General features: G+C 41.2%; 58 protein-coding genes and 1 pseudogene (2 of these 59 running past the window's edge). 5 read left to right on the forward strand and 54 right to left on the reverse strand.

The annotated features are described in order from the left end of the window. The 21 genes from nuoN to MHI18_RS10480 all read right to left on the reverse strand — a co-directional run. Window positions 1-60: the start of an NADH-quinone oxidoreductase subunit NuoN gene (nuoN, locus tag MHI18_RS10380; RefSeq protein ID WP_340847280.1), read on the reverse strand. 1,458 nt of this gene lie to the left of the window's left edge; 60 of the gene's 1,518 nt are visible here — the first part of the coding sequence; the start codon lies at window positions 58-60; its stop codon lies off the left edge, out of view. Between the two features lie 7 nt (window positions 61-67). Continuing rightward, window positions 68-1,582, reverse strand: a complete 1,515-nt coding sequence (locus tag MHI18_RS10385) for a complex I subunit 4 family protein (RefSeq protein ID WP_340847281.1) — start codon at window positions 1,580-1,582, stop codon at window positions 68-70. Then, a complete protein-coding gene (nuoL, locus tag MHI18_RS10390) occupies window positions 1,579-3,447 on the reverse strand; it encodes an NADH-quinone oxidoreductase subunit L (RefSeq protein ID WP_340847282.1) in 1,869 nt (622 codons plus the stop codon). The genes MHI18_RS10385 and nuoL overlap by 4 nt, the downstream gene beginning before the upstream one ends. A gap of 39 nt (window positions 3,448-3,486) precedes the next feature. After that, window positions 3,487-3,801 carry an NADH-quinone oxidoreductase subunit NuoK gene (gene nuoK, locus MHI18_RS10395; protein ID WP_040375219.1) on the reverse strand — a complete coding sequence of 105 codons (315 nt, stop codon included), beginning with the start codon at window positions 3,799-3,801 and terminating at the stop codon, window positions 3,487-3,489. After that, window positions 3,798-4,325 carry an NADH-quinone oxidoreductase subunit J gene (locus MHI18_RS10400; RefSeq protein WP_340847283.1) on the reverse strand — a complete coding sequence of 176 codons (528 nt, stop codon included), beginning with the start codon at window positions 4,323-4,325 and terminating at the stop codon, window positions 3,798-3,800. The genes nuoK and MHI18_RS10400 overlap by 4 nt, the downstream gene beginning before the upstream one ends. Next, the gene (gene nuoI, locus MHI18_RS10405) at window positions 4,322-4,744 is read right to left on the reverse strand and encodes an NADH-quinone oxidoreductase subunit NuoI (RefSeq protein ID WP_340847284.1); all 423 of its coding nucleotides are present in this window, start codon (window positions 4,742-4,744) and stop codon (window positions 4,322-4,324) included. The genes MHI18_RS10400 and nuoI overlap by 4 nt, the downstream gene beginning before the upstream one ends. A 55-nt stretch (window positions 4,745-4,799) precedes the next feature. Next, window positions 4,800-5,810: an NADH-quinone oxidoreductase subunit NuoH gene (nuoH, locus tag MHI18_RS10410; protein WP_340847285.1), complete on the reverse strand. Its 1,011-nt coding sequence runs from the start codon at window positions 5,808-5,810 to the stop codon at window positions 4,800-4,802. Next, window positions 5,810-6,910 (reverse strand): NADH-quinone oxidoreductase subunit D, encoded by a 1,101-nt coding sequence (locus MHI18_RS10415; protein ID WP_340847286.1) that lies wholly within the window; start codon window positions 6,908-6,910, stop codon window positions 5,810-5,812. The genes nuoH and MHI18_RS10415 overlap by 1 nt, the downstream gene beginning before the upstream one ends. A 3-nt stretch (window positions 6,911-6,913) precedes the next feature. Then, window positions 6,914-8,179, reverse strand: a complete 1,266-nt coding sequence (locus MHI18_RS10420) for an NADH-quinone oxidoreductase subunit C (RefSeq protein WP_340847287.1) — start codon at window positions 8,177-8,179, stop codon at window positions 6,914-6,916. Between the two features lies 1 nt (window position 8,180). Beyond that, the gene (locus MHI18_RS10425; RefSeq protein ID WP_340847288.1) at window positions 8,181-8,693 is read right to left on the reverse strand and encodes a NuoB/complex I 20 kDa subunit family protein; all 513 of its coding nucleotides are present in this window, start codon (window positions 8,691-8,693) and stop codon (window positions 8,181-8,183) included. Continuing rightward, window positions 8,684-9,058: an NADH-quinone oxidoreductase subunit A gene (locus tag MHI18_RS10430; RefSeq protein ID WP_340847289.1), complete on the reverse strand. Its 375-nt coding sequence runs from the start codon at window positions 9,056-9,058 to the stop codon at window positions 8,684-8,686. Before MHI18_RS10430 ends, MHI18_RS10425 begins: the two co-directional genes overlap by 10 nt. A 233-nt stretch (window positions 9,059-9,291) precedes the next feature. Then, window positions 9,292-9,693: a F0F1 ATP synthase subunit epsilon gene (locus tag MHI18_RS10435; protein ID WP_040372842.1), complete on the reverse strand. Its 402-nt coding sequence runs from the start codon at window positions 9,691-9,693 to the stop codon at window positions 9,292-9,294. 24 nt (window positions 9,694-9,717) lie between these two features. Beyond that, on the reverse strand, window positions 9,718-11,115 hold the full coding sequence (gene atpD / locus MHI18_RS10440) for a F0F1 ATP synthase subunit beta (protein WP_340847290.1): 1,398 nt from the start codon (window positions 11,113-11,115) through the stop codon (window positions 9,718-9,720). Between the two features lie 88 nt (window positions 11,116-11,203). Then, on the reverse strand, window positions 11,204-12,064 hold the full coding sequence (gene atpG, locus MHI18_RS10445; protein WP_340847291.1) for an ATP synthase F1 subunit gamma: 861 nt from the start codon (window positions 12,062-12,064) through the stop codon (window positions 11,204-11,206). A gap of 35 nt (window positions 12,065-12,099) precedes the next feature. Next, on the reverse strand, window positions 12,100-13,608 hold the full coding sequence (atpA, locus tag MHI18_RS10450) for a F0F1 ATP synthase subunit alpha (RefSeq protein WP_340847292.1): 1,509 nt from the start codon (window positions 13,606-13,608) through the stop codon (window positions 12,100-12,102). Window positions 13,609-13,633: 25 nt separating this feature from the next. Then, the gene (locus MHI18_RS10455) at window positions 13,634-14,170 is read right to left on the reverse strand and encodes a F0F1 ATP synthase subunit delta (RefSeq protein WP_340847293.1); all 537 of its coding nucleotides are present in this window, start codon (window positions 14,168-14,170) and stop codon (window positions 13,634-13,636) included. Continuing rightward, window positions 14,167-14,682 carry a F0F1 ATP synthase subunit B gene (atpF, locus tag MHI18_RS10460; protein WP_340847294.1) on the reverse strand — a complete coding sequence of 172 codons (516 nt, stop codon included), beginning with the start codon at window positions 14,680-14,682 and terminating at the stop codon, window positions 14,167-14,169. The genes MHI18_RS10455 and atpF overlap by 4 nt, the downstream gene beginning before the upstream one ends. Before the next feature lie 138 nt (window positions 14,683-14,820). Next, window positions 14,821-15,045, reverse strand: a complete 225-nt coding sequence (gene atpE, locus MHI18_RS10465; protein ID WP_040372834.1) for a F0F1 ATP synthase subunit C — start codon at window positions 15,043-15,045, stop codon at window positions 14,821-14,823. Between the two features lie 65 nt (window positions 15,046-15,110). Beyond that, window positions 15,111-15,806, reverse strand: coding sequence for a F0F1 ATP synthase subunit A (gene atpB / locus MHI18_RS10470; protein ID WP_340847295.1), 696 nt, complete (start codon window positions 15,804-15,806; stop codon window positions 15,111-15,113). Between the two features lie 26 nt (window positions 15,807-15,832). Continuing rightward, window positions 15,833-16,198 carry an ATP synthase subunit I gene (locus tag MHI18_RS10475; RefSeq protein WP_340847296.1) on the reverse strand — a complete coding sequence of 122 codons (366 nt, stop codon included), beginning with the start codon at window positions 16,196-16,198 and terminating at the stop codon, window positions 15,833-15,835. Between the two features lie 418 nt (window positions 16,199-16,616). Then, a complete protein-coding gene (locus MHI18_RS10480) occupies window positions 16,617-18,821 on the reverse strand; it encodes a S8 family serine peptidase (protein ID WP_340847297.1) in 2,205 nt (734 codons plus the stop codon). Window positions 18,822-19,006: 185 nt separating this feature from the next. Between MHI18_RS10480 and MHI18_RS10485 the strand changes: the two genes are divergently transcribed. Then, a complete protein-coding gene (locus MHI18_RS10485; protein WP_340847298.1) occupies window positions 19,007-19,231 on the forward strand; it encodes a hypothetical protein in 225 nt (74 codons plus the stop codon). Window positions 19,232-19,255: 24 nt separating this feature from the next. Next, window positions 19,256-19,501 (forward strand): hypothetical protein, encoded by a 246-nt coding sequence (locus MHI18_RS10490; RefSeq protein ID WP_340847299.1) that lies wholly within the window; start codon window positions 19,256-19,258, stop codon window positions 19,499-19,501. Between the two features lie 448 nt (window positions 19,502-19,949). On the opposite strand, the gene wecB is transcribed toward MHI18_RS10490, so the two are convergent. From wecB to MHI18_RS10600, 22 genes and pseudogenes are all read right to left on the reverse strand, one after another. Further along, entirely contained in the window at window positions 19,950-21,116 is a 1,167-nt protein-coding gene (gene wecB, locus MHI18_RS10495; protein ID WP_340847300.1) for a non-hydrolyzing UDP-N-acetylglucosamine 2-epimerase, read from the reverse strand. Window positions 21,117-21,132: 16 nt separating this feature from the next. Further along, a complete protein-coding gene (gene upp / locus MHI18_RS10500; protein ID WP_340847301.1) occupies window positions 21,133-21,762 on the reverse strand; it encodes a uracil phosphoribosyltransferase in 630 nt (209 codons plus the stop codon). Window positions 21,763-21,946: 184 nt separating this feature from the next. After that, complete coding sequence (gene glyA / locus MHI18_RS10505; RefSeq protein WP_340847302.1) at window positions 21,947-23,188, reverse strand: serine hydroxymethyltransferase; 1,242 nt, start codon at window positions 23,186-23,188, stop codon at window positions 21,947-21,949. 308 nt (window positions 23,189-23,496) lie between these two features. Further along, complete coding sequence (locus tag MHI18_RS10510) at window positions 23,497-24,090, reverse strand: TIGR01440 family protein (RefSeq protein ID WP_340847303.1); 594 nt, start codon at window positions 24,088-24,090, stop codon at window positions 23,497-23,499. A 30-nt stretch (window positions 24,091-24,120) separates the two neighbouring features. Beyond that, a complete protein-coding gene (gene rpiB / locus MHI18_RS10515) occupies window positions 24,121-24,567 on the reverse strand; it encodes a ribose 5-phosphate isomerase B (protein ID WP_340847304.1) in 447 nt (148 codons plus the stop codon). 134 nt (window positions 24,568-24,701) lie between these two features. Further along, window positions 24,702-25,994, reverse strand: a complete 1,293-nt coding sequence (locus tag MHI18_RS10520; protein ID WP_340847305.1) for a methyl-accepting chemotaxis protein — start codon at window positions 25,992-25,994, stop codon at window positions 24,702-24,704. Between the two features lie 23 nt (window positions 25,995-26,017). Beyond that, window positions 26,018-26,461, reverse strand: a complete 444-nt coding sequence (locus MHI18_RS10525) for a low molecular weight protein arginine phosphatase (protein ID WP_340847306.1) — start codon at window positions 26,459-26,461, stop codon at window positions 26,018-26,020. Between the two features lie 230 nt (window positions 26,462-26,691). Next, the gene (locus MHI18_RS10530; RefSeq protein ID WP_340847643.1) at window positions 26,692-27,207 is read right to left on the reverse strand and encodes a manganese efflux pump MntP; all 516 of its coding nucleotides are present in this window, start codon (window positions 27,205-27,207) and stop codon (window positions 26,692-26,694) included. Between the two features lie 108 nt (window positions 27,208-27,315). Further along, window positions 27,316-28,359 carry an L-threonylcarbamoyladenylate synthase gene (locus MHI18_RS10535; protein ID WP_340847645.1) on the reverse strand — a complete coding sequence of 348 codons (1,044 nt, stop codon included), beginning with the start codon at window positions 28,357-28,359 and terminating at the stop codon, window positions 27,316-27,318. Between the two features lie 179 nt (window positions 28,360-28,538). Then, window positions 28,539-28,982: a GNAT family N-acetyltransferase gene (locus MHI18_RS10540; RefSeq protein WP_340847307.1), complete on the reverse strand. Its 444-nt coding sequence runs from the start codon at window positions 28,980-28,982 to the stop codon at window positions 28,539-28,541. Window positions 28,983-29,039: 57 nt separating this feature from the next. Continuing rightward, window positions 29,040-29,798: a stage II sporulation protein R gene (gene spoIIR / locus MHI18_RS10545; RefSeq protein WP_340847308.1), complete on the reverse strand. Its 759-nt coding sequence runs from the start codon at window positions 29,796-29,798 to the stop codon at window positions 29,040-29,042. Between the two features lie 138 nt (window positions 29,799-29,936). Then, the gene (gene prmC, locus MHI18_RS10550; protein WP_340847309.1) at window positions 29,937-30,812 is read right to left on the reverse strand and encodes a peptide chain release factor N(5)-glutamine methyltransferase; all 876 of its coding nucleotides are present in this window, start codon (window positions 30,810-30,812) and stop codon (window positions 29,937-29,939) included. Then, the gene (gene prfA / locus MHI18_RS10555; protein ID WP_340847646.1) at window positions 30,799-31,869 is read right to left on the reverse strand and encodes a peptide chain release factor 1; all 1,071 of its coding nucleotides are present in this window, start codon (window positions 31,867-31,869) and stop codon (window positions 30,799-30,801) included. The genes prmC and prfA overlap by 14 nt, the downstream gene beginning before the upstream one ends. 166 nt (window positions 31,870-32,035) lie before the next feature. Beyond that, window positions 32,036-32,476, reverse strand: coding sequence for a hypothetical protein (locus MHI18_RS10560; protein ID WP_340847310.1), 441 nt, complete (start codon window positions 32,474-32,476; stop codon window positions 32,036-32,038). A gap of 120 nt (window positions 32,477-32,596) precedes the next feature. Then, a complete protein-coding gene (locus MHI18_RS10565; protein WP_340847311.1) occupies window positions 32,597-33,214 on the reverse strand; it encodes a thymidine kinase in 618 nt (205 codons plus the stop codon). Window positions 33,215-33,425: 211 nt separating this feature from the next. Beyond that, the gene (rpmE, locus tag MHI18_RS10570) at window positions 33,426-33,641 is read right to left on the reverse strand and encodes a 50S ribosomal protein L31 (protein WP_340847312.1); all 216 of its coding nucleotides are present in this window, start codon (window positions 33,639-33,641) and stop codon (window positions 33,426-33,428) included. Between the two features lie 149 nt (window positions 33,642-33,790). Further along, entirely contained in the window at window positions 33,791-35,068 is a 1,278-nt protein-coding gene (rho, locus tag MHI18_RS10575; RefSeq protein WP_040372805.1) for a transcription termination factor Rho, read from the reverse strand. A gap of 486 nt (window positions 35,069-35,554) precedes the next feature. Beyond that, window positions 35,555-35,891: pseudogene (locus MHI18_RS10580) on the reverse strand (fructose-bisphosphatase class II); the annotation flags it as partial. A gap of 192 nt (window positions 35,892-36,083) precedes the next feature. Next, the gene (locus MHI18_RS10585) at window positions 36,084-37,367 is read right to left on the reverse strand and encodes a UDP-N-acetylglucosamine 1-carboxyvinyltransferase (protein WP_340847313.1); all 1,284 of its coding nucleotides are present in this window, start codon (window positions 37,365-37,367) and stop codon (window positions 36,084-36,086) included. Window positions 37,368-37,560: 193 nt separating this feature from the next. Then, complete coding sequence (gene fsa, locus MHI18_RS10590; RefSeq protein WP_340847314.1) at window positions 37,561-38,211, reverse strand: fructose-6-phosphate aldolase; 651 nt, start codon at window positions 38,209-38,211, stop codon at window positions 37,561-37,563. Window positions 38,212-38,427: 216 nt separating this feature from the next. After that, window positions 38,428-39,285: a class II fructose-bisphosphate aldolase gene (locus MHI18_RS10595; RefSeq protein WP_340847315.1), complete on the reverse strand. Its 858-nt coding sequence runs from the start codon at window positions 39,283-39,285 to the stop codon at window positions 38,428-38,430. A gap of 345 nt (window positions 39,286-39,630) precedes the next feature. Beyond that, window positions 39,631-40,002 carry a response regulator gene (locus MHI18_RS10600; protein ID WP_340847316.1) on the reverse strand — a complete coding sequence of 124 codons (372 nt, stop codon included), beginning with the start codon at window positions 40,000-40,002 and terminating at the stop codon, window positions 39,631-39,633. Window positions 40,003-40,225: 223 nt separating this feature from the next. Between MHI18_RS10600 and MHI18_RS10605 the strand changes: the two genes are divergently transcribed. Next, complete coding sequence (locus MHI18_RS10605) at window positions 40,226-40,744, forward strand: DUF2529 domain-containing protein (protein ID WP_340847317.1); 519 nt, start codon at window positions 40,226-40,228, stop codon at window positions 40,742-40,744. A 52-nt stretch (window positions 40,745-40,796) separates the two neighbouring features. On the opposite strand, the gene MHI18_RS10610 is transcribed toward MHI18_RS10605, so the two are convergent. The 10 genes from MHI18_RS10610 to MHI18_RS10655 form a co-directional block, all read right to left on the reverse strand. Continuing rightward, window positions 40,797-42,398 (reverse strand): CTP synthase, encoded by a 1,602-nt coding sequence (locus MHI18_RS10610; RefSeq protein ID WP_340847318.1) that lies wholly within the window; start codon window positions 42,396-42,398, stop codon window positions 40,797-40,799. Between the two features lie 286 nt (window positions 42,399-42,684). Continuing rightward, entirely contained in the window at window positions 42,685-43,269 is a 585-nt protein-coding gene (gene rpoE / locus MHI18_RS10615; RefSeq protein WP_340847319.1) for a DNA-directed RNA polymerase subunit delta, read from the reverse strand. A 181-nt stretch (window positions 43,270-43,450) separates the two neighbouring features. Next, window positions 43,451-43,600, reverse strand: coding sequence for a hypothetical protein (locus MHI18_RS10620; protein ID WP_340847320.1), 150 nt, complete (start codon window positions 43,598-43,600; stop codon window positions 43,451-43,453). A gap of 117 nt (window positions 43,601-43,717) precedes the next feature. Next, on the reverse strand, window positions 43,718-46,984 hold the full coding sequence (gene icmF, locus MHI18_RS10625; RefSeq protein WP_340847321.1) for a fused isobutyryl-CoA mutase/GTPase IcmF: 3,267 nt from the start codon (window positions 46,982-46,984) through the stop codon (window positions 43,718-43,720). 55 nt (window positions 46,985-47,039) lie between these two features. Beyond that, on the reverse strand, window positions 47,040-47,666 hold the full coding sequence (locus MHI18_RS10630) for a TetR/AcrR family transcriptional regulator (protein WP_340847322.1): 627 nt from the start codon (window positions 47,664-47,666) through the stop codon (window positions 47,040-47,042). 68 nt (window positions 47,667-47,734) lie between these two features. Beyond that, a complete protein-coding gene (locus tag MHI18_RS10635) occupies window positions 47,735-48,874 on the reverse strand; it encodes an acyl-CoA dehydrogenase (protein WP_340847323.1) in 1,140 nt (379 codons plus the stop codon). 5 nt (window positions 48,875-48,879) lie between these two features. After that, window positions 48,880-50,025 carry an acyl-CoA dehydrogenase gene (locus tag MHI18_RS10640; RefSeq protein WP_340847324.1) on the reverse strand — a complete coding sequence of 382 codons (1,146 nt, stop codon included), beginning with the start codon at window positions 50,023-50,025 and terminating at the stop codon, window positions 48,880-48,882. 26 nt (window positions 50,026-50,051) lie between these two features. Then, complete coding sequence (locus MHI18_RS10645; protein ID WP_340847325.1) at window positions 50,052-50,903, reverse strand: 3-hydroxybutyryl-CoA dehydrogenase; 852 nt, start codon at window positions 50,901-50,903, stop codon at window positions 50,052-50,054. A 20-nt stretch (window positions 50,904-50,923) separates the two neighbouring features. Beyond that, complete coding sequence (locus MHI18_RS10650; RefSeq protein ID WP_340847326.1) at window positions 50,924-52,111, reverse strand: acetyl-CoA C-acetyltransferase; 1,188 nt, start codon at window positions 52,109-52,111, stop codon at window positions 50,924-50,926. A 195-nt stretch (window positions 52,112-52,306) separates the two neighbouring features. Continuing rightward, window positions 52,307-54,436, reverse strand: coding sequence for a (Fe-S)-binding protein (locus tag MHI18_RS10655; protein WP_340847327.1), 2,130 nt, complete (start codon window positions 54,434-54,436; stop codon window positions 52,307-52,309). 211 nt (window positions 54,437-54,647) lie between these two features. Between MHI18_RS10655 and cls the strand changes: the two genes are divergently transcribed. Then, window positions 54,648-55,859 carry a cardiolipin synthase gene (gene cls, locus MHI18_RS10660; protein WP_340847648.1) on the forward strand — a complete coding sequence of 404 codons (1,212 nt, stop codon included), beginning with the start codon at window positions 54,648-54,650 and terminating at the stop codon, window positions 55,857-55,859. Window positions 55,860-55,874: 15 nt separating this feature from the next. Then, window positions 55,875-56,831 (forward strand): UV DNA damage repair endonuclease UvsE, encoded by a 957-nt coding sequence (gene uvsE / locus MHI18_RS10665; RefSeq protein WP_340847328.1) that lies wholly within the window; start codon window positions 55,875-55,877, stop codon window positions 56,829-56,831. Window positions 56,832-56,879: 48 nt separating this feature from the next. Here the strand turns inward: uvsE and argS are convergent, their stop codons facing one another. Then, on the reverse strand, window positions 56,880-57,671 hold the 3' end of the coding sequence (gene argS / locus MHI18_RS10670) for an arginine--tRNA ligase (protein ID WP_340847329.1). 888 nt of this gene lie beyond the right edge of the window; only the last 792 of its 1,680 coding nucleotides appear in the window; its start codon lies beyond the right edge, outside the window; its stop codon occupies window positions 56,880-56,882.

Here is a 57,671-nt window from a genome sequence, read left to right on the forward strand (position 1 = left end):
AATGATAAACTCGGGTATCATTGCTTCCCAGTGATAATTCAGCATAGTTTGAAGATCCATTTTCCCATCACCTCCCTATCCCGATCATGATTGCATCGAGTGTACGCTGCAGCGGCTCTCCGAGAAGAGATGGATATACCCCAATACTAATAATCAGAAGCAGGAGGATACCTGCTGGGATTTGCTGCAGCGCATTAAGATCTGTAAGATGTTCATGTTTTTCATTTTCTTTGCCAAAGGTTATGCCCATCACGGCTCGGAGCATGTAAACAGCTGTCATAACGATACCAACTGCCCCAATTGCTGCAAGCCATGGTTCGGATTTAAATAATCCTAAGAAAGCCAAAAACTCACTGACAAACCCGGACATTCCCGGCAAACCAAGGGAAGCAAATGAGCCTGCAAGAAGCCAGCCCGATAATCGAGGCATGTTTTTAGCTAAGCCTCCGAGATCTGGAATGAATGATGTGTCAGTCTTTTCCTGGATTATTCCCACCAAGTAAAATAATAGGGCAGCAATTAATCCGTGAGATACTACCTGAAAGACAGCTCCCTGGATCCCAGCTGCTTGTAATGAGCCAAGCCCAATTAACACGACTCCCATATGCGAAATGGAAGAGTACGCTAATACCCGTTTGAAGTCTGTCTGAATGAACGCCATAAACGCTCCATATAGAAAGTTGATTACACCAAGCACCGCTAAGTAAAAAGCAACAGATTTGAATTGCTCTGGGAAGATTCCCATTCCGAAGCGGATCATTCCGTAAGCCCCTATTTTTAACAGCACACCAGCATGAAGCATCACGATTGGGGTTGGGGCTTCAACATGTACCATAACCATCCAGCGGTGCATTGGAAAGATTGGCAGTTTAATAGCAAAAGCTGCCACTAATCCGACTAAGAGGGCATATTTCATGGATGCGGAGATAGGAGCAATAGTCGGCACCCCGCCAATGGTAATAATATGTGTCAGCGCTTGAATATTCGTGGTTCCCGCACGTGCGAATAGAATCATAATCACTAGTAGGAGAATAGCTGAACCAATGCCGTTATAGATTAAAAAGCTATACGCCGCTTTTTCTTTTTCTGCAAACCCCCATTTACCGACTAAAAAGAAGGCCGAGACCAAGGTGAGTTCAAAAAAGAGGAAAAAGAGCACCAAGTTTTGAGCCGTAAATACTCCAAGCATTCCTATTTCTAGAAACAGAAGAAGGATAAAATACCCCTTCCATTCTTTCTTAATGCTGCGTGAGGCGAACGCAGCAAGTGATGAAAGCAAAGCTGTCATCAACACTAACACAAGCGAAAAGCCGTCAATGGACAGTTCATAATCAACTGTAAATAATTTCGCATCATACTGTGAAAGATTTGCAAATCGTATCCAATTATTCTTTATCGTAAAATCAGCTAGAGAAGCTCCGCTTGCATAGTATTGATAAAGAATCAAGGATACCAACAGAGGTGGCACTGTGCCAATAAAGCCAAACATCTTCAGGTTACTTTCATGTTGTTTGGATGTGAGTAGAAGCAGCAGGATGCCTAAAATAGGTGAAAAAACAAGAACTGAGAGCAGGAATGTCATCTAATAAACCCTCCTGTCAGTGCATAAATAATGACTAAGACAGCTAAACCTGCAAAAGCCGCCACACTATATACTTGTACTTGACCTGATTGAAGTCTAGCCCCAGTTGAACCGAGACTACGGATGGTTCCCGTTACTGCCCACTCGAATCCGCTTATAACAAAGCGTTCGATGTATGAACAGAAAAGGGCCAGTCCCTTCACGGTTTTTCCAACTGTAAAGTAATACGTCTCGTCGATAAAGTACTTATTGATAAGAGTGGTATTGATAAACGATCCTTCTTTAATAAGAAAGTTTCGAGAGATGGTCTGCTTCACATAGATTAAATAGGCTAGCAGGATGCCCGAAAGAGAAAAGACTGCTGCAGCCGCCATAATCCATGCAGGTCCTTCTGAATGAGCAGGGACAAGGAGAAATTCGTTACCCTTAACCAGAAAATCCCCTAAATAACTTCCAAACCAAGGAGTCTGGATATATCCTGAGCAGACAGCCAAAATGCCTAGAATGCCCATCGGCAGCACCATGGAAAACGGTGATTCCTTAACTACAACTTCCGTCTTAGGCTTGCCCGTAAAGATAAGGAAAAAGAGCCTGAAGACATAAAATGAAGTTAAAAAGGCTGTAATCATCGCAATCCAGAATAAAAGATAATTTCCATTGACCCAAGCCGATACGAGAATTTCATCTTTACTAAAAAACCCTGATAAAAGCGGCACACCTGAAATCGACAGAGCACCAATTAGAAATAAGGGACTTGTCAGCCGCATTTTTTTCCATAACCCGCCCATTTTATAAATATCCTGTGTATGTATAGCATGAATAATACTGCCCGCTGCCAAGAACAGCAAAGCTTTAAAGAAAGCGTGTGTGAGTAAATGAAAGATTCCAGCCGTATACCCTGCAGTCCCTAAAGCAAGCATCATATATCCAAGTTGACTGATTGTTGAATACGCGAGAATCCGTTTAATATCTTTTTGAACGATGGCAATAGATGCAGCAAAAATGGCTGTGAATCCGCCTATCACCGCTACTGTCTCCATAGCCGCCGAACTCGCTGAAAAGATTGGAAACGTTACTGCAACTAAATATACACCTGCCGCAACCATTGTCGCCGCGTGAATTAACGCAGAGACTGGCGTTGGACCTTCCATTGCATCAGGGAGCCATGAATGAAGGGGAAATTGACCTGATTTCCCGACAGCTCCTGCAAAAAGTAACAGCGCAATAAGTGTCAACATTCCTCCTGATATTTCTCCAGCTCCAATGCTGCTAAAGATTTTTTGAAAATCAAAACTGCCCGTTTTCCAAAATAAAAGGATAATCGCAATGAATAAACCGAGATCTCCGATTCTAGTCATAATAAAGGCCTTTTTAGCTGCTTCTTTGGCTTCCTTTTTATAAAAATAAAAGCCTATCAATAAAAACGACCCTAGACCCACAAGCTCCCAGAAGAAATAGAGCTGCAATAAATTTGGTGAAAGGACAAGTCCAAGCATGGCAAAGGTAAAGAACCCAAGGTACGTATAAAAAACGGAAAAACGCTTTTCCCCTTCCATATACCCCTTTGAATAGATTTGTACGAGACAGCTGACCAGCGAAACCATAACCAGCATCAACGTATTCAGTGCTGTCACTTCAAAGCCTGCCGTTATGTTCACATCACCCGTAACAAGCCAGACTACTTCCTGTTTATAAGTGGGTGCATCTAATCGCTCAACTAAAACAATCACTGAACAGATAAAGGATACGAGTACCGCCACAATCCCGATATAGGCCGCTGACTCTCTCAGCTGTTTGCCGAATAAAAGCAGAATTACACTAGAAAACAGTGGAATTAACGGTATAAGCCATGCATTCTCCATCATCGGTATGTATGCCCCCTTTCATAGACCTGTTAACCATAACTAATGCTTCAACGTATCCATTTCGTCAATATTCACGGTTTTCTTTCTGCGATATAAAGCCATCAAAATGGCCAATCCTACTGCCGCTTCTGCAGCTGCTATGGTAATCGAAAATAAAGAAAAAACCTGTCCAGTTATCGACGGTGTAACGCCCAGCCGACTAAAGGCAACAAAATTGATATTTGCTGCATTAAGCATGAGTTCAATTGAAATTAATACAATGACCGTATTACGTTTTGTTAACGCACCATATAGACCGATACAAAATAGAACAAGTGCAAGAACTAGGTAGGCAGATAGAGGTACCTCCGTCATTGGCTTCCCCCCTCTTCTTCATCATCCGGTTTCTTTGCCAATGTTATTGCTCCAACAAGTGCCACGAGCAACACCACTGAGGCAAGTTCAAATGGAATGACTTGTTTTGAAAAAAGTTCCACTCCAATTTGCTCAGTATTATTTTCATGTAAGGTACTTTCCTGACTCGCTATATCGAGGTTGTAGATTCCTATATACACAGCATAAGCAAAGCCTGCTATGGCAAGCAGCAGCACCCCATGTTTCAAACGGGTCTTTTTCGTACTTGTTTCTGATTCATTATGCTTAGTTAACATGATCCCGAACAGCATGATAATCGTAATTGCTCCTGAATAAATTAAAACCTGCACAACAGCGACAAATTCAGCTGAAAGCAGAATAAAGATTCCGGCAATGCTAAGAAATGATAAGACTAATGCAACCACCATATGAACGACTTTAGTCAGGTTTAACAATAAAACACCACCAAGTATGGCAGCTAGCGCAAGAATGATAAATGCGAGAATCTCGCCAGAAAAAGTCATACCTTATTCACCTTCCGAATATTTTCATCATTTTCATCGAGCCACTCCAAGTTTTTAAATAATTCATCCCGACTATACTCTGCCAGTTCAAAATTATTGGTCATAACAATGGCTTCGGTCGGACACACTTCCGTACAAAGATCACACAAGATACAGATTTCAAAATTAATATCGTACGTATCAATAACTTTTTTACCCTTCTTAGAAGGGTCGGGATGCTTAATTCCTGTCAATTGAATGCAATCTGTTGGACATATGGTCACGCATTGATTGCAAACAATACATTTTTCTGGATAGAACTTCTGGATGCCTCGAAAACGATCAGGAAGCGGCAGCGGTTCATTCGGGTAAGCATAGGTCACTTTTTTTCGCGTTAAATTTTTCAGCGTATAAGCCAATCCTTTTGCTAAACCAATCATATGCTAATCCCTCGCTTTTCTTTTTGGCGATTTTTTATATATCCAGTTTCTCTTCTCAGAATATATTGGGAAACAACTCTTTTAATATAGCAGTTACCATAATATTCGCAAGTGCTATAGGCAGAAGCACCTTCCAACCAAACTCCATCAGCTGATCTGATCGTAACCGCGGCAGGGTAATTCTTATCCAGATTAATAGAAAAACAACCACGCTGAACTTAAGGGCGAACCAAACAGCTGCTGGAATAAAGCCCAGGAACGGAAGAGAATTCCAGCCTCCTAAAAATAATACAGTGGTCAGGGAGGCCATAGCAAACATATAGACATATTCACTTAACATAAACATCGCCCAGCGGAAACCTGAGTACTCAACAAAATAGCCTGCTACCAGTTCAGACTCCGCTTCTGGCAAATCAAACGGTACACGATTCAATTCAGCTACCGACGCAATGATGAAAATTAAAAAGGCGACTGGCTGCAGAACAATGAACCAAACATTTTCTTGAGCCGCAACAATCTCATTGAGGTTGAGGCTTCCCGTTAGTAACACCACACCAACGAGGGACATCACAAGTGGAATTTCATATGAAATCATCTGGGCCGCGGCACGCATTCCGCCGATTAGGGCATATTTATTATTAGAAGCCCAGCCAGCAGTTACGATCCCTACAGTCGTAATCCCCGAAATCGCAACATAATACAACAGACCCACACCAATATCTGCAAACTGCAGCTTATCCGTTAACGGTAAGACCGCTAACACCATAAATGACGGAGCAAAAGCCAGAATAGGCGCAATAACAAAAAGCGGACGGTCAGCAAGCTTTGGAATCGTATCTTCCTTCAGCAAGAGCTTTAACACATCTGCTACTGTCTGAAGCAACCCCCATCTCCCGCCAAGCTGATTGGGTCCAATACGCATCTGCATCAGCCCCATCACTTTTCTTTCTGAAAGAATGGCATACGTGACAAAGCCCAGAACAACAAATAAAAACAAGACCGCAAGTAAAAGAAAAATCGTTGCATTGAGGAGGCTCGGTTCTGATTGCAGCAAGTCTTGAATCACTATCCATCCACCTCTCCCAAGACGATATCAATCGCCCCTAATATAGTCACAAGATTGGCCATATTCTCTCCTTGTAAAAGTTTCGGGAGGATTTGCAGATTATAAAAGGATGGCCTTCTAAATTTTAAACGGTAGGGTTCTTTTTTTCCTTCACTCGCGATATAACAGCCAATTTCCCCACGAGGAGACTCAATTCTCACAAAGCCTTCCCCTTTTGGCACCTTAACAATTTTCGGCACTTTGGCCATAATCGGACCATCGCTTGGAAATTGTTCCACACATTGTTCGATTATTTTTAAGGATTCTTCTATTTCTTCAATCCGGCAATGATACCTTGCCCAAGCATCACCGCTTTCACGGACAGGGACATCAAAATCAAACCGGTCATAAATTGAATAGGGTTCGTCTTTACGTAAATCCCATTTCACACCTGTACACCTTAAGTTAGCTCCGCTTAATGAATAATTAAGGGCGTCTTCCTTTGTATAGGCGCCGATTCCTTTTACCCGATTCATAAATATTTCATTTCCGGTGACGAGCTGATGATATCCCTTGAGTTGTTCCCGCATATATGGAACAAAATCACGGACTTTTTCAATCCACCCCTCAGGCGCATCCCACTTTACACCGCCTACTCTCATATAATTAAAAGTCAGCCGTGCGCCGGATAGTTCATTCAACAGATTAATAATCATTTCCCGCTCACGGAAAGCATACAAAAATGGACTGGTTGCACCCAGGTCCAGCAAGAAGGTTCCCCACCAGACTAAGTGACTGGATACACGCCCGAGTTCCATAGAAAGGACACGTAAATATTCAGCACGATCAGGTATCTTAAGATCCATCATCGTTTCCACCGCATGACAAAGAACATAATTATTCGTCATGGCGGCCAGATAATCCATCCTATCGGTATAAGGAATAATTTGAGTATACTGTAAATTTTCCGCGAGTTTCTCCGTTCCTCTATGAAGATACCCTATCACCGGTGTTGCTTCCTTAATAATTTCTCCATCTATTTTAATAACAAGCCGAAATACCCCATGTGTACTTGGGTGCTGAGGACCGACATTTAATAGCATTTCTTCTATCCGTATCATAGGTTATACCTCCACGTCATACGGTTCATAATCTTTACGGAGCGGGTGGCCTATCCAATGTTCACCAAGCATGATACGCTTCAAATCCGGATGACCCTCGAATATAATTCCCAGCAAGTCATAGGTTTCACACTCCGGCCAATTTGCCCCCTGCCAGAGATGCACGATTGACGGAATCATGGGTTCCGTACGGCTCAACTTCACCTTTAAAGCAACCGGATGGTGATGCTTATGAGAGTACAAATGAACATACACCTCCATATGCGTTTCAAAATCGGTCCCATGCAGCTCCGACAAATAATCAAACCGTAAATTTTCATTGAATTTCAGATATTGAGCAATTTTTAGGTATGTACTAGGCTTTGCAACTAAGGTAGGAACGTCCTTTGATAATTTGTTAATATAGGAATCTTCTAGAGCATCCCTGCCGATATTTTGTGAGATGATTGCAATATATTTATCTAATAGAGGCTGATTAATCGATGGTGAAGCTTCTGGGGTGGGCTCGATACCCGTACTGACTTCTTTTGCTTTGACTCGGGCTGCGGCTGCCGCCTTAGCTTTTGCAGCAGCAACGGCTTTTTTCTTTGCTGCATCCTCGGTATCTTCCATGTCAGAAGAACTTTCTTTCGCTTTCTTTCGGGCTAACGCTGCGGCCTTGGCCTTTTCTACGGCTTCTGCTTTTCTTTCTTCTAAACTCAGCTCTTCACTCGCTTCAGCACCCGCCTTCTCTTCTTCTTTTGTCTTCTTTCGGGCCAGTGCTGCGGCCTTGGCTTTTGCTGCGGCTGCCGCTTTTCGTTCTTCTAAACTCAGCTCTTCACTCGCTTCAGCACCCGCTTTCTCCTCTTCTTTTGCCTTCTTTCGGGCTAACGCTGCGGCCTTCGCTTTTGCTGCGGCTGCCGCTTTTCGTTCTTCTAAACTCAGCTCTTCACTCGCTTCAGCACCCGCCTTCTCCTCTTCTTTTGCCTTCTTTCGGGCCAGTGCTGCGGCCTTAGCTTTTGCTGCGGCTGCCGCTTTTTGTTCTTCTAAACTCAGCTCTTCACTCGCTTCAGCACCCGCCGTCTCTTCTTCTTTTGCCTTCATTCGGGCCAGTGCTGCCGCCTTGGCTTTTGCTGCGGCTGCCGCTTTTTGTTCTTCTAAACTCAGCTCTTCACTCGCTTCAGCACCCGCCTTCTCTTCTTCTTTTGGCTTCATTCGGGCCAGTGCTGCCGCCTTGGCTTTTGCTGCGGCCTCTTTTTTTGCTTGTGCAAGATCTTTGTCATTCGTCATATTAAATCACCCTCTTTCCTGTCTTTGCCTCATAGCGGATTTTTTCTTTGAGCTTATGTATCCCGTAAATAAGCGCAGCGGGATTTGGCGGACACCCCGGTATATAGACATCCACAGGGACAATCTGATCGACACCTTTGACGACTGAATAGGAGTGGATGTATGGGCCGCCTGCTGTCGCACAAGAACCCATCGCAATAACCCATTTAGGTTCAGGCATTTGATCATATAAGCGCTTTAATATTGGAGCCATTTTTTTCGTCACAGTTCCGGAAACGATCATAACATCTGATTGCCTTGGTGAGGCTCGAAAGATGGAACCAAACCGGTCCAAATCGTAATGAGAGGCACCTACCCCCATCATTTCAATTGCACAACAGGCCAAGCCAAAGGTCATTGGCCATAAAGAATTGCTCCTTGCCCAGCCCTTTACCTGTTCGAGTGTTGCTAAGAATACACTTCTTTGCAGCTCTGCCATTTCTTCTGGTGGTATTTTCTCAAGATTCATGTCCATTTCAACACCTTCTTTTTCCAAGCATAAGCTAGACCAATGCCCAGCATGATAACAAAAATCATCATCTCGATTAACGAAAATATTCCAAGTTTTTCATAGGCCACTGCCCAAGGATACAAAAATACAGTCTCAACATCAAAGATGACGAAAAGTAAACCAAATAAGTAATACCTCACATTAAATTGTACTCTTGAATCATGTATTGGCTCAATTCCGCTTTCATAGGTTGAGGCCTTTATGACATTTGGCTTATCTGGGCGTAATAGCTTTCCCATAAATAGTGCGACGACCGGAAGCATGAGACCGATTACAAGAAATACAAATACAAATAGATAACTATTCTGGTAACTGTATAGTCCTTCCATAACAGTCCTCCTCAGCAAACATATATCTTTACATATTCTGGATTAAACGTTGATTTCCTGCTTTAAAAAACAGACTGATTCTTTTGTATGAATCAAAGACGGTCGTCCATATCATATGTATGCTGTTATACATAGAATCAGACTACTTGATAAGGTGTAAGCGATTACATTATAACTTACAATAACTTTTATTAAAGATAAAAAAACACTCCTCTGTTAAGAGGAGTGTTTTCTTATTTATGTTCTGCAGTATTGATACGATTGATCGCACGTCTTAAAGCAAGTTGTGCTCTTTTCGTGTCAGTACTATTTTGTTGGTCCTCTAGCCATTTTTCCGCACGAGCTTTGGCGGTTTGAGCGCGGCCAAGGTCGATACTTTCAGCTTTTTCTGCAGATAACGCAAGAATAGTTACCACATCAGGACGGACTTCAAGGAAGCCTCCACTTACAGCAATATAATCTGTATGGCCTGAATGTTTCAGGCGGACAGCTGCGATATCAAGAGGAGCGACCATGGGAACATGGCCAGCCATAATTCCCAGTTCACCGCTTTTTGCCTTTGTGCTTACCATTTCAACATCTGCATCATATACTGGGCCATCGGGAGTAACAACACTGACTTTTATCGTCTTCATTTCATACCCTCCTTGGTCCCATTATTACGCCATTTGTTTGGCTTTTTCGATAACATCTTCAATTCTTCCTACTAAACGGAAAGCATCTTCTGGAAGTTCATCGTATTTACCGTCAAGAATTTCACGGAAACCTTTAACAGTTTCTTTAACAGGTACATACGATCCCTTTTGACCAGTGAATTGCTCAGCCACGTGGAAGTTTTGAGATAGGAAGTTCTGGATTTTACGAGCACGAGAAACGATAAGCTTCTCATCTTCGTTTAATTCATCCATACCAAGGATAGCTATAATATCTTGAAGTTCTTTATACTTTTGAAGTGTGGATTGAACTTGACGTGCAACTTCATAATGCTCAGGGCCAACAATTTCAGGGCTTAGTGCACGTGAAGAAGATGCCAATGGATCAACCGCTGGGTAGATACCCATTTCAGAAAGTTTACGTTCAAGGTTAGTTGTTGCATCCAAGTGGGCAAATGTTGTAGCTGGAGCCGGATCTGTGTAATCATCCGCAGGTACATAAATTGCTTGAATAGATGTAACTGAACCTTGAGTTGTTGATGTGATACGCTCTTGCAGCTGACCCATTTCTGTAGCAAGTGTTGGTTGGTAACCAACAGCTGAAGGCATACGGCCTAGAAGGGCAGAAACCTCAGAACCTGCTTGTGTGAAACGGAAAATGTTATCGATGAAGAAAAGAACGTCTTGTCCTTGTTCATCACGGAAATACTCAGCCATTGTCAAACCACTAAGAGCTACACGCATACGTGCACCAGGCGGCTCGTTCATTTGACCGAATACCATTGCTGTTTTCTTAATAACACCTGAATCAGTCATTTCATAGAAAAGGTCATTTCCTTCACGCGTACGTTCTCCAACGCCTGCGAATACAGAAATACCACCATGTCCTTGAGCGATGTTATTAATAAGTTCCTGGATTAAAACAGTTTTACCAACACCCGCACCACCGAAAAGACCGATTTTACCGCCTTTGATGTATGGTGCAAGCAGGTCAACTACTTTAATACCTGTTTCAAGAATTTGCACTTCTGTCGTTAATTGATCGAAAGTAGGTGCTTGTCTGTGAATCGGGTCTCTACGAACTGTTGCAGGAAGCGGCTCAGCAAGGTCAATGTTTTCGCCTAATACGTTGAAAACACGTCCTAGTGTTACTTCACCTACTGGTACAGAAATTGGTGCTCCTGTATCAAGTGTCTCTGCACCACGAGTTAAACCGTCTGTTGAAGACATAGCTACTGTACGAACAGTATTATCACCTAGCTGAAGGGCAACTTCTAATGTTAATGGAGTGCCAGACGCTGTTTTTTCAATTTTTAGCGCATTATAGATCTTAGGAAGCTGTCCGTCTTCAAATTTCACGTCAACTACTGGACCCATAACTTGGGTAACGCGTCCTATATTCATCGTTTTCCCTCCTTGCATACTTATGATGACTTTTTTAAAGATCGGAACGGAAAGCAAGTCATCAACACTTTTCCGTTCTCATTATTTACTATTCTAGTGCCGCAGCTCCGCCGACAATCTCAGTAATTTCCTGAGTGATGGCTGCTTGCCTTGCACGGTTATATTGAAGAGATAGTGAATCAATTAATTCAGCAGCGTTATCTGTGGCATTCTTCATGGCAGTCATACGAGCGGAGTGCTCACTGGCTTTACCATCTAATAATGCACCAAAGATTAAGCTTTCTGCATATTGAGGAAGTAATACTTCCAAGATTTCTTCCGCATTCGGTTCAAACTCATACGAAGTCAATTTACCAGATGCAGCTTTGACGTCTGCCAAAGGAAGAATTTTCTTTTCAGTTACTTCTTGCAATATCGCACTGACATAATGGTTATAGTACATATACAGTTCATCACAAAGTCCATTTTGGAACATGTCCACTGCAGACTTAGTAAGATTACTGATATCAGCGAAATTAGGTTGATCCGGTACGCCAACTACATCAAGCTCAACATTCATTTTACGGTTGATGAAGAAGTCGCGGCCGACTCTTCCGATTGCGATAATGATATACTCGTCAGCAGATTTGTGACGTGCTTGGATCGTTTTTAAAACGTGACGTAACACGCTGCTGTTATACGCACCAGCCAAACCGCGATCCGATGTAATAACAAGGTAACCGGTTTTCTTTACTGGGCGTGATACTAGCATTGGATGAGCTGCATCCGCACTGCCGCCGGCAATACTTGCAACAACTTCTTGAATCTTATTCATATAAGGACCATACGCTTTTGCATTTGCTTCAGCGCGGTTCATTTTAGAAGCAGATACCATTTGCATAGCTTTGGTAATCTGGCTAGTTTTTTTCGTTGATGTAATACGAGATTTTATATCGCGTAAAGAGGCCATTGATTCTCACCACCCTTAAAATTATTTAGACCAAATTATTCAGAGATAACGAAGTTCTTTTTGAATTCGTTAATCGCAGCAACGATCGCATCATCTTCAGGAAGATTGCTAGTCGTACGAATATGATCTAATAATCCCGGATGTGAACGATCTAAGAATACAAAGTACTCTTCTTCAAAGCGAAGAATATCTTGTACCGGAATATCATCTAAGAATCCTTTTGTTAATGCATAAAGAATCATAACTTGTTTTTCAACTTTAATCGGTTTGTTTAGGTCTTGTTTAAGAACCTCAACAGTCCGTGCTCCACGGTTAAGTTTTGCTTGAGTTGCTTTATCAAGATCTGAACCGAATTGTGAGAATGCTTCAAGCTCACGGTATGCAGCAAGGTCAAGACGTAGTGTACCGGCAACTTTTTTCATTGCTTTAATCTGTGCTGATCCACCTACACGTGATACGGAAAGACCGGCGTTAATCGCTGGACGTACACCTGAGAAGAATAAGTCAGATTGAAGGAAAATCTGGCCGTCAGTAATAGAAATTACGTTTGTTGGAATATAAGCAGAGATATCTCCAGCTTGTGTTTCAACGAACGGAAGTGCTGTAATTGAGCCTGCACCCAATGTATCATTCAATTTAGCTGCACGTTCCAGTAAACGGGAGTGAAGATAGAATACATCCCCTGGGAACGCTTCACGACCTGGTGGACGGCGAAGCAGCAAGGACAATTCACGGTATGCCGATGCTTGTTTTGAAAGATCATCATACACGATCAACACATGTTTGCCTTCGAACATGAAGTGTTCAGCCATACTTACACCAGCATAAGGAGCTAGGTATAATAATGGTGCTGGTTGTGATGCAGATGCAGAAACAACGATTGTGTAATCTAGTGCACCATTTTTACGAAGAGTTTCAACAGTTCCACGAACAGTTGATTCTTTTTGTCCAATAGCTACATAGATACAGATCATGTTTTGGTCTGCTTGGTTAAGGATTGTATCGATCGCAACAGATGTTTTACCTGTTTGACGGTCACCGATAATTAACTCACGCTGCCCACGGCCGATTGGCACAAGAGCATCGATCGCTTTAATACCCGTTTGCAATGGTTCATGAACTGATTTACGGTCCATTACGCCTGTTGCTGGGCTTTCAATTGGACGTGTTTGAGTCGTTGCGATTGGGCCTAAGCCATCCAACGGTTGTCCAAGCGGGTTAACAACGCGGCCGATTAGCTCGTCCCCTACTGGTACTCTCATAATTTGTCCTGTACGGCGTACTTCACTGCCTTCTTGAATATCACGGAATGGTCCAAGGATAACAACACCTACGTTGTTCTCTTCAAGGTTTTGGGAAAGACCCATCGATCCATTTGCGAATTCAACAAGCTCACCAGACATAACATTATCTAAACCATGTACGCGTGCGATACCATCACCTACAGTGATAACTGTACCTACATCACTTACATTAATTTCCGACTGATAGTTTTCAATCTGCTTTTTAATCAGCGCACTGATTTCTTCAGCTTTGATGCTCATGAACTTCACCCCTGTCTTGTGAATATTAACTTAATAATTGTTTGCTAAGACGATCAAGTTTACCACTGACACTGCCATCAAAGATGCGGTTGCCAATTTGTAACTTGATGCCGCCGATAATGCTGCTATCAGCAATATTGTTTATTTTTAGCGTTCTTTTTCCAACCTTCGCTGCAAATGCTGCAGAAACAGCTTCGCGCTCCGTGTCAGTAAGTGGACGTACTGTGTAAACAGTAGCCTCTGCAATCGAGTTTTCCTCATTAGCCAGTTGAATAAACTCTTCTGCCATCAACTTAATCTCTCCAGTACGATGACCTTCAAGCATGATGAATAGTGTGTTTATAATTGGTTCGGAAAGCTTAGAAAAAGAGTTCGCAATGACTTCTTTTTTTGCACTTTTCGACAGTTTTGGATGTTCTAGAAATGCTAGGAGATCCTTCTGTTCTGAAAAGATTTGTTTAACTGCTTGGAGCTCTTCTTCCATTTGAGTAAGAAGGTTTTGCTCTTTGGCAATCTTAAAAAGAGCTACGGCATATCGCTTGGCTACAGCTAAATCGCTCATCGCTCTTCTCCTGCCTCATGAATGTAATCATTAATCAGTTTTTCTTGATCTGTTGCTGAAAGTTCTTTTTCAATTACTTTAGAAGCAATTAATACAGAAAGTGAAGCCACTTGTTCGCGTAATGCTGTAACAGCTTTTTCTTTTTCCTGAATAATTTCGCGTTTTGCCGCTTCTTTAATACGATCAGCTTCCGTGCGTGCATTGATGACAATGTCTTCACGTTGAGCTTCACCTTGTTTTTTAGCATTTTCAATTAATTGAGCTGCTTCAACACGTGATTGCTTTAAAAGCTCACGTTGTTCTTCAAGGTGTTTTTTTGCATCTGTTCTTGCTTCTTCAGCTGCACTGATTTCATTCGCAACGTGTTCTTCACGTTGTACCATGATTCCCATTAATGGGCCCCATGCAAATTTCTTAAGCAACGCTAACAGTACAATAAACATAACTAATTGGAATAAAACATCGCCGCCAGTAAATAAGGCTTCTCCGAGTACAAAACCGCTTGTTAACACGCTTGGTTCACTCCCTTCACAAGTTTCACTTGATAAAACATCGAACTAACCTGCATGAAAACAGGATTGTGGGCATAAAGGAAAGGCGAAGGTTCACATGGAACGATCTTCGCCATTTTTGAACATCTAAACTTTCTATTATGAACCTAAAACGATAAACGCAATAACTACACCGATGATAGGCATAGCCTCAACAAGACCTACACCGATAAACATAGTAGTTTGAAGAATACCACGTGCTTCTGGTTGACGTGCGATACCCTCTACTGTTCTTGAAACGATAAGACCGTTACCAATACCTGCACCTAGTGCTGATAAACCAATTGCAATTGCTGCTGCAAGAAGACCTACTGAACCTGTCATTATAAAATATCCTCCTTAAAAATGTATAAGTTTTTTTTATTATTTAGTTCATAATGAACTTATAATTAATGGTCTGAACTGACTTTGTGAGACAGATAAACCATTGTTAACGTAACGAAAATAAATGATTGGATAGCACCAACGAAGATACTATAACCCATCCAAACTACAGTTGGGACTATGGCGCCAATTAATCCAAATGCGCCAGTCATTGCAAGCGATCCCGCTAACAGACCAAGCAATACTTCACCAGCATAAATGTTACCATACAGACGCAGACCCAGTGTCAGAGTATTGGAAAACTCCTCTATCAATGTCATTGGATTTTTGTATGATTTCATATACCCCTTGAAGCCTTTCATTTGAATCCCGTAATAATGTGTTAAACCTAGGATCATTACTGCAAGCGTCATCGCTACTACTGGATCAGCTGTAGGTGATTTCCACCATAGTTCATGATCAATTGTAATTGCGAATGGGATACCTAACATATTCGAGATAAATATGTACATGATCAGCGTCATACCAAGTAATTGGAAGCGGCCGCCTGTTTTCCAGTCCATTGAGCTGTTAATCATGTTCTTAACGAAATCCATGACCCATTCCATAAAGTTTTGCATCCCGCTTGGTTTCATTGCTAAATTACGCGAACCAAGGACAGCAATAATGAATACGATCAGACTTGCTATGGTTATCATCAGAACATTACTCAAGTTAAAATATAAACCCATAAACTCTCTTATAGGCGCTTCATGATTCAACTATATTCACCTCTCTTCCCCTGCGATCAACGTTTTAAGTGGATGAAAAAATCTATAATAATGACAAAATAAGCTGTCATTAATCCCAATACGACACTAATCATATGGAAATGCTCTGAAAACTCCAGCGCAATAATAACGGCTAAACCTGCTGACGCAAACCTAGTCATCGTTCCAAGTGATTTAATTTTGGTACCTTCATCAAGTGCTTGACTGAACTTCTTCATTTTTTGATTTATCAGCCATAAGTTATACAAACTTAAGCTAGTCCCAAGTAAAAGCCCTGCAAATACAGCTTGGTAACTTGTAAATCCCCAGCCCAATACAAAAATCGCCAAGAGATAAATCATATATTTACTCTGCCTTTTGAATACAAGTGTAACTTCTGGCATGGTGTTTTTAATCTCCTGAAAATGATTTTTTGCTGAGTGGAGCATTGCATTCCTGCAAGTCCTAATTGAAGGCCGGTTATTCATACGGCAACTCGGTATCAAGCGTTGATCCGACTAATTGAGAAAGGATCGCTGACAAAGCCCTCTCTGAAACGGGCTGCGATAACGGGTATATGACTGTATCGCCGCGATTGAGTGTGGAAGACAACCACGTTGTCCAATTTGCATAGTGGGTTTTTAAATGTATAAAAGAGTCTGAAAACCCTCTCATTCGACATCCTTTGTTAGCATACAATAGCCTACAATTAATGTCAATGCGTCGTTCGTGAAAAAACAAGCTACTTATACATCGTTCTTTAATTGTTCACAATTTGGTTGCTATTTTCTATTGACATGCAAGTAAAATGGTGTTTTTCCCTTAATTTATGACGATTTGAGTTTCAATTTGATCTTCTTGTCCAGCTCTTCTTGCAAAGATAATTGCACGGTAAGTTCCCGGCGGCGGCAGATCTGATTTTTTGATTTCTTTCTTAATCATCCCCTGCGGGACCTGCTCTGCACGGTCAATAAGACCCATATAACGAAAACTATCCGCTTCATATAAAGCAATTCCAAAATCGTCTGCACCTCTTGGAAGGTACACTTCATAATGGTACATATCTTTTGTCTCTGCAGGACCGAATTCAAACCCCATAACTCTTGGGTAATTGGGTTCTTCCTTTACATACAAAAAAGGTAGACTGATTCGTTTTCCTGCTTCTAATAACGTTAAGTACCCATCATAGATTCCTGTTTTTAGCTGCGAAGGATTGACCTGAAGACCTAAGACTATTTCCTTCTTCCCCCCTGGCTTGATTTTAAAAGAAGCTGGCAAATCCCATATGAGTCCATTTTCCTTTGGCGGCACAACAAACGAGTACTTCCTTACTTTATCACTCGTGTTTTCGACAACGAATTTCTGTTCGTGTTCGTCAATGCCCTCCTTCTTCGTAAACAAACCGAACGCCATTGAACTTGGTTCAAGCAGCGTGTCAGCTTCTAACGCCTCCCTAATCTGTAGGCGGCCTGCTCCCTGTTCAAAGGTTCGATAAAGCAAACCCTTTTCGTTTTTTAAGGGTTTCGAGGTACTCATCAGTGCTGACTTAATTTGCTTTGGTGTCCAATCAGGATGTATTTGCAGCAGCAGCGCACATGCACCAGCAACATGCGGGGCAGCCATACTTGTTCCCTGAAGACTGAGGTATCCAGAGGGAACGGTACTATCGATACCGACTCCAGGCGCAAGAATATCCGGCTTGATTCCCCAAGTCACTGTGACAGGACCTCTTGAGCTAAATTCCGCCAACAAATCCTGCTCCATCCTATAGGTAAAGTTCGCCATGGTGCCCCTTCCTTTTCCCGCAGCCTTTATCAATGATTCTCCCTTTTTCTTTGAAATCGAAACGACTGGAATCTTTACACCTTCTTCAATTAATCCCATGAAGTTACCTTTTGTATTGTTATAGATAATGACACCGATAGCGCCCGCTTTCTCGGCATTTTTCGCTTTTTCAGAAAAGGTTGTTGTCCCGCGTTCGACCAATGCAATCTTCCCTTTCACCTTCTTTAGTTCCTTCGGCTTCCCAGTTCCACCATCTATAATCTCCTGACTATAAGATAACTCCCAAGGCTTAGAACCTTGAAATACAAGTAAGGGTGATTTATCTTTACTCTCCCCCAGACCCCAAGCAGCATAAGCAACCTTTAACGGAGGGGTAGATGCTCCGACCGAAATTGCTTTCTCTGCTGTTCCAGGTGAACCGACCGTCCATACATTAGGGCCAGAGTTTCCATTTGAGGTAACCGCTACGATTCCTTTATCTACAGCTTTGTTCAGAGCCAACGATATGGGCAGATCAGGGCCATTGATATTATTGCCTAACGATAGATTGAGAACATCGACGTCATCCTCGATAGCTGCATCAATGGCTGCCAAGACCTGTTCTGTATCGCCCGCCCCACCAGGACCCAGCGCTCGATATGCATAAATTTCCGCTTGTGGAGCAACTCCCTTCATTTTTCCATTAGCTGCAATAATACCCGCGACATGTGTCCCATGAAGTGTCGCCTGATCTGCCGGCTCCTTCGTTTCCATCGGATCATTATCACCATCAACCAAATCCTTCCCGCCTTTGTAAGACTGGGCTAAATCTGGATGGGTATAGTCAATCCCTGTATCAATAATCCCAACCTTTACACCTTTACCAGTTACTCGCTGATGGTTCTTATCAAAAAAAGTTCGCGCCTCATCACTGCCAATGAATCGAATGCTTTCATTAAGCTGCGCTCGGTACACTGTCACTTCCTCAACCAAATAGATTCCCTTTTCCTTTTTCAGTTTTATAAGATCCCCTGCCCTGCCCGAAACAGAAAAACCCGTTAACGCATGTCTATATACATTTCTCAACTTTAGAGATGGATAATCAGCTAGAAATTGATTCACTTGTTTTCTAGAAACAGGATGACTCGTCATCACAATCGCCTTCGTCTGTTTCTGGAGAAGAGGCAGCTCCTCTTCTGCCGACACAATCGGTTGTGTCAAAATGAATCCTACAAGGATTAAAGACAAAACCTTCTTCAACATACAACACCCCATTTTTTAGTTAGGGTTTCACAGATAGAGAAGCCTATTCATATCTAAACTAAATTATCTAAGATATTTGGTGCACTCCACGACATTCGTTCTGTGCGGAGCGGCCTAAGTTTTGTGCGCCTGGGGCTTATTTATGTGCGGAAACGAGTTAAACGGTGCGCTTCAGCCTCTTTTGTGTGCGGAAGGCTTTTTGTGTCCTGCAGGGGGTTGTTGAAAATGTGTCGCTCAGCTTGGATCTTGGTGAATTTTCAAACTTTTTTATAGACAGTTACACTTTTTCAAAAATAAAACCGGTTTTGACCTATGCAGCTGAGGGAATTCAGGTTCCTTTCAAGTCGTTCTGTGCGGAGCGGCCTAAGCTTTGTGCGCTTGGGGCTTATTTATGTGCGGAAACGAGTTAAACGGTGCGCTTCAGCCTCTTTTGTGTGCGGAAGGCTTTTTGTGTCCTGCAGGGGGTTGTTGAAAATGTGTCGCTCAGCTTGGATCTTGGTGAATTTTCAAACTTTTTTATAGACAGTTACACTTTTTCAAAAATAAAACCGGTTTTGACCTATGCAGCTGAGGGAATTCGGGTTCCTTTCCAGTCCTTCTGTGCGGAACAGCGGAAATATGGTGCGGAGCGGCCTAAGCTTTGTGCGCTTGGGGTTTATTTATGTGCGGAAACGAGTTAAACGGTGCGCTTCAGCCTCTTTTGTGTGCGGAAGGCTTTTTGTGTCCTGCAGGGGGTTGTTAAAAATGTGTCGCTCAGCTTGGATCCTTTGGTGGACTTCCAACCTTTTTTATAGATAGTTACACTATTTGAAAAGTAAAACTGCTTTTGACCTATGTTGCTGAGGGAATTCGGGTTCCTCCACAGTCCTTTCTGTGCAAATCAGAGCGATTTCTGTGCAAAGCACTCCATTTTATGTGCAATTGGAACTGATTTCTGTGCAAAGTCCCGAAAAAAACGGTGCACTTTATCCTCATTTGTGTGCAAATGACTTTTTTCGTCTTGGAGGGGTTGTTGAAAATCTGACGTGGTTTATAGAGGGTTCCTCTCCAGTCGTTCTGTGTGAAAGAAAGCCTGGATAAAATAGAAAAAAGACTGCCGAGAGGTTTCTCGACAGCCTTATGAAAAAGTCAGCGTGACTTTTCCTTTTTTCCTTCCACCCGAAACGGTTCGGGAGGTGTATCGGTTTGTTTGAAGTAATAGCGGATGGCTTCTGCAATTCTGACAGAAGCATTTCCATCTCCATATGGATTAGAAGCATGGGCCATGCTTTGATATACTTGCTGGTCGGTCAAGAGTTCCATTGCTAAATTGAAAATGGTTTCTTCATCCGTGCCGGCAAGTTTCAAAGTTCCCGCCGATATTCCTTCTGGTCGTTCAGTGGTATCTCGTAAAACGAGAACGGGAACGCCAAGAGTCGGTGCTTCTTCCTGTATGCCGCCTGAATCCGTCATAATTAGATGTGCTCTTGCAGCGAAATTGTGGAAGTCAAGAACATCAAGTGGTTCGATTAGATGTATTCGCGGATCATTCCCAAGAATTTCATCTGCAAGTTCACGGACAGCTGGATTCAAATGAACGGGATAGATGACTTGTATATCGTCCTGTTCAGCCAAAATGCGTTTCACTGCTTTAAAAATATTCCGCATCGGCTGTCCTAGATTTTCTCGGCGGTGAGCCGTCATTAAAATTAAACGGTCACTGCCAATCTGGTCTAGAATCGGATGTGAGTAGCTTTCGGAAACGGTTGTTTTCAACGCATCTGTAGCGGTATTACCGGTCACAAATATGTTATCTGTTTTATTTTCGAGCTTCAGGTTTTCTACGGCAAGATCCGTAGGTGCAAAATGCAGATCAGCGATGATCCCCGTCAGCTGCCTGTTTACTTCCTCTGGATAGGGAGAGAATTTATTCCACGTCCGCAGACCTGCCTCAACATGACCGACGCTGATTCGATTATAAAAAGCCGCAAGACTCGCAACAAATGTCGTTGTTGTATCCCCATGCACGAGCACGATATCAGGCTTCGCTTCTTTCATTACTTTGTCCAAGCCGCTAAGTCCTCGTGTTGTGATATCAGCAAGCGTTTGGCGATCCTTCATAATATTAAGATCATAGTCAGGCTTAATCGAAAATAAGTTCAACACCTGATCTAGCATTTGCCGGTGTTGAGCGGTAACTGCCACGATGGGGGTGAAATAATCTGGATGTTTTTGGAATTCAAGCACTAAGGGAGCCATTTTTACAGCTTCCGGTCTTGTCCCAAAAATCGTCATAACCTTAATTGGTTTGATCATTTTTTCACCTCCGCACTTATTTTGTTCCGAATAGACGGTCTCCAGCATCCCCAAGACCTGGAACAATATAACCATGGTCGTCTAGCTTTTCATCAAGAGCCGCAATGAAAATATCCACATCAGGGTGAGCCGCTTGAAGTGCTTCTACTCCTTCTGGAGCTGCAATTAGGCACATGAATTTAATATTAACCGCGCCGCGCTTCTTGATGGAATCAATGGCTTCAATAGCCGATCCGCCTGTAGCAAGCATTGGATCAACCACGATGCACTCACGTTCAGCCAAATCACTTGGAAGCTTCACATAATATTCAACAGGTTTAAGCGTTTGTGGATCACGGTAAAGACCGACGTGACCGACCTTCGCAGCTGGAATCAGCTTTAAGATTCCATCAACCATTCCAATACCTGCGCGCAGAATTGGAATAATGCCTAATTTTTTACCTGATAAAACATTGAATGTCGCTTTACATACTGGTGTTTCGATTTCTACTTCCTCAAGAGGAAGATCTCTAGTAATTTCAAAAGCCATCAAAGTTGCAACTTCGTCAACAAGTTCACGGAATTCTTTCGTACCTGTTTTCACGTCACGTATGTATGCGATTTTATGTTGAATTAGCGGATGATCAAAAACAAATACTTTTGCCATAATAAGTCGCTCCTATTCTTTGTGTGGAATTTTCCTTATTTCCTCGGTCATTTCAGACCAGACATCTTGACACTTCTACCCATTCTACAGAAAAAGCAGGAAGACTTCAATAAATTATAAGAAGTCAGACCTTGGTTGGGAAAATAGAGAAAAAGCCGCCCTAAAAGTCAGGCGGCTTCGTTTCTTAATACTCTGCGTATAATTGATATTTACTCGAAAGAGCTTCCACTCGTTTAGATGCTTCTTCAAGTTTTTCTTCATTTTCAACATTTTTCAAAACAAGGCTAATAATAGAAGCAATTTCATCCATATCTTCTAAACTAAAGCCTCGTGAAGTAACAGCCGCTGTACCAATTCGAATACCGCTTGTCACAAATGGTGTTTCCGGATCAAACGGAATTGCATTTTTATTAACTGTAATACCAATATCATCTAAAGCCCGCTCAGCTACTTTTCCTGTAAGATTCACAGAGCGTGTATCTAATAGTAGTAAATGATTATCTGTACCATCAGAAACTAGCTTTAATCCTTCATTTTTCAAGGATTCACCAAGACGCTTGGCATTATCAATAATTTTTTGAGCATACTCATTAAAATCTTCTTCTAGTGCTTCGCCAAACGCAACCGCTTTTGCCGCAATAACGTGCATCAACGGACCACCTTGGATACCTGGGAAGATTGATTTATCAATTTTCTTAGCAAATTCTTCTTTACACAGAATCATACCGCCGCGAGGACCGCGAAGTGTTTTATGTGTAGTAGTTGTAACAAAGTCTGCATATGGAACGGGACTCTGATGAAGACCTGCTGCAACTAAACCAGCAATGTGCGCCATATCGACCATTAGGTAGGCACCCACTTCATCAGCAATTTCTCTGAATCGTTTAAAATCAATTTCGCGCGGATAGGCACTTGCACCCGCAACAATTAATTTAGGCTTGTGTTGACGTGCTTTTTCAAAGACGTCGTTATAATCAATACGATGGTTTTCAGGATCAACGCCATACTCAACAAAGTTATATTGCACACCGCTGAAGTTTACCGGGCTGCCATGTGTTAAGTGTCCGCCATGTGATAAATTCATACCAAGCACTGTATCTCCCGCTTCAAGCACTGTAAAATAGACCGCCATATTCGCTTGAGCACCCGAATGCGGCTGAACGTTTACATGCTCAGCTCCGAAGATTTTTTTCGCTCTGTCTCGTGCTAGATCTTCAACGATATCAACGTATTCACATCCGCCATAATAGCGTTTACCAGGATATCCTTCTGCGTATTTATTTGTCAAAACAGATCCTTGAGCTTCCATTACTGCTTCACTCACAAAGTTTTCAGAGGCAATTAGTTCAATCTTGCTTCTCTGACGTCCTAATTCCTGCTGGATTGCTTTGTACACTTGTTCATCTTGCTTCGCTAAACGGTTCATTCGGATATCCTCCTTGTGATTGACTGTACAAACGCCTTTGACACGTAAATACGAACGACGTACTTAGCCGTCCTCTTAAATTTCCTCTTTCATTTTACCATGTTGGACTAAAGAGTGGTAGTCTGGAATATTATTATTATTTCGAACATTTATCTAAATAAAATCAATAACATTCGGATTGAATGGGTATTTTCATATTTTTTTACTAAATTCTGTATTAAATACACAATTTCGCTCATTGTCAAACAACTGCAAAAATTTACCGACCAATAAGGAAACCCGGTTTCCAAATAGGAACCGGGTTGCTTTTACGTACAATGTTTATTCTCTTCAAGATCTTTATAAACTGCGCGCTCTCCGCCAATCAATTTAGGACGGGTCTTTGCCATCGTGACATGAGCCGAACCGATCTCCTTAATAGAGACTCTGATTGGAACGGCAACCTGTTTCAGATGCATTCCAATAAAGGTGTCGCCAATATCAATTCCTGCATCAGCTTGTATCTGTTCGACTACAACTGGATCGTTAAACCGTCGGTATGCGTATGCTGCCATGGCCCCTCCTGCTGTTCGGACTGGGATGACTGACACGATACCGTAGTTTTTTCGTTCAGCCGTTTCACGTTCTACTACAATTGCCCGGTTTAAATGTTCACAGCATTGAAACGCGAGGTCGATTTTTGTCTTACTCTGCAGATCGGACAGTTCATCAAAAATAATTCCAGCTACTTTATCCGTCCCCGCGCTGCCGATTTGTTCACCAATCACTTCACTTGTACTGCAGCCAATAATCAGCAGCTGTTTTTCTCTAAGCTGGGCTTCATTTTGGAATTCCTGTACTAAAGTGTTCAAGTGATTTTTCCATATTGTAAGTTCCGTTTTTAAAGAAGTTTCTATTGTCATAAAAGACAGCAACCCTTCCTATTACAGATCCTAGTTATTTTGTTCTTCGTATTCTGTGATTTTGCCGATTCGATTGGCGTGACGTCCACCTTCAAAATCAGATGTCAGCCAAGCTTTTGCAATCTCTCTTGCTAAACCAGGTCCAATAACACGCTCACCCATTGCTAAAACATTACTATCATTATGTTCACGAGTTACTTTAGCTGTAAATACATCATGAACCAGTGCACATCGGATGCCTTTAACCTTGTTAGCGGATATACTCATACCAATGCCGGTGCCGCAAATTAAGATCCCGCGGTCAAACTCACCTGAAGCTACTTTTTTCGCTACAGGAAGGGCATAGTCTGGATAATCGACTGATGTCGAGCAATTACAGCCAAAGTCCTCATAGCTGATCTCAAGCTCATCGAGTAAATTCTTTATTTCTTCACGGAGTTGATTCCCTCCGTGATCAGAAGCAATTGCCACTTTCATGATAAATTTCCTCCTCATAATAGCTATAATCGTATCTTTATTGTGTCACAAAAAACAGCAAAGATAAAGCCGTCTGAGCAGATTGATTCTTGAATTCAGTCTGGTAAGATTCTACAGGTATTCCCAACATAATTTTACACCTGAAAACGCACGATCGTTTGCTTTAACTTGTCCGCTTGTCCTTTTAATTCATGGACTAGTTGATCGACTTGTTCAATAACCTGTGTCTGTTCCTGAGTGGCGGACGTGACTTCTTCAGCCCCTGCTGAAGTCTCTTCAGCAATCGCTGCAACTTCCTGTGACTGATGAGACGTTTCATGAATGCTATCCATCTGACGGCTGACAAGTTGAGTGATCTCCCGAACATCATTAACCACATGATGAACCGCTATTGTCACTTCCTCTATGGCTGCATTTGTTTCTGCACCTTTTTTCGCTTCTTGATTAGCTGAAGTCACTTGGTCGCTGATTTGTTGAACCATTCCCTGTACATCTGATTGTATGGTCTGAATCAAATCGGATATTCCCTTCACAGCATTCGCACTTTCATCAGCAAGCTTTCGCACCTCTTCTGCGACAACCGCAAAGCCCTTACCATGTTCACCAGCTCGAGCCGCTTCAATTGATGCATTTAAGGCTAGTAAGTTGGTTTGTCCAGCAATATCTCCAACCAGCTGAATAATCCGCTCTACCTTCTTTGCATTTTCCTCCAGGCTTTTCACCGCTTGCAGCGACTCACGATTTTCTTCTGCCAACAGTTGAATCCCCGAAACCAGCGAATTTATTACATCTTTACTTTTCTCCAGTTCTGAAACCATTACATGGGAAGTCTCAGCGGAGCTATTTGCTTTTCTCTGCACTTCTTGGGCAATCCGTATAACATCCTCGACCGATTCAGCTGTATTCTGAATGGATACTGCCGAACTATCTGCACCTTGAGATATTTCCTCAATCGTACGGTAGATCGTTTCTGCCTGTTCAGCAGCATGAGACGACTTACTTGAAATGTGAATTACTTTTTCATTGGTTTCTGTAAAGTTCTCATCAATGGTGTTGACCATTTCCCGTAAGTTCGCCAGCATTAAATTGAATGCCTTGCCAAGAGCGCGAATTTCATCGTCAGTTTTTGAAACGTCTACATCTTCCCTAATATCCCCGACGGCTGCCTTTAACGCGACCTTTTCAAGTCTTCGAAGCGGATTAATAATCAATCCAGCCGCAAAAAAGGCCAGGACGCTCGACCAAATGATACCAAGCAATAACGTACCAAAAGCAAACGCCGTCTCATTCCATTCACTAAAAAACAGTGGATATACCAAATAGATACATAGAGCACTTGTTGTATACGTAATTAATGCTAAAGCAGTTATAAACAGCACAAGTTTCTTTCGCAGCCCAAATTTATAGTGTGTCTTTTTTTCTCCCAATTTCTAATCCCCCTGTTACTTTCCTATTCTCTCAACTTTCTTATCAGCCCATCAATCAACCCGTCTAGTTCATGGAAGGTTTGTTTATATCGTTCAACTGAGCCTCCAAATGGATCGATCACATCTCGGTTAACCTGATCACTTGTTACAAATTCTTTTAAGGTGAAGGTCTTATCCATAGCACGCGGATATGCGTTCATGATCAGTACTTTATGACTTTCTGTCATCGTCAAAATATGTGTTGCCCACTCAATTTCAGTGTCGGTTAGAAGCTGCGATGAGTGCACATGCTCAAGACTATTCTGCTTCATAACCTTTTTAGCATGACTAGACGCATCCTGACCCGTATCAGCATACACACCAGCGGACTTTACTTCGATTTCTGGAAGTTGTTTATGTTTTAAAATCGCTTCGGCCATAGGGCTTCGACACGTATTCCCAGTGCAGACAAATAGGACTCTATACATTCTAAAACCCTCCTTTCTACGACTTTATACTAGTTTTATCTCCTATTCACTTACTATACATATCGACCATAAAAGAGAAAAATCAAACGCTTTCTTACATTTAATACAAAATTATATTTGAGACAGAATAAAAAGTAAGGGGGAAGCACAAAAAAACAAGCAAAACCCATGCTTGTTTTTTTTGTGTATGATCATTATATATTCTTAGAAATCAAACTGGCTATAGCTAGCTATATGGAAAAAAGAAGTTTAAGACCAAAAGCAAATAGAACGCTTCCGCCAAGTAATTCGCTATACACACCTAAATACCCTTGAACCTTTCTGCCAATCAGCAAACCCAGCCAGGTTAAAATCGTTGCAGCTATCCCAAAGCACATAACGGTCACAATTGTCCGGGCACCATAAATCCCAAGGGAAAGTCCGACCGAAAAGCTATCGAGACTGACGCTCAGCGCAAATAGAAGCAGGCCTGGTCCTATAGGAGCAAGTAATGGACCATCCCCTTCTCTCAAAGCCGAAATAAACATTTGAATACCTAGAAAAAGGAGTAAAAATCCACCGGCATAATTAGCAAAGACACCGAATTGACCTGAAATAAACCGGCCGGCAGCCATCCCGGCAATCGGCATTAATATATGAAAAAATCCGACTGTCAGGCCAATAAAAAATATCTGACGCATCCGGAGCTTGAACATTCCCATTCCAAGCCCAATTGAAAAGGCATCCATTCCTAAGGCAAATGCCATGATCAGTAATGTGACAAGTTCTCCAGCGGCTGATTCCAAACAATTCCCCTCCCCGGACATGCATATATCATGTTATGCATGTCCGAAAAAGAATAGAAGAAAAGAAATCTATTCGCTGATGATTTGGTGACCCGCAGCTTTTTCTAAACGATTCATGATTGCTTCACCAATACCGGCATCCGGAAAGCTTTCACTTAAAATTAAATCCACGTCAAGTTCATCAAATGCTCGCAGCGTATCATACAAACCCGCAGCAACTGTTTTTAAGTCCGCCAAGCTTCCCGGACATATTATCCAATCTGCGTCATAGGCTTGTTCGTGCTCTTTTGCTGCTAAGACCGCTACCTTCATACCCGCTGCTCTTTTTTCATTTACCAACTGCTGTAAAAAAGCTTGATCTCCTTTAACAAGCACTAAGGGAGCTTTTGGTGCGTAGTGAGTATATTTCATACCTGGAGATTTCGGTACAGCCGATGTTTGTTTCAAGGCAGCATCTTGAGTAACCGGTCCAATCACGGACTCAATTTCTTCTCTAGTAATGCCCCCGGGACGGAAAATAACGGGCATGCTTTCTGTACAATCAATAACCGTCGACTCAACACCTACTCCAGTTGGTCCACCATCGACAATCCCGGCAATTCTTCCATTTAAATCATCGTGAACATGACCCGCCGTAGTTGGACTTGGTTTCCCCGAGGTATTCGCACTCGGAGCCGCAATCGGCAATCCACTCGCACTGATTAAACTAAGTGCAACCGGGTGGTCAGGCATCCGAACCCCCACTGTATCTAACCCTGCCGTAACCAAATCGGATAAGACGTTTGGCTTTTTTTCAAAAATGATCGTTAACGGCCCCGGCCAGAAGTGGTTCATCAGTTTCTTCGCTTTTTCCGGTATTACCGCTGCAATGTCGTGCAATTGTTCAACGGAAGCAATGTGGACAATCAATGGATTATCACTCGGACGTCCTTTTGCTTTGAATATTTTTTGGACCGCTTCATCGCTCTGAGCATTTGCTCCTAGTCCATAAACGGTCTCTGTTGGGAAAGCAATAACCTCATTTTTTCTTAACTTATCTGCAGGCTGTGCGATTTGTGGATAACTTTTAAGATTATCCACATTCTTATCCACTAACCAGAGTTTTGTTTCCACTATAAACACCTTCACTCTTCTTGTTGGTTTTTTATTCGACAAATTCAGCTATCATCCGTGTTTTTCAAAAATTCTTCTTTGAAAGTATAAAAGAACTAAAAAAAGAAAACAAGTGTTATCCACAAATTGTGGATAACACTTGTTAAACTGTGGATAAATATGTGGATAGAATTACGTTTTTAGAGAATTCTGTGCATAAATTGGCAATTTTCTAGTTTTTTAAGCTTTTCCACATGTGGAGAACTTTTTATTTCTTCTGGAAGCTGTTTGATTTCTGCTTCCGTAAAACCGAAGGACTTAAAAAATTGAATCGATGATATTTTATCCGTTGCCATGTATACGGACTCTAATTTATGCATACTAGCTGATACGAGCAAGTGCTCAATTAAGAACGGGATTTTTTCTTTAGGAAAAGAACTAGCAAAAACGCATGAACGGAGCAACCCGTATTTACCACATGGTATTAGTCCAGCTGCTCCTATTAAACGACCGTTTTGGTTTTTCGCGACTAGATAATAATCATACTGATTAGGCACTTCTTCCACATTCAATTTGGCTGAACCTAGAAACTCAATTAGTTCATCCACGTCTTCTTCACTTGCCTGCAAAAAAACAGCTGACATCCAATCCGCTCCTTTTCTTTCTTACTAGCGTATGAATAGGAGACGAAACTAGAACGATTAAAAGAGATTCGTAAATAATTCTGCAAAGAAAGATTTCACGACAACTGGTGACTCTTCCTCACCAGTATATACATCAACAGCGGCCACATCGTCTGCGTCACTATCTTCTTCAACTATTTCAGGTTCACTCTCTGATTCTTCATCTGCAGCTTGAGTCGTTTCTTCTGTAATCTCAACAGGAGTTTCCTTCGATTCAACTGGAGCCTGCACGGATGTGTCTGTCTCATCAACGAAAGGAGTCTGACTGACAGCTGTTCCATTTGAAAAATCTAAGAAGCAAAGAGGTGGAAACAATACACACCACCAGTTAGCCCCTTCACCGGCACCAAGCGTGATGACAATTGCTTCATAAACACCTGCAGGATACAAATACTGACCATATAGCTTAGTCGGAAAGTCCGCTTTTCCAAATTCAACTGTGACTGACTGACTAAGACCTTCACGTTTGACTACTTCTTCTGCTGTCGCTTGAATCTCAGGAAGATGGCTGGTAATCACCTTTCGTGCTTCATCAATAGAGGTAAGATTTTGTACCCATGCTGTAATATCTTGATTCACTTCATCCCGAATTAACCGTTTTACAGCTTGGTCATCCTGTTCATCACTATTGGCTAATATTCTAAGTCTGATGGCTTCATTAGGTATAGTAACGGCTGCTTGTGCATCGACGCTTTCAACCTTCGGTGTATATAAACTTAAAATTGTTCCACAAGTAAGTAATAATAAGTAAAATAAGGCCAGATATTTTTTGTTCAATTTTCTCTCCCCCTCACAAAAAATAGTCTCGCCATATTCTCTCTATCTTAAACTAGTAAAAAATAAAAAGAGTCGTTCCACGGCTTCGAGAAACCGTACGAATACGGTACTCAAATCATGAAATCGACTCTTTTACTTTTATTCTTTCAGCTCAGCAAACACCATACGATCTTTTCTGTTAATATCGAACTCCACAGAAACCACTGCATCCGGAAAAGCAGACTTCAACATTTCTGCAACAGCTTCTCCCTGACCTGCTCCTACTTCAAAGCCAATCAATCCCGGCCGATTTATGACACTTGGTAACTCTGACATAAACCGACGATAAAAATCAAGACCGTCTATGCCGGCAAACAAGGCCCGATGCGGTTCATGGCCGGTTACTACAACCGACATTGTTTTCTCGTCTTCATCGGGAATATAGGGGGGATTCGAAAGGACAATATCAAAACGGCGGCCCTGACTAATAAACGTTGCTAATAAATCTGCTTCAATAAACTCAACGTCAGCATCAAGTCTCTTTGCATTCTCCCTAGCTACATCAAGTGATGCGGGGGCAATATCCGATGCCGTAACACTAAGTTCCGGTTCCTCGAGCTTCATCGTAATCGCGATGGCACCACTTCCGGTTCCAATGTCCGCTAGGTTTAGATTCTTAAAAGAAAAGATTTTCTTCAGTCTATTTACCGTCTGCTCAATTAATTCTTCCGTTTCTGGCCTCGGAATCAGTACCTCTTCATTTACTAAGAAGGTTCTTCCGTAAAACTCTTCACTGCCAATTAGGTACTGAACTGGAGTCCCCTCACAATGCTCCTCTACCTTTTGTTGAAATTCAAACCATATAGACTCATTTACCTCACTTTGTAACTCTGCAAGCAGCTGTGACCTTCCCATACCGAGTATGTGTCTTAGCAGCAGTTCTCCTGCATTTGCATCCCGCTCATGACTTAGTAAAAAAGAAGAAGCCCACTTCAGGGCTTCATAAACCTTCACGCTGTCTTTATTCTTCTGCATTTTGCAATCTCGCTGATTGGTCTGCCACAATTAATGCATCAATGACCTCATCGATTTTACCTTCCATTATCTGATCAAGCTTTTGGATGGTTAGGCCGATTCTATGATCCGTTACGCGGTTTTGCGGGAAATTGTAAGTACGGATTCGTTCAGAACGGTCGCCTGTTCCTACAGCTTGCTTACGATTCTGGTCATATTCAGCTTGAACTTCACGCTGAATCTTATCGTAAACACGGGCACGCAGTACCTTCATTGCTTTTTCTTTATTTTTAATCTGAGATTTTTCATCTTGGCAGGATACCACTGTCATTGTAGGAAGGTGAGTTAACCGAACCGCTGACATCGTGGTATTAACACTTTGTCCTCCAGGTCCGCTTGACGTAAACGTGTCTGTCCGAATATCTTTCTCATGAATATTCACTTCAACTTCTTCAGCCTCAGGAAGCACAGCTACTGTAGCCGTTGAGGTATGAATTCTTCCACCAGATTCCGTTTCTGGAACACGTTGAACACGGTGAGCACCATTTTCAAATTTAAGCTTTGAAAACGCGCCGTTTCCGTTAACCATAAAGATAATTTCTTTATATCCGCCTAAACCTGTAGGATTGGCATCAATCACTTCTGTTTTCCAGCCCTGCACTTCTGCAAACCGGCTGTACATACGATATAGACTACCAGCAAAAAGGGCAGCCTCGTCACCACCGGCAGCTCCACGAATTTCGACAATAACGTTTTTGTCATCATTCGGATCTTTTGGAATGAGAAGAATCCGCAGCTTTTCTTCCAATACCTTCATATTTTCTTCAAGCTCGTGAACCTCTTCCTTCACCATCTCACGCATGTCAGAATCAAGCTTTTCATCAAGCATCGTTTTCGCTTCTTTAAACTGTTCACGGATAATTTTATATTCTTTATAAGCCATAACCGTGTCTTGAATATTGGATTGTTCCTTAGAATATTCTCTAAGCTTGTTATTATCATTAATAACTGCAGGGTCGCTTAATAATTCATTTAATCTTTCATATCTATCTTCCACTGCCTGTAAACGATCTATCACAATCTTCACCTCATAATTTCCGAGTATCCTTATTCCCACTCGCTGGGACATTATATACTTGATTGGCCGTTTGGCTTTCAATCCATTTCTTTAATTATAGTATAGGTGAATAAACAACGTCAAAGGCAATGAAATATCCATCAGTAAATTTCACCCAAAATATCAATCACATATCAAGCTGTATATTAAAGTTATAACCTGGAATCGTATTTCTTAATAAATTATGGATTCTTATTTTTTCCTTCTTCCATTCTTCTTTTGAATCGATTTTACCGCGGCTGTCCACTTTTACCGTAATCGTCTCTCCATTCACCCAAACTTGCTTTGCTTCGTATGGTGTCGTCATCCTTACCACATATTTAACATTCTCGATATCTTCCCCGGTGTCTTGGGAGACAACAGCGGTACTGCGATTATTATTCATACTTTGATCAACCGTATGATCTGGATATCGATCATTGTATCGCTGAGAAACATGTCTCGGATTATTAGTCATTTGCTCCATCTCATTACTATCCTGTTTGTCTCCCGCGTTATCATTGGAACAGCCAGCAGCCAAAGTGAACATACAGGCTGTTAGCAACCATTTATACTTTTTATTCTTCATGGATGTTTCCTCCTGTTTTTCTTATTTGGCGTTAGCTTGCCCAAAATAATCAGGAACATCCATATTTTTTTAAAAGAAACAAAAAGAAAAAGCCCGAAGACGATAGTCTCCGAACTTTTTTTATTTGACGATTTTCTTATTTTCCACTAGCACAGGTTGTTTTTTCCCTGGAACTTCATGATGATGGCGGCAGCGAGGTTCGTAAGCCTCTGATGCACCGACCAGTATCACAGGATCATCGTAGGATGCTGGAGCTCCATTAATCAACCGCTGTGTCCTGCTGGAGGCTGAACCACAAACTGCACAGACTGCTTGAAGTTTGGTAACTGACTCCGCTAAAGACATTAAAAGAGGTACAGGTCCAAAAGGTTCTCCACGGAAGTCCTGATCCAGTCCGGCAAGAATGACTCGATATCCGCTGTCAGCTAGATGCTGTGCAACCTCAATAATTTCTTCATCAAAAAATTGAATTTCATCGATTGCAATAATATCCAAATCATCTTCCAGGTGTTTAAAAATATCCGTAGACTGTGCGATCGGTCTTGCAATCGTAGAAGTCCCGTTGTGTGAGACTACCGCTTCCTCAGCATAGCGATTATCGATGGCAGGTTTAAACACAGCGATTTTCTGCTTAGCAAATTGTCCACGGCTGACTCTTTTAATTAGTTCCTCCGATTTACCGGAAAACATGCTTCCGCAAATAAGCTCGATCCAGCCTGATTGTTTCATTATGTACATATGAAACAGCCACTCCCTTCCACTTATCTCTTTTTTATTCCGGTACCCTTTGTTCAAATCCAATATATATAATTAAGTATGCCCCAACGAAAAAAACGCGCGGGCTTCCTTGAAAATGATTCATTTTGGTGAAAAATACTGACAAAACGCCTATAAAGTGCAAAGAAAAAACAGGCAAGGAAAAATGCTTGCCTGTTTCAGATGGTCAACGTTAGTTCTTAAGTTCTTGCTTAAGGCCGTATTTTTTATTGAAACGGTCAATACGTCCGCCAGCTTCAGCGAATTTTTGACGTCCAGTGTAGAATGGGTGACATTCTGAACAAGTTTCAATTCTAATTTCTTCTTTAGTTGAAGTTGTTTCAAATGTATTACCACATGAACATTTCACCATTGCTGTTTTGTAATTTGGATGAATTCCAGTTTTCATTCTTTTTCATCTCCTTATGCCCTGAATCATTCGAAACAGAGTTATATACTTTCAGGTGAGGCAAGTAGTACCCCTCACATATTTTGTAAAAACACATGCCTTTATTATAGCAACAAAACTCTCAACTTGCAACAACTTGTTACATATTACTAAGAGCGTTTTGCAGATGCTGCTTTTTTTCTTTCTTCTTCTAACTGTGCGAAGAAGTCATCATTGTCTTTTGTTTGTTTAATACGGCGCATGAATTTCTCTGAGAAATCCGGTGAATCAGACATTGTCTTACGGATGGCCCAAAGTTTATCCAGACGATCTTTTGGTATCAACAGCTCTTCTTTCCTTGTTCCTGAGCGTCTAATATCAATAGCCGGGAAGATTCGTCGTTCAGCGAGTGCACGATCAAGATGCAGCTCCATGTTTCCCGTACCCTTAAATTCTTCATAGATAACATCATCCATACGTGACCCCGTTTCAATAAGAGCCGTCGCAAGAATCGTTAAGCTGCCGCCTTCTTCAATATTCCTTGCCGCACCAAAGAATCGTTTCGGCCGGTGGAAGGCCGCTGGGTCAATCCCGCCTGAAAGCGTTCTGCCGCTTGGAGGAATGACTAAATTATAGGCACGAGCTAAACGCGTAATACTATCCATTAAGATAATTACATCGCGTTTATGCTCAACAAGCCGCATTGCACGCTCAAGAACGAGTTCAGCCACTTTGATATGATTTTCGGGTACTTCATCAAAGGTAGAACTTACGACATCTCCTCGAACAGAACGTTCAATATCTGTTACTTCTTCCGGGCGCTCATCAATTAAGAGAACAATCAACTCTGCTTCTGGATGGTTTGTCGTGATCGAGTGGGCAATTTCCTTAATCAGCATAGTCTTCCCAGCTTTTGGAGGAGCAACAATTAATCCACGCTGTCCGAACCCTACAGGAGCAAGCACGTCCATAATTCTCGTTGAAATGTTTTTTGGTTCCGTTTCTAAGCGGATTTGTCTATCTGGATATAATGGCGTTAAACCAGGGAAATGCACCCGTTCCTTTGCAGACTCAGGGTTGTCGCCATTAACCGCTTCCACATGGAGCAAGCCATAGTAACGTTCATTTTCCTTAGGCGGCCTTACTTTCCCAGAAACCTTATCCCCGTTACGCAGGTCAAAACGACGAATCTGCGATGCAGAAATATAGATATCCTCTGAGCTCGGTGAATAGTTAATCGGACGCAGGAAACCGAATCCTTCTGAAGGAATGATTTCAAGAACACCTTCCATGAACAGCAGACCGTCAAGTTCTGCCTGAGCTTTTAAAATTGCAAAAATAAGTTCTTTTTTCGATAGTTTGCTGTAATACGACACTTTATATTCACGAGCATGTTCGTATAGTTCTTTCAGCTTCATATTTTCTAAATTGGAAATTGTTAAACTCATTATGACACCACACTTTAATTATTTAGCGTTTTCATCCATACAGATAAAAAAAATGGTCGATCGATAGAAAGAAAACCCATCATTCATTCGAATCGGCTTTTTAGGTTTCTTTTCTTATTATGAAAGGATGATTACATGCTTTATTATGAAGATAGTTTTTGAAGGCTAGAAAAAAGCTGGAGTAGGTTGCAGGTTGACTGAAAAAATTAATTAATTAAAACAAATCCTATTTTACTTTTTTTAGCTTAATTAATCAACTTTATTTTTCAAACAAACGAAAGCGAGCAATAAACCGCTCGCTTTATCTTTTATTCTTTTTATTCGTTTATGAGGGATCGGTCGATTATCGCATGACTAAATTAGGCTTCATTTTTAAGCTGTGTCTACCGTCAATAAAGCGAACCGTGCCTGTTTAGCCCGCTGCCTTCACCATTCCCGGTACAGAATGGTAGGGATATTCTTGTTCTTAGCCATAGATTAACCCGACGCATTAATATCGACTTGACCAACCGCTTCCGGCCCTACAGCAATCTTATCCATATACATATCAGGTGCATGCAGAAGATTCCCATGATCCGCGACAGCTAATACAGCGAGCGGGTTCCAGCCTCCTAATGCCACAATATCCGTACCTTAAGGATCTACCGCAACATCAACGCGGGGACCATAGCCTGTCCCAAGTTTTTCACCAATGTAGAGCATAGGGGCTTCGTCCATTTCCCCTTCACCTATGACTACAGTCCCTTTCATTGGAACTGTATCAAAAACAACATGCATTGCAGAAGTAGACGCATCATTTGCTTCCATTTTTAGACCTCTGCATCCAACGTGTGGAAGCTAAGGCAGCACCTTCTGTAACCCGAACCAACGATTAACCGCTTCTCCTTCATCGGCTAACACATATAAGGCTCATATTGCCTATATCACTAATCTCACTATTTAAATAATATAAATAGTATAACACACACGGCGTTTATAATGACATATATGACAAAAATAGACAGTTAAATAGACATTAATTTTTCAATTGTTCAACCTCTTCGGGCGTCATTTCTTCACGCCAAATAGTGGCACCGAGGCCTGAGAGCTTTTCAACCAAATGACTATACCCGCGGTCAATGTGTTCAAGTCCAGTGATTTCAGTGATTCCTTCAGCCATTAAACCTGCAATCACAAGTGAAGCACCTGCACGCAAATCACTTGCTTTTACTTTAGCTCCTTGCATTTGGACCGGTCCATGAATAATCGCTGAACTGCCTCCAACCTTAATAGAAGCATTCATACGGATTAGCTCATCTATATGCTTGAAACGTGCTCCGTAAATGGTATCTGTAACCACACTTGACCCCGTTGCTTTGGTAAGAAGCGAGGTAAAAGGCTGTTGTAAATCAGTCGGAAAACCAGGATAAACAAGTGTCTTGATATCTACTGATTTATAATAAGGACTTGGCGCTACAAATATCTGATCATCGCCAGCTTCTACTGATACGCCCATTTCTCTAAGTTTTGATGTGACCGATTCAACATGCTGCGGAATTACATTATCGATAATTATACCGTCTCCTACAGCTGCCGCTAAAATCATAAAAGTTCCAGCTTCAATTCGGTCAGGAATAATCGTATGACGGCATCCACTCAGGTTTTCGACACCTTCTATTCGAATAATATCCGTACCTGCACCCTTTATCTTTGCACCCATATTATTTAAAAGTGTTGCCACGTCAATAATTTCGGGTTCTTTCGCGGCGTTTTCTATGATTGTTTTTCCTTTAGCCAGAACAGCCGCAAGCATGATATTAATAGTAGCTCCTACACTGACAACATCTAAGTAAATACGTGCACCTCTAAGCTCGTTCGCCCTTAAATAGATCGCACCCTGCTCATTGGTTACTTGTGCACCAAGTGCTTCAAAGCCTTTAATATGCTGATCAATTGGACGCGGACCCAGATGACAGCCGCCCGGAAGGCCAATTACAGCTTTCTTGAATTTCCCAAGCATAGCCCCCATTAAATAATAAGATGCCCTTAGCTTTTTGACTCGCCCATTTGGCAGCGGCATTGAAATCATTTGACTTGGATCAACGGTCATTTCTCCATCAGAGAAATCAACTTTTCCGCCGATCTCTTCTAATAATGACTTAAGCATTTGGACGTCCGAAATATCCGGAAGCCCTTCTATTGTTACAGATGAACCTGCCAAAATAGTAGCAGGGATTAGTGCAACCGCACTGTTCTTAGCACCGCTGACACGAATGCTGCCTTTTAAAGGATAGCCCCCGGCAACTTTTAGTTTTTCCATATTATGCTCCCTTCTACACTAAGCACTGAAGAAGTTACCATCGATTAGTTTTATAAAAATAAGACTTTATCGACATTTTTTTGTTTTATTTTTATAGTTTACACCTAAAATCGGAAATTAATGTAATAAAAGAGAAATTCTTCTTTAGGAATCCATCGAGTATGTTAACCACAACAGACTTAGCTGAAGAGGCTTACGCTTCTGGACGAGAATTCCAATCTTTTATAAAGGCTTCTATGCCTTTTTCAGTCAATGGATGATGGAACAACGACATAATAACTTTATACGGAACAGTTGCGATGTGAGCACCCTTCAATGCAGCTTGTGTGATGTGCATTGGATGACGAATTGATGCCGCAATAATCTCCGTTGGAATATCGTGTATAGCAAAAATATCGGCAATATCCGATACAAGATCAAGTCCATTTTGTCCTATATCATCTAGTCTTCCTAGGAATGGTGATACATAGCTTGCTCCTGCACGTGCAGCCAGCAACGCTTGATTAGCACTGAAAATCAGTGTGACGTTTGTTTTCACACCATCTTTTGAGAGTGCAGCAACCGCTTTTAAACCATCAGGTGTCATGGGTAATTTTATGGTGATATTCGGTGCAATAGCAGTGAGTTCTTTTGCCTCTGCCATCATTCCTTCGAAATCAAGAGCAATCACTTCCGCGCTGACTGAATCTTTAACCAGGCTCGTGATTTCTTGCAAACGTTCGTGGAAAGAAACACCTTTCTCTCGTGCAACTAGAGATGGATTAGTCGTTACTCCAGAAAGAATTCCAAGAGCATGTGCCTCACGGATTTCTTCAATATTTGCAGTATCAATAAAAAATTTCATGATAAACCCTCCAATTTCTAGTAATTACGTCTGTTATCTTCTTAAGTTTATAGGAAAAGGTATGAAAATTCCAATTCTTTCAGGAATTAATGGGAAAAATTAAGTTTTCTTTGTCACCAATAGAAAAAGAAAGAGACCCCTTTCTCTATTAAACGCGCGTATTACTACGATCGTTCAGTAGAGGAGAGGTCTCTTTCAATGATAATCTCGTTCTAATTAAGCTTTACCAGTTGAACCAAACTCTTTCATTTTCCCAACAACTGTCGCTTTAATAGCGTCGCGTCCTGGTCCAATGAATTTACGTGGGTCATATACTTCAGAGTCATTCTTTAGAACTTCACGAACTGCTGCTGTGAAGGTAAGTTGACATTCTGTATTTACATTGATTTTTGAAGTTCCTAAAGAAATAGCTTTTTGAATATCCGCTGTCGGAATTCCAGTACCACCGTGAAGTACTAATGGAATGTTTGTTAAATCACGAACTTCTTCCATTTCTTTGTATCCAAGATTCGGTTCACCTTTGTAAGGTCCGTGAACAGATCCTAGAGCAGGAGCGAAACAGTCAACGCCTGTTTGTTTTACTAGTAATTCACATTCTTTAGGGTCAGCGTATACTACGCCATCCGCAATAATATCATCTTCTTGTCCGCCTACAGTTCCTACTTCAGCTTCAACAGAAACGTCTTTAGTGTGAGCATAGTCAACAACTTTTTTAGTTGTTTCAATGTTTTCTTCAATAGAATGATGTGAAGCATCAATCATAACTGAAGTAAATCCAGCTTCGATTGCTTCGATACATTTATCATAGCTTGAACCATGGTCTAAATGAATCGCAACAGGAACAGTGATTTTCATATCTTCTAGAAGACCCTTAACCATCATAACAACTGTTTTGAATCCGCCCATGTGACGAGCTGCACCTTCAGATACACCAAGGATTACTGGAGATTTTTCTTGTTCTGCTGCTCCAAGAATAGCTTGTGTCCACTCTAGGTTATTAATGTTAAATTGACCTACTGCATACTTCTCATCAAGCGCTTTATTTAGCATATCTTTCATTGATACTAAAGGCATTTTTGTTTCCTCCTAATAGTAAATGGCTTTAAGTGGTTTTTCGTAAACTACTTACAACGATTATCTCTAAATAATATACCCATTGCTCGTACAAACATGCACCATATGGGTGTCTTATTACCATTTCAGCATATCAATATCAGCCTCAAACAGCAACTAATACACTACTTAAAAAGCCAATAGTTTTATTAAGATATTTAAAGCGCTTTCCAAATTAAACGCATTCGCCTTTGAAAATAGACGATAATACGGGAAAATCAAGTAAATCAGCTGTTTTTTTCATGATTTACCCCAAAAAAAGACGGCTGCCGTTTGTGTCAGCCATGTTACAGAAGGAGTGCAGCTTTAGCTTGATTGAACAGGAACGTATTCCCTTACAGCTGAACGAATATCATCAATATCAAATGGTTTGGCAAAATGGGTGATTGCTCCTAGGTCTTTTGCCTGCTGAATCATATCTAATTCACCATAGGCAGTCATGATGATCACCTTGATATCCGGATCAATCTGCTTCATTCGTTTTAAGATTTCATTCCCATCCATTCCTGGGATTTTCATATCTAGTAAAACTAAATCAGGAGAATGGTTCGTTAGTATTTCTAAAGCTTGAATCCCATTTGCTGCCTGAAAGGTTTGATAGCCTTCCTTATGAAACACTTCATTTAGCAAGATTCTTATTCCAAATTGATCATCAACAATTAGTATTTTTCCTGACATTCCTACACCTCTTTTTATTCTTTGGATTTATCGTAGATTTCCTATATTGAACAGGATCTTCTGCTGCATCTTTAATAAGGTTTTACAGTAAACAGACCATGTTTACTAAATTCGCTAAAATGGTTCAAAATCCCTGCTAAAATGTGATTTAAATTAGTTATTATCTATTCAGTGGCTATAAAAATGGCTTTATTTTATAATGATTGAAAAAGGAGTATGAGTCATGTTAAAAATATTTTCTACTCAGATGAGCGGGATATTCAAAAGATTATTGGATAAAGAGACCTTTGGCTTTGAAGACAGCGCACGACTGCTGGCACAAGCTTCAGTAGGTGATGGAAGTATCTACATCAAAGGCTTTGGTGAAATGAACGGCATCCTCTCAGAGGCATTTGAAGGTGCTGAACCCTTTCCTGGATTTCCGTTCGATTATAAAAACATGCCTTATTCTCAAGAAGATCGGGTTTTATTGTTTACTAGAACATCGGCAGATAAAGAAGCAATTGAATTAGCTGTGAAGTTACAGGAACTGAATGTTCCTTTTGCCGCTATTTCAACGGTCGTTCCATCCGATGAACCAACACTAGTAGAACTAGCGGATGTACATATTGACCTAAACTTGAAAAAAGGACTAATTCCAGACGAATCTGGAAACCGAGTTGGAATACCAAATTTAATGACTGCCTTATTTACTTACTATGGCATTAAGTTTACCCTGGAGGAAATTCTTCAAGAATTTTAAAAAAACAGCCTGAACCAAGTGGTCAGGCTGTTTTTTTACTAGCTTCTATCGTTTATTTCTTCATTTTCAATGACATTTCCACAAAGTCACGGAAAAGCGGCTGTGGACGATTCGGGCGTGAGATGAACTCTGGGTGGAATTGACAAGCTACGAACCAAGGATGATCCTTAAGCTCAATAATTTCAACTAAACGACCATCTGGGCTCGTTCCAGAGAAGACAAATCCTGCTTCTTCCATCATTTGACGGTAATGATTATTAAATTCATAGCGGTGACGATGACGTTCATAAACCACTTCATCCGCATATGCTTCATAGGCTTTCGATCCTTCTTCCAATTTACATGGGTACAAGCCAAGACGAAGCGTACCTCCTAAGTCTTCTACATCTTTTTGTTCTGGCAGAAGATCGATGATTGGATCTGGCGTTTCCATATCGATTTCCGCTGTATGAGCTTTATCTAGTCCTAAGACGTTACGTGCAAATTCAACAGAAGCAAGCTGCATACCCAAACAAATACCAAAGAAAGGCTTTTGATTCACACGAGCATACTCAATCGCAGAAATTTTCCCTTCAATTCCGCGGTCACCGAATCCTCCTGGTACTAGAATTCCGTCAACATCGCTCAACCATTCAGCAACATTTCCTTTATTCACTTCTTCAGAGTTGATCCACTTAATATCAATATCTGCATCGAATGTGTATCCAGCATGTTTTAATGCTTCTACAACGGAAATATAAGCATCTTGAAGTTCTACATACTTCCCAACAAGACCAATTTTCACTACTTTTTTAAGATTTGTTACTTTTTCAACAAGCTTCTTCCAGTCTTCCATATCCGCTTCACCGCAAGTTAGCTTTAAATGATCGCAAACGATTTGGTCCATATGTTGAGCTTGAAGAGCAAGTGGAATTGAGTAAAGGGTATCAGCATCTTCACATTCGATAACGGACTCTGCGTCAATATCGCAGAATAACGCAATTTTATCCTTCATATCTTGAGAAATTGGAATTTCTGTACGAGCCACAATAATGTTTGGCTGAATACCAAGACTCCGTAATTCTTTCACACTGTGCTGAGTTGGTTTTGTTTTTAACTCACCCGCAGCTTTGATAAATGGAACAAGTGTACAATGAATATACATAACATTGTCACGGCCAAGATCACCTTTAATTTGACGAATTGCTTCTAAGAATGGCAGGGATTCAATATCACCAACTGTACCGCCGATTTCTGTGATAACCACGTCTGCATTCGTTTCGTGGCCAGCTCGTAGAATTCGTTCTTTAATTTCATTCGTAATATGTGGAATGACTTGAACCGTTCCGCCTTGATAGTCGCCTCTACGTTCTTTTCTTAAAACAGTAGAGTAAACTCTACCTGTTGTTACATTGCTGTATTTACTTAAGTTGATATCAATGAACCGCTCATAATGCCCTAAATCGAGGTCAGTTTCTGCACCGTCATCCGTCACGAACACTTCACCATGCTGATATGGACTCATAGTTCCTGGGTCAAGGTTAATATACGGATCAAACTTTTGAACGTAAACACTTAACCCTCTATTTTTAAGTAGTCTTCCTAGTGAAGCAGCTGTAATTCCTTTTCCTAAAGAAGATACAACGCCGCCTGTTACAAATATATATTTTGTCATTTGCTGGTGTCCCCCTACTGTCCTTTTTCTTTTTTGCTCAACGTTCCTACGAGAATCCAATACATTCATTTGTAGTTTTTCCATTAAAAATAAAAAAATGATGATTATTTGAATGAATCATTCATCAATGCACCATTTAACAGCGTTTTTATTTTTTGTTTTTCTATAAAAAAACAAAAACGCTCCACCTACAAAAGTAAGGGAGCGGTATATTTTTTACTGTGTCCTTTTTTAAGGAGCCCAAAAATGATTCTACAAATTCCTCAGAAAAAAGTCAAGAGGGATATTATTCTTTCTCGGTATCCACTTCATCAATTTCTTCTTCATCTTCGTCATCATCCAAGTCGAAATCTTCATCGATTATTTTTTCATCGATAGCTAATTCTTCGTCATCGTCATCGTCGTCATCATCCACTAGATCTTCATCAACAAGCAGATCTTCCTCTACTTCATCATCGTCATCATCTAAATCATCAATGTCGTCTGATTCAATAAAGTCTTCATCTTCCTCTTCATCAACCTCATCAAAGTCATCAACCACAACTGCTGCTTTTTTCGCCTTTTTCTTTTTAGGCTTAACTGCATGTACAACTTCTTCAGCAATTTGATCAATTGGGTACCAAACTTTTAAACCCCATCGATTTTCGCCAAGTGGTGTAAAGCGGCCGTCTACATTAAGATCTGTGTAGAATTGCGCAATTCTTCTCTTAACTTCTTGTTTTGAATGTCCTGCTAAAACTCCAATTTCTGCTGTAAGCTCTTTAAATAAGTAGGGCTCATTTTTCTCTACTAATAGTTCGTAAGCAAGTTCTATTAACGACATTTCTGCCAATTGCTCTTTTGGTAATTGTTTTAAACTCAATCCCCGCACTTCCTTTCTCTATTCAAACACAACTTGTGTTCCTTACGTAAATATATCAGGGCATATTGCTCTATAGAAAATCCTTATTAAACATACTATCCATTATAAACAATAAAATTGGGTTTATGCTACCTCTATCTTTGGCATTCTTCCTTTTTTATGTAAGTCTAGTATCAGATTCTCACAGTTTTTATTTATTCAAACGATAAGCAGCAATAAAAAAAATAATGGCTAATAGAAAAAAGCCAATAGACCCCAGCGAATACTCATAGAGTTTAACTATAAGATACAGAAGGAATAAACAACCTGCCACAATTCCTGCTTTCTTTAAAAGATTCATGTTTCCATCTCCAAACATTTCAAATGAGGCAGGCGCCATCAGTATTGCCTCTTTTATCAACTATTATAAGGCAAATTAGCTTTTATGCGAAAAAAAGGTCCGAAATGGACCTTTTTCTTACATATTCCTGCGGTATTGACCGCCGACTTCGTATAAAGCATGAGTGATTTGACCAAGACTTGCTCTTTTTACACATTCCATTAATTCAACAAAGATATTCTCCCCGTTTTTCGCAGTCGTTTTTAATCTTTGCAGAGCTTCATCCACCAGCTGTTCATTTTTTTTCTGGAATTCTCGTAAATTTCGAATCTGTTCCTCTTTTTCTTCTTTAGTAGCTCGAGCAAGTTCCATTTGATCCATCTGTTCACTAGAAGGCGGATTTGGATTCAGATACGTATTTACACCAATAATCGGAAGTTCACCAGTATGTTTTTTCATTTCATAATGCATAGATTCATCTTGAATCTTTCCTCGTTGATATTGCGTTTCCATTGCCCCAAGCACCCCACCGCGATCATTTAGACGATCAAATTCCTGAAGGACCATTTCTTCTACTAAATCCGTCAATTCTTCAATAATAAATGACCCTTGAGTTGGATTTTCATTTTTAGACAAACCATATTCTTTAGTAATAATCATTTGAATGGCCATCGCACGTCTTACAGAATCTTCAGTTGGTGTGGTAATTGCTTCATCATAGGCATTTGTATGAAGCGAATTACAATTATCCTGAAGGGCAAGCAACGCTTGTAAGGTCGTCCGAATATCATTGAAATCAATTTCTTGAGCGTGCAGTGAACGTCCAGAGGTTTGGATATGATATTTCAATTTCTGACTTCTCTCATTTGCCCCATATTTATTTCTCATGACTGTGGACCAAATACGCCTAGCCACTCTGCCAATCACACTATATTCTGGGTCCAGTCCATTGGAGAAGAAGAAAGATAGATTTGGTGCAAAGTCATCGATATTCATTCCACGGCTCAAGTAATACTCAACATAGGTGAATCCGTTCGCAAGCGTAAACGCCAGCTGTGAAATAGGATTCGCACCTGCTTCCGCAATATGGTAGCCCGATATGGAGACAGAGTAGTAATTACGGACACGATTATCGATAAAAAAGGCTTGAATATCCCCCATCATTTTTAAAGCAAATTCAGTTGAAAAGATACAGGTATTTTGACCTTGATCTTCCTTGAGGATATCCGCTTGGACCGTTCCTCTAACATGTTCAAGTGTATAGCTTCTGACCTCAGCATATTCTTCTGGAGTCAGAATTCTACCCTTTTCAGTTTCAGCCAGACTAACCTGCTGATCAATGGCAGTATTCATAAACATGGCAAGAATTATGGGAGCCGGCCCGTTAATTGTCATCGAAACCGAGGTAGATGGTTGACAAAGATTGAATCCTTCATAAAGCTTTTTCATATCATCAAGCGTACAAATACTTACTCCACTTTCACCGACTTTACCGTAAATATCGGGACGATAATCCGGATCTTCACCATATAAAGTCACAGAATCAAAAGCTGTACTAAGCCGCTTCGCCTCATCGTTCTTCGACAGGTAATGAAAGCGGCGGTTTGTCCGGCTCGGGGAACCTTCTCCAGCAAATTGCCGTAATGGATCTTCTCCTTCACGCTTGAATGGAAAGACACCAGCCGTAAATGGAAACGCACCAGGAACATTCTCACGATAGACCCAGCCTAAAATTTCCCCGTAGTCTTTAAACCTCGGCAAAGCCACCTTGGGAATAGACAACCCAGATAGACTTTTAGTGGTTAATTCCGTTATAAGTTCTTTCCCGCGGATATTCGTCACGAATTGTTTCCCCGCATACCGTTCTTTAAACTGTATCCATCCATTTAAAATCTGCTTTGATTCTTGAGTGAGCTTTTCTTCCGTATCTTGCTTTAAGGTTTCTAGCGCGGCAAGTACCACAGTATCCGGTTCATTCACTTTGACGGCCTCAATTGCTCCCTCAAGTTGAAACACTCTGCGGGCAATTAAAACTTGTTCCTCAGCTTTTCCATGGTATTGTCTGACCGTGTCGGAAATTTCCCTTAGGTAATAACGGCGATCATTTGGAATGATAATGTTCTGCTTTTTAACATCGACGTCTTTCGAAAAGGCAGAGTCCCAATTGGTTCCCGCTTTTTCATTTACTTTCTCGATCAATGCTGCAAAAAGCGCATTGGTTCCTGGGTCATTGAATTGAGAAGCGATTGTTCCGTAAACCGGCATACCGGACGGATCTTCTTCGAAAAGCATGCGGCTGCGCTGGAACTGTTTCTGAACTTGATTTTTTGCATCTTCTGAGCCTTTTCGTTCGTATTTATTTATTACAATTAAATCGGCATAATCGATCATATCGATTTTCTCAAGCTGTGAAGGCGCACCAAATTCACTAGTCATCACATACAGTGAGACATCACAGATTTCGGCAATTTCAGCATCACCTTGACCAATTCCACTCGTTTCCACAATGACTAAATCAAATCCAGCTGCCTTGACAACCGAAATAGCATCTTTAATTGCCAGAGACAGTTCGGTTTTTGAATGGCGGGTTGCTAAGCTGCGCATATAGACCCGGTCTGAAAAAATGGCATTCATCCGAATTCGATCTCCCAGCAGTGCTCCGCCTGTTTTTTGCTTAGTAGGATCTACGGAAAGAACGGCTACCTTTTTTTCTGGAATCTCATGAATAAACCGTCTAATTAATTCATCTGTTAATGAGCTTTTCCCTGCTCCACCTGTACCCGTTATTCCAACAACTGGAACCTGCTGATTTGACGTCTTAATTTGATCAAGAAGACTTTCCGCTGCTGCCGCTGCCTCCTCAGAAAGCTCGAGCCGGTTTTCAGCAAACGTAATATACTGAGCAATCGTTTTCATATTTCCTGCTCTTAGTTCATCTATATGATTCTGAAGGGACGAACATTCCGTCGAATAATCACTTTCCTCAAGCATGAGGTTAATCATCCCCTGCAGACCATTTTCTCTTCCGTCTTCTGGCGAGAAAATCCTGGCAATACCGTAGTCATGCAGCTCCTTTATTTCACGTGGAACAATGACCCCGCCGCCGCCTGCATAGATTCGGATATGAGGGGCTCCTTTTTCCTTTAACAAATCATACATATATTTAAAATACTCTACATGGCCGCCTTGATAGGAGGACATAGCAATTCCTTGTACATCTTCCTGTATGGCCGCATTGACGACTTCTTCTACTGAACGATTATGACCGAGATGAATGACCTCTACACCACTTGATTGCATAATGCGCCGCATAATATTGATTGAAGCATCGTGACCATCAAACAAACTTGAAGCTGTTACAAAGCGAAGATGATGTTTAGGCTTATATACCTCAACTGTACTCATACTGCTCCCCCTTATCCCTCGCAAATGCGATTTGAAATCTGTTTAGACAAGTCATCTATTGATGAACGTACAATCCTCCAATTAACAGTTCCGTTTGAATTTCAATATATTCTTCAAGTGTATATGCCTTCTGCAGTGCCCACCTTCGGAACCCCCACATTTGACCCTGAACAAAAATATTATGAGCAACAAGGCTGATTTCTTTCTCTGAAAGACGCAGCTCTCCGTTTTCTACACAATGTGAGATAACTACTTCAAACATCTTAACCATCTCTATTTCTTTATTTAGTACATAGGGCAAGGCATCTTTTGAGAGGGACTTCGCTTCTTGATACATAACAAGTACCTCATCCTGCATGTCGTCCATCACTTGAAAAAAATAGGCAATCGTCAGCCGTAAGTTTTCAATGGTTCCTCGATTTTGATGAACCTCTTTCTGAAGCCGGTCTTTTACTTCATCATAGATAAAATCGCAAACTAAATATAAAACATCTTCTTTTGTTCTAATGTATTCATAGAGTGTTCCAATACTGAAGCCTGCTGCTTTAGCAATCTCCCTAGTTGTCGTCCGGTGGAAGCCTTTATCCTTAAACAGCGTTACCGCTCCTTTAATCATTTGCGTCCGTCTCATCGAGACAAGCTGTTCATCCTTTACGGATGCGTGAACTTCTCTTTTCTCCATACTCTACCGCCTTTTGCATATGAGCCTGCTCCGGCGTAACACTGCCGGAAACAAGTCATCTTACTAGGTTATTTCGTCAGCATTCTTGAAATAACCAGCTTCTGAATCTCCTGGGTTCCTTCGTAGATCTGCGTAATCTTTGCATCCCGCATAAATCGTTCAACAGGATAGTCCTTTGTGTATCCATAACCGCCAAAAACCTGAACAGCTTCCGTTGTCACCTTCATAGCTGCATCCCCAGCAAATAGTTTTGACATTGCAGACTCTTTTCCATATGGAAGACCCTCTGATTCAAGCCAAGCAGCTTGATAGGTTAGAAGTCTAGCAGCTTCTACACTGGTTGCCATTTCAGCTAATTTAAAACCGATTCCCTGCTGAGCCGCAATTGGCTTTCCGAATTGTTCCCTTTCCTTGGCATAGTCAACCGCTGCATCTAGTGCGCCTTGAGCAATACCGACTGCTTGGGCAGCTATACCATTACGCCCGCCGTCTAGTGTCATCATGGCGATTTTGAATCCTTCGCCTTCTTTCCCTAATAAGTTTTCCTTTGGCACCCGGCAATTTTCAAAGATTAATTCCGTTGTAGGTGACGAACGAATCCCTAGCTTTTTCTCTTTTTTCCCTACACTAAATCCTTCAAAATCCTTCTCGACAATAAAAGCAGACGTTCCTTTTTGTCTTGATGCCGGATCCGTCAAAGCAAAAACAACATATGTATCAGCTATCCCGCCATTTGTAATAAATATTTTCGTTCCATTTAAAATATAATCATCACCATCTGCAACAGCCGTTGTTCTCATAGCTCCCGAATCTGAACCAGATCCCGGCTCGGTCAAGCCATATGCACCAATGGTTTCCCCTTGTGCCATTGGTCGAAGATATTTTTGCTTTTGTTCCTCTGAACCAAATTTATAAATCGGCCATCCAGCAAGTGAAGTATGTGCAGATAAAGTAACCCCTGTTGATGCACAGACCTTGGACAATTCTTCAATTGCAATACAATAGGCTAAATAATCGCTGCCAATTCCGCCGTATTCTTCGGGCCAAGGTATTCCAGTCAAACCGAGTTCGGCCATTTTTTTAAATATGTCCATATCAAAGCGTTCTTCTTCATCTCGTTCTGCTGCAGTTGGGGCCACTTCATTCTTGGCAAAGTCCCGCACCATTTTTCTGATCATTTCGTGTTCTTCTGTTAATTTAAATTGCATAGTGATTATCTCCCGTCTCTGATTAGATGTTTTGCAATAACGATGTGTTGGATTTCGCTGGTACCTTCATAAATCTCCGTAACCTTTGCATCACGAAAATAGCGCTCGACCGGATAGTCCTTGGTATATCCGTAGCCGCCATAAACTTGGATGGCTTCACTTGTTACGTCTACTGCCGTTTTCGAAGCAAACAGTTTGGCCATGGAAGCTTGCTTCCCGCATGGGAGTCCTTGAGCGCGGAGGGCTGCTGCTTGATAGACTAATAATCTTGACGCTTCAACCGCCGTGCCCATATCCGCCAGCTTAAATCCGATACCTTGCTGGGCGGCAATGGGTTTACCGAATTGCACACGTTCTTTTGCATATGAAACGGCATGATTAAATGCCCCCTCAGCAATTCCAAGTGCTTGCGCTGCTATTCCAATTCTGCCGACATCAAGATTAGCTAGGGCAATTTTGAATCCTTCCCCTTCTTCTCCAAGCAGATTTTCTTTTGGTACCATCATGTTTTCAAAGGTCAGCTGAACTGTGCGTGAACCAGATAAGCCCATTTTGTGTTCATCTTTACCAATGATTAACCCCGGCGTGTTTTTTTCAACAATAAATGCAGAGATTCCTCTGCTGCCCTCATCCGGGTTTGTAGATACAAACACAATGTACACATCTGCTTCGCCGCCGTTTGTAATAAATATCTTTGACCCATTTATCTTATAAAAATCGCCATCTCTAACAGCCTTTGATTTTAGACTTCCAGCATCTGAACCCGCACTCGGTTCAGTCAGACAAAATGCTCCCAAATATTCCCCGCTCGCGAGCTTTGGTACATATTTTCGTTTCTGACTTTCATTTCCAAAATAGACAATGGGGCTGGTTCCGACAGATGTATGTACGGAGAGAATAACGCCTAAAGTTGGACTAACCACAGAAATTTCATGAATCGCAATAATATAGGAGATGAAGTCCATTTCCGCACCACCGTATTTCTCAGGTACCGGAATGCCCATTAACCCAAGCTCACCCATTTTTTTTAAGAGTTGTCTTGGAAATTCTCCATTCTCCATATTCTCAACAAAAGGAGCAATTTCTTCTCGTGCAAACTCTCGGACCATTTTACGCATCATTTGCTGTTCATCTGTAAAGTGTAAGTTCAAAGTAATACCCCCTGCCCTGATTCTTGTTAGTTATATTCGTAAAAACCACGGCCGGTTTTTTTACCCAGCCATCCAGCTTTTACATATTTACGTAATAACGGACATGGCCGATATTTATCATCACCAAAGCCTTCATGAAGCGTTTCCATTATATATAGACAAGTATCCAAACCAATAAAGTCAGCTAGTGTCAGTGGTCCCATCGGATGGTTCATCCCTAGTTTCATCACATTATCAATGTCTTCCTTGCTTGCAACCCCTTCATACAAGGTATACACGGCTTCATTTATCATAGGCATGAGGATTCTGTTTGCCACGAAGCCAGGAAAATCATTGACCTCTACTGGTACCTTTGATAACTTTTTCGCCATATCCTCAATGGCTCTGTATACTTCATCAGATGTAGCTAACCCACGAATAACCTCAACTAATTTCATCACTGGCACTGGATTCATGAAATGCATACCGATAACCTGCTCTGGCCGCTTGGTTGCAGCTGCAATTTCTGTAATAGGCAGCGATGATGTATTCGTAGCAAGAATCGCATGTTTTGGGGCGATTTCGTCTAACTGGGTAAATAATTTGGACTTTATCTTCATATTTTCAATGGCTGCTTCAATGACTAAATCCACACCTGCAGCATTTTGTATATCCGTAGAGGCTGTTAGTCTTGATACTATATTCTGTTTTTCCTCGTCTGATATCTTTCCTTTTTCCACTTGGCGGTTAAGGTTTTTGGAGATACTTTGAATGCCTTTTTGAACAAATTCATTCTTTAAATCATGTAAAATCACGTCATATCCGCTCATCGCGCATACTTGTGCAATACCCGATCCCATCTGACCAGCACCAATTACTAACACTTTTTCAATAATCATGTCGTTCTCCCCCTAGTAAGTTATGACTTTGGTACTTCGATTAAGATCGCATCGCCCTGGCCTCCGCCGCTGCAAATGGCTGCTATCCCTAAGCCCCCGCCGCGTCGCTTTAATTCATGCATTAATGTAATAATAATTCGAGCACCGCTTGCTCCAATTGGATGACCAAGTGCAACAGCACCGCCATTGACATTTACTTTTTCTAGGTTTATCTTCGCGATCTTCCCACTTGCCAAAGCAACTGCAGCAAAAGCTTCATTTACTTCGAATAAATCAATTTCATCTAGTGTTTTTCCAGTCTTTTTCAATAATGTGTTAATGACAAGTCCCGGAGTTTTGGGAAAATCCTTTGCTTCTGTTGCGACTTCTGCATGACCAATAATGTATGCGAATGGTGTTTTCCCTTCCCTCACTGCACGTTCCTCACTCATTAACACCATTGCACCTGCACCATCATTTACTCCAGGTGCATTCCCTGCTGTTATACTTCCTTCTTTATTGAACGCTGGTCCTAATTTCGCTAGCTTCTCAATGGAAGTATCCTTACGCGGCGCTTCATCATGTTCAACTATTACGGGCTCTCCTTTACGAACAGGCACTGTTACTGGGATAATCTCTTCAGCTAGAATCCCTTCTTCTATTGCCTTTACAGCTTTTTGATGACTTTGAAATGCCCAGTTATCTTGCTCTTCACGAGTTAACTCGAGTTCTGTGGCTGTGCTGTTTCCATACGTACCCATATGTGCACCCGTAAAACTGCAGCTTAACCCATCATGAATCATCAAATCTTTCATTGGAGCGTCCCCCATTCGCAGTCCCCATCTAGCCTTTGGAAGGAAATACGGTGCATTGCTCATGGACTCCATGCCGCCGGCTACAATCACTTCCTCATCACCAGCTCGAATGATTTGATCAGCAAGTGTCACACTGCGCAGACCAGAAGCGCATACTTTATTAATCGTTTCTGTTTTGATTTCCCAAGGGATACCAGCATGTCTTAATGCCTGACGAGAGGGGATTTGTCCCTGCCCTGCCTGAAGGACATTCCCCATAATCACCTCATCTACCTGACTTCCCTCTATTCCTGCTCTTTGTAAAGCCTCTTTAATGGCAATACCGCCAAGCTCCGAAGCTGTAAGGGTGCTTAACCCCCCGCCAAATTTTCCAAATGGTGTCCGAACACCGCTGATTATTACTGTTTTCGTCATCGAATAGTCCCCCTTTTAAATGTTTTTTGTTTCGTCGACTGAACGCTCGCTCATGACGAAATCAAAAATACATGTAAGCGCTTTATCATAGTTTACATGAATTAATTGAAAAAATTAAATAATAAGTTAATTATTTCTAAAAAAATACCTGCTTCCTTCTAAAAAAGAAGAATGATGAAGCAGGTACATGTTTATTTATGATACTAGGGTTTTTAGTTCACCCATGAGTGACTTCTCAAGCAATTCAGCCACGTCATAAGTCCCGACGCTTTCTTCAACTTCTTTCGCCTTTGTTCCGTCAGAAATCATTGTTAAGCAATATGGACAGCCTGAACTGATGATTGATGGCTCAACTTCTAACGCTTGCTCCGTACGAGCTACGTTAATACGGTGACCTGTTTCTTCTTCCATCCACATCAACCCGCCGCCGGCTCCACAACACATTCCTTTTTCACGATTCCGTTCCATTTCAACAAGCTCGACTCCCGGAATGGCTCTTAAGATATCACGTGGTGGATCATATACTTCGTTATACCGGCCTAAATAACAAGAATCATGGAAAGTAATTTTTTCATTAACAGGATGCTTCGGTACAAGCTTTCCTTCTCTAACAAGCTCAGCCAGTATTTCCGTATGATGATACACTTCTGCTTTAAGACCGAAATCAGGGTACTCATTCTTAAAGATATTGTACGCATGCGGATCAATCGTAACGATTTTTTTCACTTCATTCTTCTCGAACTCTTCGATATTCTTAACAGCTAGGTCCTGGAAAACAAATTCATTACCAAGACGACGCGGTGTATCTCCAGAATTCTTTTCTTTATTGCCTAAGATGGCAAATTTCACACCGGCTTCATTTAATAATTTGGCAAAGGAAAGTGCGATTTTTTGGGAACGGCTGTCGTATGAACCCATTGAACCTACCCAGAATAAATACTCAAATTCTTCCCCCGCTTTATTCATTTCTTTAACGGTTGGAACGTGAACATCGTCGCGAATTTCTCTCCAGTTTTCTCTTTCTTTGCGGTTTAAGCCCCACGGATTCCCTTGACGCTCAATATTGGTCATCGCGCGCTGTGCATCCGGGTTCATTTTCCCTTCATTCAGCACTAAATATCTTCGCATATCAATAATCTTATCTACGTGTTCATTCATAACCGGACACTGGTCTTCACAGTTGCGGCATGTCGTACATGCCCACAGCTCTTCTTCTGTAATTACTTCGCCAATCAGGCTGGCACTGTAAGTCTCAACTGCTGCTGCTGACTCCTGTTCCCCTTGTGAAGCACTGGCCAGTGCCAGTTGGTTTCCCTGAGTATTACCGAAAACAAACGTCGGTACCCAAGGCTGCTTTTGTGTAATAGCCGCACCTGTATTGGTTAAATGATCTCTCATTTTAATGATGAGATCCATCGGTGACAACATTTTTCCTGTACCTGAAGCAGGACACATATTCGTACATCTTCCGCACTCTACACAGGCATATAAATCTACTAATTGATATTCGGTGAAATCTTGTATCGTTTTAGCTCCATAAATCACTTCTTCATTTTCATCTTCAGGCTCTTCTTCAAAGTTGATTGCTTTCAACTTACCTGGGTTATCCAGACGGTTAATGAATACATTCAATGGACCTGCAATAAGATGGAAATGCTTCCCTTGAGGGATATAAACCATAAACGTCAAAATCGTAATTAAATGCAGCCACCATGCAACATAAAAGACAACGATAGCGGCCGTTTCTCCGATCCAGCCAAATAAGAAAGCGATTCCTGAAGCGACTGGTTCTGACCAAGCTGCCTCATGTCCATGCCAAATCATGGCCATTCCATTACCAGTTAAAACAGTAACCATGATTGTGGTAATGAAAATAACAACAAGTCCTGCTTTAAAGCCTCGTTTTAACCGAACAAGCTTTTCAATATAGCGACGGTAGAAAGCCGCAAAAATAGCTATCAGCACAACGAGCGTTATGATTTCCTGAAAAAACGTAAAGGCCGGGTAAAGTGGGCCAAGCGGTAAATGGGCACCCGGTTTAATCCCTTTTATAATAAAATCAACAGCGCCAAATTGGACCAAAATAAAGCCGTAAAAAAGCATGGTGTGGATTATCCCGCTTTTTTTATCTTTAAATAGCTTTTTTTGTCCAAATACAAATACCATGATTTTTCCAAGTCGTTCTTTCACTCGTTTATCAAACTCTACTTTTTTTCCGAGCTTTACATAAGCCGTTCTTGTCCGCAATAAATAGGTAAATAAGCCAACTCCGTAAGCGATTACAATTATTGTTGCGGCTAAATTAATCCATAGTAATCCATTCATGTGTAACGCCCCCTCCTGACTTCACAATAGACCAGGTATTTTCAATTAATTTTGAAAATCTGGCATTTTCTGATATTGATTACTTTTATTATATAATGAATGAGCATTCAGTCAACTTTTTTCTTCCAAATTTAGTTTTTTTTTGATTTGATAATACCGAGTACAATCCTGCAATTCTGTGCAGACTAGGCAGATGAATGAGTTGAAGGAGATGGCTGTCTTGAAAGGAATTATTCTAGGCGTTCTACTAGTCATACTTTTTTTATTATGGTTGCTCCTAGACTTTACATGGGGACGCCATGTCCACGTCAAAGGGAAACAAAATTTCAGCCATCCTCAACGCCACAGTAATATTCATATCTTCACATCTGGAATCGACTTATTTGAGGACTTTTTCAAAGAAATTAAACAAGCTAAAAGACACATCCATGTCCTTTTTTATATTGTAAAATATGATCAATTTAGTCAGGATTTTTTAAATCTCCTGCAAAGTAAGGCAAAGAATGGGTTAGAAGTTCGGCTCATGGTTGACTGGATGGGAGGGTTTCGAATTCCCTATAAACGGATTAAGGAGTTACGAAAAAACGGTGTCTATTTTGCCTATAGCTGCAGGCCAAATCTCCCCTTTATCTTTTATTCTCTCCAAAAACGGAACCACCGAAAGATCACTGTTATCGACGGACAAATTGGTTATCTTGGCGGCTTCAATATTGGAAAGGAATACATCGACATGGATCCCATCCTTCACCCATGGCGTGACTATCATCTAAAGCTCCAAGGCGAGGGTGTTCAGGATCTGCAATTTGAATTTTTACATGATTGGTTAGCTGCAACGAAGGAAAATTTCCTATCCAATAAGGCATATTTCCCCTTAACTTGCATTGGAAAAAGCAGACACCAATTTATCCCTACTGCCGGATTCGGCCTCGAGGAGACATTAACTACGCTAATTAAACAAGCTAAAAAAAGCATTATTATTGGTACTCCCTATTTTATTCCAAGTCCCGCTCTTTTTGAGACTTTACGATCAGCAATAAAAAACAATATCGATGTCAGAATCATTGTGCCTAAAAAAGCAGATCACGCATTTGTTAAAGAGGCTTCTTTTCCCTACTTTCGCATTCTTATTAAAGAAGGCGCAAAGGTTTTTCAATTTCAGAGAGGGTTCTACCATTCCAAAATCCTGCTCATTGATGATACGATTTGTGATATTGGGACAGCCAATTTTGACAGGCGCAGTTTATTTCTTAATTACGAAATGAACTGCCTTGTTTATGAACCAGAATGTATTCAAGAGATAAAGGAAAAAATCCAAGAGGACATTAACTATTCCACGCCTTTACCCGCTGCTTCTCTAGCAAAGATTAAGGTACTTGAGTCAATAAAAGAAAAAATCGCCTATACACTATCGGCTTTTCTCTAGGTGAAAGGAGCAACTATGAACATTCGAATGGGGTATGTTTCAACCGCCCTCTCACTATGGGAGACCTCTCCCTCACGGACCATGACATTTAAGCGTTATGGCCAACTGACAAAAGAAGATCGCGACCGTCGGTTACTAGAGATCACTAAAACGAATTTAGAAAATACACGGAGAATCCTTTATTACAACACGGCTCATGAAATCCAACTCTATCGTCTATCAAGTTCCATCGTGCCGCTTGCCACGCATCCTGAAGTCAATTGGGACTTTATTACACCATTTAAAAAGGAGTGGAAGGAACTTGGGGACTGGATTAACAAACATCGAATGAGAGTAAGCTTCCATCCTAATCAGTTTACACTATTTACAAGCGGCAAACCATCAATAACAGAAAATTCTGTTAAAGATATGAATTATCATTATCAGATGCTTGAAGCAATGGATGTTCTCTCAAATGCTCGAATTAATATTCATGTAGGTGGGGCATATGGGGATAAAGATGCTGCTACAAAACGCTTCTATGAAAATATTATCTCTTTGCCAAAGCTGATTAAACAGCAAATGACGCTAGAAAATGATGACAAAACCTATACGACAAATGAAACACTAGCTATTTGCCAAACAGAAGGGATTCCTCTTGTTTTTGACTACCATCATGATCAGGCGAATTTAGGGAAACAATTATTTCACGAGCTGCTCCCAGCTATATTTGCCACTTGGGATCAAACAGGGATACCTCCTAAAATTCATATTTCTTCACCCAAAAATGAAAAAGCGTTCCGTTCTCACTCAGATTATGTTGATTTAGCCTTTATTACTCCCCTTTTGGTCGCACTTAAAGAAATCGACCAAGATGTCGACTTCATGATTGAAGCAAAAGCAAAGGATCTGGCCATGCTAAAACTCATTGAAGACATCTCAAAAATCCGAGGTGTCAAACGTGTCAGCGGAGGTATGGTGGCCTGGAAATAGTCAAAAAGCCATTCTGCTGTGAAAGCAGAATGGCTTTTTGGTGACCTTCTAGTTGCGGGACATTTGTTCTGGTGCAGAAACTCCGATTAAAGCTAATGCATTTTTCATAGTGATTTGAACGGTTTTAACCAATGCAAGACGGGCTTTGCTGCGTTCTGGCTGTTCTTTGTCTAATACTTTATCTGCATTGTAGAAGCTATGGAAAGTAGAAGCTAATTCATAAATATAATTAGTCATACGATGCGGCATCCGTTTTTCTGCGGCATCCGCAATAATCTGCGGGAACTCACCAAGTTTCTTCAATAGCTCGATTTCTTTTTCACTCGAAATCAGGCTGAAATCTACATTTTCATCATAATTAATCTGCGATTCTTCGCCTTGACGCAAGATGCTGCAAATCCGCGCATGAGCGTATTGTGCATAATAGACTGGATTATCATTCGATTGAGAAACTGCAAGATCTAAATCAAAATCTAAATGCGTATCGGCACTTCTCATTGCAAAGAAGTAACGCGTAGCATCTAGTCCAACCTCATCAATGAGATCGCGCATGGTTACAGCTTTTCCTGTACGTTTACTCATTTTCATTTTTTCGCCGTCTTTGAATAAATGAACAAGTTGAATAATCTCTACTTCCAGCTGTTCTTTATTAAAGCCAAGTGCTTGGATAGCTGCTTTCATACGCGGGATATAGCCATGATGGTCAGCACCCCAAACATTGATCAGCGTTTCGAATCCACGTTCTAATTTATTACGGTGGTAAGCAATATCCGGTAAAAGATACGTAAACGAACCATCTTGTTTAATTAGAACACGGTCCTTATCGTCTCCAAGCGCCGA

The sequence above is a fragment of the Peribacillus sp. FSL H8-0477 genome (assembly GCF_038002765.1).
In the GTDB taxonomy this organism is placed as follows: Bacteria; Bacillota; Bacilli; order Bacillales; family DSM-1321; genus Peribacillus.

Excerpts from the sequence above, each read along its gene's own strand:
- MHI18_RS10385 (WP_340847281.1), bottom strand. The coding sequence starts at position 1,582 with ATGACATTCCTGCTCTCAGTTCTTGTTTTTTCACCTATTTTAGGCATC.
- nuoL (WP_340847282.1), bottom strand. The coding sequence starts at position 3,447 with ATGATGGAGAATGCATGGCTTATACCGTTAATTCCACTGTTTTCTAGT.
- nuoK (WP_040375219.1), bottom strand. The coding sequence starts at position 3,801 with ATGACGGAGGTACCTCTATCTGCCTACCTAGTTCTTGCACTTGTTCTA.
- MHI18_RS10400 (WP_340847283.1), bottom strand. The coding sequence starts at position 4,325 with ATGACTTTTTCTGGCGAGATTCTCGCATTTATCATTCTTGCGCTAGCT.
- nuoI (WP_340847284.1), bottom strand. The coding sequence starts at position 4,744 with ATGATTGGTTTAGCAAAAGGATTGGCTTATACGCTGAAAAATTTAACG.
- MHI18_RS10415 (WP_340847286.1), bottom strand. The coding sequence starts at position 6,910 with ATGATACGGATAGAAGAAATGCTATTAAATGTCGGTCCTCAGCACCCA.
- MHI18_RS10420 (WP_340847287.1), bottom strand. The coding sequence starts at position 8,179 with ATGACGAATGACAAAGATCTTGCACAAGCAAAAAAAGAGGCCGCAGCA.
- MHI18_RS10425 (WP_340847288.1), bottom strand. The coding sequence starts at position 8,693 with ATGGACATGAATCTTGAGAAAATACCACCAGAAGAAATGGCAGAGCTG.
- MHI18_RS10430 (WP_340847289.1), bottom strand. The coding sequence starts at position 9,058 with ATGGAAGGACTATACAGTTACCAGAATAGTTATCTATTTGTATTTGTA.
- MHI18_RS10435 (WP_040372842.1), bottom strand. The coding sequence starts at position 9,693 with ATGAAGACGATAAAAGTCAGTGTTGTTACTCCCGATGGCCCAGTATAT.
- atpD (WP_340847290.1), bottom strand. The coding sequence starts at position 11,115 with ATGAATATAGGACGCGTTACCCAAGTTATGGGTCCAGTAGTTGACGTG.
- atpG (WP_340847291.1), bottom strand. The coding sequence starts at position 12,064 with ATGGCCTCTTTACGCGATATAAAATCTCGTATTACATCAACGAAAAAA.
- atpA (WP_340847292.1), bottom strand. The coding sequence starts at position 13,608 with ATGAGCATCAAAGCTGAAGAAATCAGTGCGCTGATTAAAAAGCAGATT.
- MHI18_RS10455 (WP_340847293.1), bottom strand. The coding sequence starts at position 14,170 with ATGAGCGATTTAGCTGTAGCCAAGCGATATGCCGTAGCTCTTTTTAAG.
- atpE (WP_040372834.1), bottom strand. The coding sequence starts at position 15,045 with ATGACAGGTTCAGTAGGTCTTCTTGCAGCAGCAATTGCAATTGGTTTA.
- MHI18_RS10475 (WP_340847296.1), bottom strand. The coding sequence starts at position 16,198 with ATGCCAGAAGTTACACTTGTATTCAAAAGGCAGAGTAAATATATGATT.
- MHI18_RS10480 (WP_340847297.1), bottom strand. The coding sequence starts at position 18,821 with ATGTTGAAGAAGGTTTTGTCTTTAATCCTTGTAGGATTCATTTTGACA.
- wecB (WP_340847300.1), bottom strand. The coding sequence starts at position 21,116 with ATGATCAAACCAATTAAGGTTATGACGATTTTTGGGACAAGACCGGAA.
- upp (WP_340847301.1), bottom strand. The coding sequence starts at position 21,762 with ATGGCAAAAGTATTTGTTTTTGATCATCCGCTAATTCAACATAAAATC.
- glyA (WP_340847302.1), bottom strand. The coding sequence starts at position 23,188 with ATGAACCGTTTAGCGAAGCAAGATGAACAAGTGTACAAAGCAATCCAG.
- MHI18_RS10510 (WP_340847303.1), bottom strand. The coding sequence starts at position 24,090 with ATGACAATAGAAACTTCTTTAAAAACGGAACTTACAATATGGAAAAAT.
- rpiB (WP_340847304.1), bottom strand. The coding sequence starts at position 24,567 with ATGAAAGTGGCAATTGCTTCTGATCACGGAGGGAATCAACTCCGTGAA.
- MHI18_RS10525 (WP_340847306.1), bottom strand. The coding sequence starts at position 26,461 with ATGTATAGAGTCCTATTTGTCTGCACTGGGAATACGTGTCGAAGCCCT.
- MHI18_RS10530 (WP_340847643.1), bottom strand. The coding sequence starts at position 27,207 with ATGGCATTTGCCTTAGGAATGGATGCCTTTTCAATTGGGCTTGGAATG.
- MHI18_RS10540 (WP_340847307.1), bottom strand. The coding sequence starts at position 28,982 with ATGTCAGCTGTTTTTTTGCAGGCAAGTGAAGAAGACGTGGATGAACTA.
- prmC (WP_340847309.1), bottom strand. The coding sequence starts at position 30,812 with ATGCAGAAGAATAAAGACAGCGTGAAGGTTTATGAAGCCCTGAAGTGG.
- MHI18_RS10560 (WP_340847310.1), bottom strand. The coding sequence starts at position 32,476 with ATGAAGAATAAAAAGTATAAATGGTTGCTAACAGCCTGTATGTTCACT.
- MHI18_RS10565 (WP_340847311.1), bottom strand. The coding sequence starts at position 33,214 with ATGTACATAATGAAACAATCAGGCTGGATCGAGCTTATTTGCGGAAGC.
- rpmE (WP_340847312.1), bottom strand. The coding sequence starts at position 33,641 with ATGAAAACTGGAATTCATCCAAATTACAAAACAGCAATGGTGAAATGT.
- rho (WP_040372805.1), bottom strand. The coding sequence starts at position 35,068 with ATGAGTTTAACAATTTCCAATTTAGAAAATATGAAGCTGAAAGAACTA.
- MHI18_RS10585 (WP_340847313.1), bottom strand. The coding sequence starts at position 37,367 with ATGGAAAAACTAAAAGTTGCCGGGGGCTATCCTTTAAAAGGCAGCATT.
- fsa (WP_340847314.1), bottom strand. The coding sequence starts at position 38,211 with ATGAAATTTTTTATTGATACTGCAAATATTGAAGAAATCCGTGAGGCA.
- MHI18_RS10595 (WP_340847315.1), bottom strand. The coding sequence starts at position 39,285 with ATGCCTTTAGTATCAATGAAAGATATGCTAAATAAAGCGCTTGATGAG.
- MHI18_RS10600 (WP_340847316.1), bottom strand. The coding sequence starts at position 40,002 with ATGTCAGGAAAAATACTAATTGTTGATGATCAATTTGGAATAAGAATC.
- MHI18_RS10605 (WP_340847317.1), top strand. The coding sequence starts at position 40,226 with ATGTTAAAAATATTTTCTACTCAGATGAGCGGGATATTCAAAAGATTA.
- MHI18_RS10610 (WP_340847318.1), bottom strand. The coding sequence starts at position 42,398 with ATGACAAAATATATATTTGTAACAGGCGGCGTTGTATCTTCTTTAGGA.
- MHI18_RS10620 (WP_340847320.1), bottom strand. The coding sequence starts at position 43,600 with ATGAATCTTTTAAAGAAAGCAGGAATTGTGGCAGGTTGTTTATTCCTT.
- icmF (WP_340847321.1), bottom strand. The coding sequence starts at position 46,984 with ATGAGTACAGTTGAGGTATATAAGCCTAAACATCATCTTCGCTTTGTA.
- MHI18_RS10630 (WP_340847322.1), bottom strand. The coding sequence starts at position 47,666 with ATGGAGAAAAGAGAAGTTCACGCATCCGTAAAGGATGAACAGCTTGTC.
- MHI18_RS10635 (WP_340847323.1), bottom strand. The coding sequence starts at position 48,874 with ATGCAATTTAAATTAACAGAAGAACACGAAATGATCAGAAAAATGGTG.
- MHI18_RS10645 (WP_340847325.1), bottom strand. The coding sequence starts at position 50,903 with ATGATTATTGAAAAAGTGTTAGTAATTGGTGCTGGTCAGATGGGATCG.
- MHI18_RS10650 (WP_340847326.1), bottom strand. The coding sequence starts at position 52,111 with ATGACGAAAACAGTAATAATCAGCGGTGTTCGGACACCATTTGGAAAA.
- MHI18_RS10655 (WP_340847327.1), bottom strand. The coding sequence starts at position 54,436 with ATGAATGGATTACTATGGATTAATTTAGCCGCAACAATAATTGTAATC.
- cls (WP_340847648.1), top strand. The coding sequence starts at position 54,648 with ATGGCTGTCTTGAAAGGAATTATTCTAGGCGTTCTACTAGTCATACTT.
- uvsE (WP_340847328.1), top strand. The coding sequence starts at position 55,875 with ATGAACATTCGAATGGGGTATGTTTCAACCGCCCTCTCACTATGGGAG.